This window comes from Paenibacillus sambharensis (genome assembly GCF_003233845.1).
Taxonomy (GTDB): domain Bacteria; phylum Bacillota; class Bacilli; order Paenibacillales; family Paenibacillaceae; genus Paenibacillus_I; species Paenibacillus_I sambharensis.
Genome location: NZ_QKRB01000031.1, coordinates 115,343 through 173,013, shown reverse-complemented (window position 1 = coordinate 173,013; position 57,671 = coordinate 115,343). Strand labels below are relative to the sequence as shown.

The following is a 57,671-nucleotide window of genomic DNA, read 5'->3' as shown; positions in this document are numbered from 1 at the left end:
GGAACAATAACAGCACTCTAGAGTGCACGATAGACGGCTAATCGTTCGTTGTCAGTTTTGAAAGAACAATGGTTCTTTCATCTGGAGAGCTGTCCGAGTGGTCGAAGGAGCACGATTGGAAATCGTGTATACGTTAACCGCGTATCGAGGGTTCGAATCCCTCGCTCTCCGCCATGTGGCGGTGTAGCTCAGCTGGCTAGAGCGTACGGTTCATACCCGTGAGGTCGGGGGTTCGATTCCCTTCGCCGCTACCATATCTATACTGACGCGGGGTGGAGCAGCCCGGTAGCTCGTCGGGCTCATAACCCGAAGGCCGCAGGTTCAAATCCTGCCCCCGCAACCAAGCTTTTAATGCAATAAAACGGTATACGCCGGTGTAGCTCAACTGGTAGAGCAACTGACTTGTAATCAGTAGGTTGGGGGTTCAAGTCCTCTCGCCGGCACCATCATTACGGAGGATTAGCGAAGTGGCCAAACGCAGCAGACTGTAAATCTGTTCTCTGACGAGTTCGGTGGTTCGAATCCATCATCCTCCACCAGTATAATCTAACTATGAATGAACTGGCTTATAAAGCCCAGCCCTTTATCCTTTGGATAGAGGGCTTTTTGCTGCGTCAATTTAGTGAACTCGGTCTCCCGCAATTGTACGGCCTGGCTTATCCACCTCATTTCAGCTATTATATTGTTAGTGGATGGTTTGGCTTTCCGACTGCCGAACGAAGGCATAAAAACCAATCGTAAAAAAATGTACATATATGAATTTACAAAAAGCCCTTGATATTTATTATCATTCTAATATAATAATGTGTGTAAATCGAATTTCGTATTCGATAAGAAGGAAGTATATGTTCAGCACCATGGAAAGACCAATAAACTTTAATTGACCAAGGAGGATTTTCTTTATGTCACTAGTAGGAACTGAAGTAAAACCGTTTAAAGCATCCGCGTATCAGAATGGCTCTTTCATCGAGGTTACTGACGCTGATTTCAAAGGCAAGTGGAGCGTTGTATGCTTCTATCCGGCAGACTTCACATTCGTTTGCCCGACTGAGCTTGAGGATCTGCAGAATCAGTACGAAACATTGAAAGGCCTTGGCGTTGAAGTATATTCCGTATCCACGGACACTCACTTCACACACAAGGCATGGCATGACAGCTCGGAAACAATCGGTAAAATCACATACATCATGATCGGCGACCCATCGCACACGATCTCCCGCAACTTCGAAGTACTGGATGAGGCTGACGGTCTGGCTCAGCGCGGTACATTCATCATCGATCCGGATGGTGTTGTGCAAACTGTAGAAATCAATGCAGGCGGTATCGGCCGTGACGCGAGCACACTGGTTAACAAAATTAAAGCAGCACAATATGTTAGAAACAACCCAGGTGAAGTTTGCCCGGCAAAATGGCAAGAAGGCGGCCAAACACTGAAGCCAAGTCTTGATCTTGTTGGCAAGATCTAAAGTAGGGAGAAATTAGAATGGCACTGGATAACGAGATAAAAACACAGCTAGAACAATATCTTCAACTGATGGAAGGCGACATCGTGTTGAAGGTCAGTGCTGGATCTGACGACGTATCTCAAGAGATGACGGATTTGGTTAATGAAATAGCCAGCATGTCATCCAGAATTACGGTTGAGCAAACCGAGCTTAACAGGACACCAAGCTTTAGTGTCAACCGCCCTGGCGAAGACACGGGTGTAACATTTGCCGGCATCCCGCTCGGACATGAGTTTACGTCGCTGGTCCTGGCACTGCTTCAAGTCAGCGGCAGAGCACCTAAGGTAGACCAGAGCGTTATTGACCAAATCAAGAACATTCGAAGTGAATACCATTTCGAAACTTATGTCAGCCTGAGCTGTCACAACTGTCCTGATGTTGTACAAGCACTCAATCTGATGAGTGTCCTGAATCCGGGCATTACGCATACCATGATTGACGGGGCAGCATACAAGGAAGAAGTGGAAAGCAAGAATGTCATGGCTGTTCCAACTGTTTTCATGAATGGTGAGACATTCGGAAGCGGACGCATGACCATTGAGGAAATTCTTGCCAAGCTGGGCAGTACGGCAGATGTATCCGAGCTCGACAACAAAGAACCGTTCGATGTTCTGGTTGTCGGCGGCGGACCAGCTGGCGCCAGCGCGGCTATCTATGCGGCTCGTAAAGGTATTCGTACCGGTATCGTAGCCGAGCGTTTTGGCGGCCAGATTCTGGACACACTCGGTATTGAGAACTTCATAAGCGTGAAGCAGACGGAAGGCCCCAAGCTGGCTGCAAGTCTGGAAGAGCATGTGAAGGAGTACAATATCGATGTCATGAAGCTGCAGCGTGCTAAGCGTCTGGAACGGAAGGACCTGATCGAGCTTGAACTCGAGAGCGGCGCTGTGCTCAAGAGCAAGACGGTCATCCTCTCCACTGGAGCACGCTGGCGTAATATCGGAGTACCTGGCGAAATCGAGTTCAAGAACAAGGGCGTGGCGTACTGCCCGCACTGTGACGGACCTTTATTCGTAGGCAAGGATGTTGCGGTTGTCGGCGGTGGCAATTCAGGCGTAGAGGCTGCAATTGACCTGGCCGGCATCGTGAAGCACGTAACGGTTCTCGAGTATAATGCAGAACTGAAGGCGGATGAAGTGCTGCAGCAGCGTCTGTACAGCCTGCCGAACGTTACGGTGCTGAAGAATGTTCAGACCAAGGAAATTACAGGCGATGATAAAGTCAACGGCATTGCATACGTAGAGCGGGAAACAGGCGAAACGAAGCACGTTGAGCTTCAAGGCGTGTTCGTACAGATTGGTCTCGTACCTAATACGGACTGGCTTGGTGAATCGATTGAGCGGACTCGCATGGGCGAAATCGTTGTCGATCAGCATGGCGCAACCAGTATGCCTGGCGTATTTGCAGCCGGTGACTGTACCAACAGCCCGTATAAGCAAATCATCATTTCCATGGGATCTGGTGCTACTGCTTCACTAGGTGCTTTTGATTATCTGATTCGAAACTAATAAAGCAGCAAAAAAAGACCACTGCGTTATACAGACCCGGCTTACAGGGCTGTATAATGCAGTGGTTTGTTTTTATTGAATCACATTGTTGCTGTCTGTCGTTCCCCGGTTAGTTCGACGTCACGGAGAAGCTGTTGGTTGTATAGTTCAAGCCGGCAGGGGAGGAAGTGATCTCAAAGCCGAACTGAACGCGGTCGAGAACGACATCATTGTACCAGCCTCTGGCCTTAATCCAATTCATAACACCAAGAACGTCTACAGTTCCCGAATTGGTCTTGCTCGTTCTTACGAAGGAGAATACCTCGTTATGTCCGTTCGTGCCGCGGTATACGTTCCAGGTATGCCCGCCAACGCTGACGTTCTTGAACACTGGCACGGGGTTGCCCTGCGCATCCCAGTTATAAGAGATTGGCTTAACACCGCCATAGTGATTCATCCAGAGCATAATTTCATAGGCATAGTTGCCGGCCCAGATGTCGTAAGCGGTTACAAAATCGGTGCCGCTTGTAGGTACCGTTACATTAAAGCTGCTCTTGACACTGGACAGCGCGCTGAGCTTCTTGTTAACATCCTTCGTGCTGTTCGGGTATGATTTAATGCCGCCAGTGCCAGGATGCTGCGCCCAAACGCCCCAGTTGCTGTACGAATTTGCCCACATGCTCTGCGGCCCGGCTCCTGAGCCCCAGATATTGTTATATACGATATAACCGCTGTTCGTCCAGTTACCGTATTGCTCCGACGTACTCCAGACAGCTGCAAAAGCGTTCGCAGTTAACGTCACGACCGCAGCCAGGGCTACTATTAGGGATACGCCAAACCGTTTTTTCTTCATTAGTTCATCTCCTCAAATTTGATGTGGTGCAGGCTGTTCAGTCTGTTCTGACGTTCAGTCATAGGGTAAAAGCTCAGAAGCCTCCTTCCCGGAAAGTGATAGCGCCACAAAACAAAACATTAAGTGTATGCGCTTACAAACTAATTATATAGCATTATTTATCCAAAACTACCATGTAAATTAGAGGAAAAATCATATAAAAATATTAGAAGATGCTGTCAGATCGTGTGACGTCCACTTCAAGACGATAACGCAGCAAATTGTGAAGGAGGGGATGTGTCGCCAGAATAAATGGTGTAAGCGCTTAATAATATGGTACAAAGGAGGGATTATTGATGAAAAACAAGCTCGGGATTATGCTGATTGCTTCTTTATTGCTTGGCTGTCTGATGGGATTAGGCCCAATGACGGACGCTGCTAAGGCAGCAGCTGTGAACGTGTCGAACGGCATACAATTCAAGGACACGAACGGGAATATCGTTCATGCGCATGGCGGCGGAATGTTGAAGCAGGGCAGCTATTATTACTGGCTTGGGGAAAATCGCGACGGTACTAATCTCGTATCATTGTATCGGTCAACAGACCTTAAGAACTGGGAGTTTCGTTCCCACCTGCTCACGAAGTCCATGGGCGGAGAGCTTGCAACTGCTAATATTGAACGGCCCAAGCTGCTCTATAACGCGTCGACAGGAAAATACGTGATGTGGATGCATAAGGAGAATGGAGTTGATTATGGCGAAGGCCGTGTCGCCGTCGCATCCGCCTCCAGTATTGAGGGGCCTTATACGTATCATGGCAGCTTCCGTCCGCTCGGGCATGATTCCAGAGATATGACGGTATATAACGACAATGGAACAGCTTACTTGTTTTCCTCCACACGAGTCAACGCAGACATGAATGTGTTCCGTCTGTCGTCTGATTTTCTCAGTGTGGATACACTCGTGCAGACCATGTTCATCGGACAGTACCGCGAGGCACCTGCCGTCTTCAAGCGGGGATCAACCTACTTCCTGATTACTTCTGGAGCAACTGGCTGGAATCCTAATCAGGCCAAATACTCGACAGCCACCAGTATTGAAGGGACCTGGACAAATCCGGCTAACTTCGGAGATTCGACGACCTATGGTTCACAGTCCACTTATGTCATTCCGGTCAGCGGAAGCACGACGACGTCCTATCTGTATATGGGGGACCGCTGGGCAGGTGCATGGAGCGAACCGGTGAACAACTCCAAGTATGTATGGCTGCCGCTTAGCTTTCCGACAGCGAATACGCTTGAGATGAACTGGTATCCCAGCGTGGATATCGACACGGCAACTGGCGTTATTACGGGGAGCAGCAGCGGCGGGCTCTTTAACCCGAACACGGCATACAAGATCGAGAACGTGGAGAGCGGCCTTACATTGGAGGTCAGCCAGCAGTCAACGGCTAACGGTGCAAATGTTGACATCTGGAGCTATTGGGGCGGCGCTAATCAGAAATGGCGGATTGAGCAGGTGGGCAACTATTACCAGATCGTGAATATGAACAGCGGGAGAGCCCTGGACGTGTCAGGATCATCCACCGCGGATCATGGTAATGTCATTCAGTATGACTATTGGGGCGGCAATAACCAGCAATGGAGTCTGGTGGAGGCGGGCGGTGGCGCATTCCGGATCGTAAACCGCAACAGCGGCAGGGCGCTCGATGCCACCGGTACCACGAACGGATCCAATGTCATCCAGTACAGCTATTGGGGCGGGGCCAATCAGAAGTGGCGGATAGTTCCCGCTGATTAGATGCTCAAGGAAGGTTTAAGTACAGAAGCACAGCCTAGTATATAAATCGATAAACCTCGCCTTCAATAGAAGGGTACGAAGGAGGAACAATTCTACGCCTTGAGGCGGTCGACGCAAGCGGCGGCTCGCATCTGTAGGCAAGAACCCGAGGACACATTCGCAGGATAGAATGTGTCCTTTTTCTTGCGTTTGACATCAGCTTGCGAAGTAACTATACTGGTTACAACGGTGGTGATGATAGTGAAGCAGATAAGCACGCGCTTTTCCATGGCAGTCCATATCCTGTCCCTGATCACGCTGAGTCCGAACGAAGTTACTGGCGATTATATAGCTGGAAGTGTTAACACCAACCCGGTTGTAATCCGCAGAATTATGGGAATGTTAAAGAAGGCAGGGCTGGTGGATGTCCGTCCTGGGGTAGGGGGGGCTTTCCTGCTGAAAGAGCCTGAGGCTATTACGCTGCTTGATATTTACCATGCCGTCAATGTGACGGAGGATAACCGTTTGTTTGGCGTTCACGAAGACTCCAATGTACGCTGCCAGGTTGGACGGAATATCGAATCCGTTCTCCAATCCGAATTAAGCGAGGCTCAGTCCGCTATGGAACAGCGATTAGCTCAAACAACATTGAGTCAGCTCATAGCAAGATTTAATTAAATGAGAGCTCATGAAGAGCTTTTATTTTATACATTAGTTGTAACCAAAGTGGTTATATCTCATGCAATTACATTAAATTATTGGAGGGACAAACCTATGAAGATGTTAGTTACAGGCGCAACAGGTAAACTTGGATCCAAAGTAGTGGAGACGCTATTGAAGATGGTCCCTGCGAACCAGCTCGCGGTCAGCGTTCGGAACCCGGAGAAGGCAGCAGGTTTAAAGGCAAGAGGAGTAGACGTCCGACAGGGCGACTTTGATCAGCCAGAGACACTTGATTCGGCTTTTGCAGATATAGACCGGCTGCTGATCATTTCGACTGATGGCGACACGGAAACCAGAATCCGGCAGCATGCTCATGCAGTAGAAGCAGCTAAGCGGGCGCAGGTCGGATTCATTGCCTATACCAGTGCGACCAACGCAAGAGAGAGTACGTTATTCCTTGCTGAAGTTCACCGCGTGACAGAAGAAGCGATTATCCAGACAGGCATACCTTATTCCTTCCTGCGCAATAATTGGTACCTGGAAAATGAGCTTGGGAAGATTCAAGGCGCGGCTAATGGCCAGGCATGGGTTACATCCGCAGGCTCTGGCAAAGCAGGCTGGGCTTTACAGCAGGATTATGCAGAAGCGGCAGCAGCTGTGCTGGCAGGCAGTGGCCATGAGAATACGATCTATGAGCTTGGGGGCAAGCTGCGGACGCAGGAAGAGTTAGTATCCCTCATTGGCTCTGTATTAGGCCGGGAAGTGCCCGTACTGCAGGTTGATGACGCCAAGTTTGCCGAAATCATGAAGGAGGCCGGTGTACCCGATTTTGTTGTCCCGATCCTTACAGGTATCGAGAAGGGTATTCGGGAAGGCGCTCTGGAGGTTGAAAGCAGCGATATGGAGAAGCTGCTCGGCCGGCCGCTTACGCCAATTAAGGAGGCGCTGATCCAACTCCTTAACGTAAGCAATCAAGAATAACACCAACTATTAAATGGGAACAGAAGCAGCTGGTTGTAGCCGGCTGCTTTTTTCTGTACCCAAACTGTATCCCCTTCATGAACAGATCTTGTGGTAAAATAAGGATGATGAATGCAGTGATTAACTGTCGTTTACATAATTTATCTTATGACAACTCTTTTGCCGGCTAGATGATCATTCATTATATGGTGCCGTTTAATAAAAACTGAAGCACGGAGGGACATAATGGATACGCAGCATCTCAACAGCCTGTTTCGTGGGCGGATAGGTTACACCAATACGGATAAGCTCTCGTTCACAGACTTGAATGACATACTGGAGCTTACAGGACGGACAATACCATTCGAGAATATGTGCATCATGGAAAATCGAATTCAACCGGTCACGATACCCGGCTTGGTTGACAAGATTCTGATCAAAGGCGAGGGAGGGCTGTGCTACGAGCTGAATACGCTGTTTCATGCCTTCCTGCTCGCCAATGGATTCGATGCAGCGCTGGTGCGAGGCATTGTGTATAATGCCGAGAAGCAGGCCTATTCAGCGGCTGGCAGAACGCATGTCACGATTATGCTTCAGCACGATGGATGTCATTATATCGCCGATACCGGGTTTGGCGGAAACCTGCCTCTGCGGCTTGTGCCGATGACGGGCGAGCCGGTTGAAAGTGCGAACGGTCATTTTCGTGTAAGGCCGGCTGAGGGTGAGCATGCCGAACATGGCGACCAGCTGTTTGAGATGAAGCTGCGGCATAAGGATGATGATTGGCGTCCAGGCTTTGCTTTCGATTCGAAGCAGCCGATTGGTTTAGAGGAATGCAATTCGATCCAGAGGACAATCGCTGAGCATTCCGAGTCTAATTTCAACAAGCGGCCTCTCATAACGAGGCTGACAACGAGCGGCAGCATAACACTGACCGACACCTCCCTGACGATCTCTGATAATGGAGTAATTCACAAAGAAACAATTCAACCAAAGCAGTTCGCAGAGCTAAGAGTCCAGTATTTTGAATAATTTCAAGAAGTGGTGCTGCTCAGCAAGGCTGTCTGCAATCATAGGTATAATGGAATAGTGAAAACCCGGCCTATTCAGGCGGGGTCTTCACGTTAATGCTTGCTGGGCATATCTAAATCGTCCACTCGTCATGAATAATCCCGACAAGGTACCATTGCCCAGCCAGCTGTTCAAATACAAGCCGCAGACTGCTCAAGCCCATTACGTTGCCATCCGGCCCTTTGCTGAAATGATATTCAACAAACACACCGTTCGGATAAGCTTCCCTTATGTTGTTGATTGTATTTCCCTGCATAACGGCTTCATTAAAGCCAACCTGTTCACTCTTGCTGTAGTCCCGGTTGAAAATAAAAGATTCGTAGTATTCGTTGAAGGTCAGCTTAATCGGATCACCGGTTCCATCATAGGCGCCCCATTCATAAACGGTGGAATCCTTGAAAGCATGACTTAATTGCTCACGGCTCAAGCGAACATCATGCTTCAGATCGACGTAAGCGTACGGTGTAAAGCGAATACCTTTGTCAGGATGGGCGAGCTTCTGCAGAGCTTTGGCATCCTTGTTCTTGAGAGCCAGAATGGCTTCCTGTGCAACCCCTGCGATGGCCTTCTCCGCTTCTTTGGATGACATGAGCCCTTCCGACCTCGATTCGGATTTCTGAGGAACATCGGCATGGACGAAGGGAAGGGCAGCACAAGGAGCAATCGCTAGCATGAACAGCAGCACAGCTCCAAGCATAGTTTTATACGGGCTCATTGTATTGCCTCCTTTAATCTCACATGGAAACATATCCCTTAGAATCTCCCTGTACGATAAGGCTTATGCATGATCATCCGCTAGCGGGGCGCCTGGGTAAAAATGCATAGCTCATACGCTCCCAAGATATACTAAGCGATGCGATCTGGAAACTACCGCATGAAGGGAGAGAGGGCCTCGATGCCGGATTTGTTACAGGAACGGACAGACAAGCAGCAGCCGGTCAATGCCGATATGAAGATGCCTGATCTAGGGCTGACGGTTGCGGATTATATACTGAAGCTGCTTGTGAACTGGGGAATTTCCCGAATATATGGAGTAATTGGTGACGCGAATCTGCTGCTGCTGGACGCCATTTCCCGGCAGCGGGATATCAGGTACATTCCATTCCTTGATGAGAATGCCGCAGCGCTGGCCGCATCGGCAGATGCCAAGCTGAGCGGCGGGGTTGGCGCTGTAATCGGCACCAGCGGACCAGGGCTTGTTAATATGCTGAATGGCTTAGGTGATGCCTTTGCCGACCGGGTAGGAGTCCTTGCGATCACTGGACAGGTTGATGCACCGAAGATTGGACTGCATACGAAGCAGTATGTGCAGCAGCAGCTGACCGTAGCGCCGCTTGCAGCATTCTCGGAGCTGCTTGCGCACCCCGACGCTCTTCCAGGCCTGCTTCAGCATTGTCTTATCATGAGCAGCCTTCAAGGGGCGGTCACCCATCTATCCATTCCCAAGCTGATGTTCGCGGAGAAGGTTAAGGGTGCTGTACTGCCGTATTCCGCTCATCTTCATCAGCCGCTTCTCGCTCCGGAGAAGGAAGTCGAGGAGGTTTTCCACCTGATGGCGGCCGCCATCAGACCAATGCTGCTCATTGGAGGAGGGGTTTATGGAGCGGAGCCGGATACTAAGGTATTTGCGGAAGAAATGGGTGCTGCTGTTGCGACAACAATGCCGGCGAAGCATTTGTTCCCTAACAGCCATCCTTTGTATGCAGGCGGACTTGGGCTGGCAGGAAGTGAAGCGACAAGCCTGTTGATGAGAGAGAGCGACCTTATCATTATCTTGGGTGCGACCTGGTGGCCGGAGGAATTCACTCCCCAAGGCGTGAATATGATTCAGATAGACGCCGCACGTGAGAACATCGGGATAGGGCATGGTCTTTTGCGCGGACTTGTTGGAGATTTGCGGGATATAATGCCGCGGCTTGCCAGTATGGCTAAGCGAAGGAAGAAGAATGAGGAAGCCAAGTCTGCATGGAAACAGCGCATATCTGAGGTGCGCAATGTATGGTCAGAACGATTGGAACAGGAGACCACCCAGGCCGGGTCGCCGCTCGCTCCCCAGCGCATTATGCGTGACCTCTCAGAGTCGATCCCCGGGAATGCGATTATTGCGGTCGATACAGGCGACCATTCGATATGGTTCAATCGCTGCTTCGACAACCGTGGTCAGCGGCTGCTGCTGTCAGGACGCTGGCGCACATTGGGATTTGCGCTCCCGGCGGCAATTGCCGCCAAGCATGCTTTCCCCGACCAGCCTGTTGTGGCCATTGCCGGGGACGGCGGCGTGGTGCAGACCATTATGGAGCTAAAGACAGCGGCAGCGCAAAGTATACCGCTTGTCCTGGTTGTTATTAATAATAACGCCTATGCGATCGAGAAGAATCGTATGGAGCTGACGGGTCTCGACACAATCGGAAGCAAGCTGGACAACCCGGATTTTGTCCGGTTGGCTGAAGCGTTAGGGGGGATCGGCTTCAGGGCTCACACATCGGAGGAGCTCCGCAGCTGTATGGAAAAGGCATTACAGTCAGATAAGCCTGTCCTAATCGATGTCAGCGCATCGTCGCCAACCGTTCCGCACAGCAAGATATAGACATTCGGGGCTTGTTCAATATATGGTCCGGATCTATGAGCCGACCCTCTAAGGGTCGGTTTTTTCGCATATATTGTGAAGGCTTCGTTGATAGAAGTGAGAATCAATCGGATTCGAAGATTGTGTCAGTAGAATTCGGAATTGATACCAGTATGGAAGGTGCTACAGAAGGCAGATTTGATAAACGCAAACTGGAAATTGCCAGTGGGGAGGAAAGGACGATTAAGCCGGATCTTAAAGTAACAGGTGAAAGCAGTGTATATATGCAATTCACGGACGAGCAAGGCCGCCGTGTCACGGAATCGGTATGCTCTTATACAGAATCATTATCCGGTTATTCAACCGTCATCATCAAGAATGATACCGTTCAAGTCGACGAGAATTGTTCATGATTTCTGCCTGTTTCCTGCCTGTTCGCCGATTCTCCCCAGACTAATACCCCCCGTATCGTAACCATTCTCCTAGGCAGCAGCATAGGCTATGAGGGGCATTAAGTCTACGTGGAGAGGAAGATACGCATGTATCCTTATTATTACCAGCAGGCAAACGCAGGTTATAGTAGTTGGAGTGGTCAATTTTTCCCGGTCAACTCCCATGCCAGCTGTTATCCTTATCATCGCAGCAGTAAGCTGACTGATCATGGGCCAAACCCGTTTGTTGTGAATATTGAGCAAGCTGCTAAACAAAACACGAACTATCGCACCGCATTGTGGACAGGTAAATACTTTCAAGTCACCCTGATGTGCATTAATGTTGGTGATGACATTGGCCTGGAGGTCCATCCAACAACAGATCAGTTCATACGGATTGAGCAGGGGCAGGGATTAGTCCAAATGGGTGACTCAAAAGACAACTTAGATTTCCAGGAACCAGCCTATGATGATTATGCAATCATGATCCCTGCAGGCAAGTGGCACAATATCACCAACACGGGCACCATTCCCTTAAAAGTATACGTCATCTATGCTCCGCCTGAGCATCCGAGGGGTACGGTGCATGTAACCAAGGCAGCAGCAATCATGAAATAATAAAGTATAACTCCGGGTACGGCAACTATAATCTTGCGGGCGGCAGGGCCGACTATTGGCTTGAATCATCACTGAAAATCCCACCAGTCGAGCGCTCCTGATAAGGTCCCATGACCTTCTAAGGGGTGCTTTTTGCAGTGAATATGTTAATATTTACTGAATTATCAAAAGCTGAGCACAATATACATTCAATTGATTGCGACCTTTAACAGATCCTATCAATGTATCGACGGTAGACAATTTCACAGTATATAATGTATCATAAGTATACTAACAGAATGCGAGCCATTTGGTTTCCCGCTAATCTAAAAATAAGGAGGTGATCGTATGGTTCAAGATTCTGATATTTCGAATGAGACGCGGATGCGAATCTTGGATGTCACAACCCAACTGCTGGCCGCCTCAACAACAGGAGAAATTTCAAATCGGGCGATATGCGAAGCCGCAGGTGTAAAGCCGCCGACTCTGTATCACTATTTTGGCGATAAGGATGGTTTAGTACAAACTGTTGTTAATGAAGCATTCGAGCGATACCTCGAGTCAAAACGAAAGGTTGGCCGTACGGGTGACCTTATCACCGACTTCCGCCGAGGGTGGGACATGCACGTCGAATTTGGAGTGGGCAACCCTGCGCTGTACGACCTGATGTACGGCCGGCCGCTGATTCGCAACATGTCTCCCGCAGTTTCTACTGCCCGGTCCGAGCTGTTGAAATTCATGAGCGAATTTGAAGCTGCCGGCCGACTGCGGCTGCCTATCCAGTTAGCGACAGATGTCGTGGAATCCGCCGCTATCGGGGTAACACTTCAACTCATCCGTACTAATAGTGCCGATTCCGATCCCTTGGTCTTCATTACCCGTGAAGCGGTTATGGCAGCGGTGATTGGCCCGGATTCCCCTTACGGAAGCCATCCTGCATCTCCAGAAATTGCAGCCGCCGCAGCCCGTCTGCGTGATGAATTGCCGAGAGGCCAAGTCTCGACCTTGAGAGCTTCGGAAACGTCACTGCTGCATGACTGGCTCGACATACTCGCTGGGGGCACAAATACTATTCGATAACATGTTTGTCTGCTGACATGTCGGCCTGCCGTCTCACGGTTTCTTGGTCCTGATCGTAAGTGCAAGGATACTGTTGTGCTGTTTTTTAACACCCAAGGAGGTAAGTTAAAATGACTCAGACTACAACGGAACACGATAATCTTGATCCTGAAAGTGGAAAACAGGGACAGCGTGCTTTATCTGAAGAACAAATCGAACAGATTCTGCAGGCGACCGCAAATGGCTTCGGCACTGCACTTCGCTCCCCCATCATGCACACGCCAGCGGAGTATGATCTTGAATGTGAGGAAGTAACGTTCCCTTCTCTGGATGGTGTGTCATTGGAGGGCTGGTTCATTCCAGCCTCTGGCTCGAATAAGCTCGTCATAGCAAATCATCCGCTCTGGTTCAGCCGCTCCGGTCTTCCATCTCACCTTGAACCATGGAAAATGCTCGGCGCCGCCGGAGGCAACGATTTTGAGGTCAATCTCGTACCGGACTACAAAATATTGCACGATGCCGGGTACAATGTCTTGACCTATGACTTCCGTAACTTTGGCCACAGCGGAGCGGCCAACGGAGGTATCATCACTGCAGGCATTTTCGAAGCACGGGATGTCATCGGCTCGCTGAATTACGTTCGCAGCCGCGAGAATTTGCGTGATATGACCATTGGTCTGTTCAGCCGTTGTATGGGCTGCAACGCCACCATGTTCGCCATGGCCAAATACCCCGAAGCGTTCCGGGATGTCCGTTGCATGGTCGCACCGCAGCCGCTTTCCGTCCGCGTTACACTTGAGCAGTCTCTGTCTCTTGCAGGAATTCCAGCAGAACGAATCGACGATCTGGAAGAACGAATCAGACTGCACAACAGCTTTAGGCTGGAAGATATGTCTCCGGTTGAAGCTGCAAAGAGTGTGATGATTCCGACATTTCTCTACCAGGTTCATGACGATGTGATGACCCGGCCAAGCGACATACAGGCGATATACGACAATATTCCGATAGAAGAGAAGAAGCTCTTTTGGATTAAGGGAACGTCTCGGCGCTGGGATGGTTACACCTACTTTTCGAAGGACCCTAGCCAAATGCTCGATTGGTTCAACACTTATATGAATTAACTCAAGAGCGAAAACGCCGATTTGCCCAGTTATATCAAGGCTTTAATGATAGGTCTTACCTGCTAAAGGTGAGTAAGCGATTAATAATATCTTTGGATTTTAGCCCAGGGAGGCTCCTGATCATGGAGAACGTATCCAACTACTACGAATCAATCGATGAAGCTTCTCGGTTTTCGAGAAATTCCAGAAGAATCGAATTTTTGACTACTAACCATGTGCTTGAGACTGTCATCCCTGAAGGGGCCTATATTTTAGATGTAGGTGCAGGGGCGGGTATATACTCCTTCTATTACGCCGAACGGAAGCACAAGGTTGTTGCAATTGACATCACACCGAAGCATATTGATATCATTCGCGAACAAGCGGAGCAAACAGGGATAGCACTCGATGCATATGTCGATAATGCTATAGATCTGAGCAGGTTTGAATCCGAATCGTTTGATTTTGTCATGTGCTTTGGCCCTTTATACCATATTACAAATGAGGAAGAGAGATACGCCTGCATTAAGGAATGCTTAAGGGTTCTGAAACCAGGAGGGCATCTGGCGGTTGCTTATATTAATAAATTCTCCATCATACCGATGCTCGCAACAAGAGACCAGCAATTTATTCGCAATAGCTTGATCGATAAGGTCATTAACGAAGGCATTATAAGGGAAGGAGACGAGGACTGCTTTTGGACGGATGCCTACTTCACCAGTCCAGATGAAATCGAAGCTTTCATGTATCAGTTCGAAATCAAACCAGTCGCCCATGCGGGCACCGATGGAATCAGTCACACTATACATGAATGCATAGACAGACTCGATGAAGAGCAGTTCGATTCCTGGTTAGATTACCACTTTAAGACATGCAGGGAGCGCAGCATATTAGGTATGAGCTCACATGGTTTGTATGTGATTCAGAAGGGCAGTGAGTAATTTGAATTGCACAATATTATTCGTGATGAATCCCTTGGCAGCAGCCGGTCATAATGACCGGCTGCTTTTCACATTATTTTCAACCAGATTGAAACCTCCCCGTTGATCCGCACATCTAACATACGTCCGAACGCCGAGGGGGAGATGGAATGGATACTGCAAAGGCAGTAAAAAAAGCTCAACAAGGCAATACCCAAGCGTTTGAGCATCTGATCATGACACACAAGGTCATTATGTATCAGGTGGCCAGAACGATATTGAAGAGCGATTCAGATTGTGCAGACGCTATTCAGGAAGCGATACTTAAAGCTTTTGAGAAGATCAAGACCTTGAGAGAGCCTCTGTATTTCAAAACCTGGCTGCTGCGGATCGTCATTAATGAATGTAATCAAGTACACCGGCAGAATAAAAAAGTCATCGAATTCAGTGAATTATTAACACCTTCCATCAACGAAGGCGGGTATGAAGAGGTTGAGCTGGAACAGCTGCTCCAGACGCTTCCCGAGGAAGACAGAAGCCTCTTAAAGCTTTACCATATCGAGGACATATCGGTTAAGGATTTGGCAGAGATTTATCAGAAGCCCGAAAACACAATAAAAACATGGCTGCGCCGCGCTCGTGAGCATGCCCGCAGAGTGTGGGGAGAACAGGAGGGGACTCAATGGAAAAATGGGAGCAGGAATTAACCAAACAAGTTAATAGAGCTTTGCCAGATCACATCGACCAGCGCATCCAGTCAACTCTTAATCAGCTGAAAAGAAAGCCTGTCAAGAAGCCCAGGCTGCGCATTGGCATAGTAGCGGCGGCATTAGTCTTCACTTATATCGTTAGCATGTCGTATCTATCTCCTACCTTTGTTAATGTCTTGAACTCTTTCCATGATGACGGTTCTGTATTCGAGATGCTAGGCGATGAGGGGCTGAAGAGGGGGAGCCAGCTTGATCTGGCAGCGAAAGTGGACCAGCAGCTGCAAATCGATGGTCAAGTGCTGACAATCACTGATGTGATGTATGATGGAGCCAATATTTACCTTGGCTGGACAGCGTCTTCTTCATTTGACGTAGAGAAATACCACAAAGCGAGAATCTCATATACGGTCAATGGGAAAACTATCGGTTACAGCGGAGGTGAACCGATAGAAAGACTTGATGATGGAACATACGCGGGAGTCCGTATCATTAATCCTACAAATAAGCTGCCGGATTCATTCATACTTGGCATCGTATCCTTTGAAGGTAATCAGATTTTAGCCGAAATTCCAGTTGAGCGCCGCGGTGAGAGTTATACTTTTGCAATTAATAAGCCAGCCAGCTGGAACCATATAGAGATCGATTATGAAAGCATCACTTTATTTCCCACTACAACTGAATTGGTATTTAATCACCGCAAGACGGAGGGAGCTTATATGAGGATACAGCTTTACGATGAGTCAGGCCGTGTTCTTAAGCCGTTAAGCTATGGTAGTCAGGGTTATCGAGATAATGGCAAATCAGCGTACTACTTTGAACCGCTCGATACCATACCTGAAACAATAACCATCAGGCCTTATTTGGGCAGTGCCACATCCTCTTCCAAAGTCAGTGCCCAATGGAACGGTAAACCGAAAACGCTGTCTCAAGGCTCGGCAGGAGCACTGACCATATTGGATCAGAACCATGCAGAGAACCAGCTCACATTAACTTATGAGATTTCGGGAGAGCATCTTTATGACCAAGCGGCTGATATCTGGCTTGAGAGAGATACTGGAGAGCGAATCTATCCAGCGAAAAGACCCGAACCCGTTCGAATGCCGGGCTATAATAACCGGTACCAGATAACGTTCAAGGATGTAAGTGTATTGGAGAACCTCAACATTTGCACGGGACAGGTTAACCCTTACTTTCTGGAAGGACTGGAAGTGACCGTTGATTTGCAGCAATAAGAGCCTTAGGATTGTGAGTTCATACATGTTTAAATTTCAAGGAGGATAACAGAGTGAAGCAAACAGAGGAACTAACGACCATCGGGATGGCAGACGAGTTCATTCGTCATCACGAAATGGCTTTCTTGTATGTATCAAGGGCAGACTGCAGCATCTGTCACGCTATTCTGCCTAAGCTAAAAGAACTGCTGGAGCGTTACCCGCTCATCGCGCTGGGGCATATTGATGCGGATCAGGTCGAAGAGGTGGCCGAGAGGTTTCTGATCCTTACTGTTCCCGTCATGCTGCTGATGGTCAACCAGAGGGAGTACATTAGAGCGGACCGTTTTGTCCGCTTTGAACGGTTAACCGAGCAGCTTGAACAGATTTATGAGATGTATACCGGCAAATAAGGGAACCTTTCCGAGAGGTACGGTGTCTAATCTATAGAGCCTTACCACAACAGGATTGGAGGAGTTAACATGGAGAAACAAATAAGGAAGCTGACACTCGTGCTGGCAATCTCGGCAGCTGTAATGACAGCCGTTACGGGCTGCGGCAAGGAGGCGAATACGACAGAGGTTACCGCACGGGGTACTGCGAATAGCAACGAAGAGCGGAACGAATCTTCTGCCGGTAAGGACACCGGACAAGAACAAGTTGAGAGCGGTGGAGCCGCGGACAGCTCTGTTGCTGATCCTCAGTCAAGTGAAGGGCTGCGGTCATTGGAGCAAGTCTCCGCTAAGGATGGTGAGACTTTCCTAAATGCACTGAAGCAGCAGGATACGAAGGAATTGTCCGCACTCATGGCGCATGCGGAGAACGAGTACACTGAGTCAGATATGGCCAAAGTAATTGAAGGATTTCAGCTCTACTTCGACAGACTGGAAGAGCTGACCCTGAAGTTCGAGGCGAACGAACAAAACCCTGAGTTCTATGTTGAGCACTACGCCATCGTTGGTAAGAAAAACGGTGAGACGCGCTCGATTCCTTTTATCATACGTTATTCCAAATCGCAGTCAATGAAGCAGATTCAGGATGACAACAAGCGTGAACCGCTGTATGATTCGCCGCTGATTGGAGAGTACCCATATATCATTATGGATGCCGAGCGTTATATCCAGGCGCTTCAGCAGAAGGATCTGGAAAGCTTGTCACTACACTTGGGATACGTTGATTACAACGAAGAGACACAAGCGGCAATGGAGCAGCTGCTTAACACTTATGAAGAAAAGCTTGACTTGAGCACGCTTAAGGCTGTATCCAAGGGCTATGATGAGCAGGAGGATCAGTACCATTTTGAGCTCCAAGACTCCAGGGGTCAGAAGCACGACATCCGAATAGGCGGCGAAGAGAACAGGATCATGGATGATTGGGCTGCGGGATCAGAGGCCGGCTGATCGTTAAGTCGTAACCACCTTGACGGAAATCAATTTAACGAATCTTTAAGCTGGGATAATTTACACGCGGTTGCCCTTCTCATATAATGAAATCACATTCATAGATAGAGAATATGAGGGGGCAAACAAAATGAAACGACGCAATACGCCTGCCTTTACTGCGATGGCATTCGTTTTCTTCGCGGTATCGGTAGCACTTTCGTTAGGCGGAATTATATGGTATCTGGAAGAGCCTTTCTCCGTCAAAGGGTATTACGGAATGGGCATCTTCTGCACCATCATGGCGAGCTTTACCCTGCAGAAGGTAATTCGGGACAATGAAGAGGATAAGAATTCCCAGGCATCCCGGCCGCGCAATACGATGGCATTCACAGCTATGGCATTTGTATTCTTCGCTGTCTCTGCTGCCCTTACACTTGGCGGGATCATCTGGTACCTGGAGCAGCCATTCTCTGTGAAGGGGTACTACGGAATGGGTGTCTTCTGTACGATTATGGCAAGCTTCACGCTGCAGAAAGTGATACGCGATAACGAAGAGGACAAGAGACAATCAGGACGAATGGAAGCAATTGTAGACTAATAAACGAAGAGAACAGGCTGCCAAACAGGATGTTGGCTGGCCTGTTTTTTTGTGAAGTAAAGCAAAGATTCAAGCAACTAACGAGATTGTGCGTTCGTCTGGTTATAGAGGGGGAGACGATATGTATAAATGGATAGGGATTCTTTGTTTGTTAGCAATCGCAGCTGGCTGCGGCTCGTATCCGACATCATCTGGCGGACAGGAAACGCTAACTTATGAAGACGAACAGGAGGGGCTAGCCTTAACTGCTCATATTAAAGTTGCAAATGACATTACCGTAGACGCATCAATCACTAACATAAGCGGCAAAACGCTTGTTTACAACGGCCGCTGCGGTATTCCATTCGGCATATTTATCAAAATGGCAGATGCTCATTCACACCTAGTGACACACGATAATAAAGAAATGAGCTGTGAAGATATATTTGATCCTGGGGATTTAAGGAATCTGGAACCAAATGAAACAATTGATAAGGAAGTGACATTCCAACGAAAGATAGCGCTAACGAATAACCGCTTGATTGGAGCATTCAGCGGCTTGTACGAGGTGTCTTTTACCTTCCAGATGCATGGCGGCCAGAGGTTTCAATCGTCCCTGCCGATAGAGCTAAACCATAATAAAGAACCCGATATCATGACAGTGGACGAAGCCAAATCAGCGGCACAAGCAAACAATGAAGTTGCAAACTGGTTCCTGGAGCAGGAAAAAGATGAGATGACCATCAAATCTGAGGATGCCATATTAAGCGATGGAGTGTGGGCCGTCATGTTTCATGCTTATCGCGAGGATCGAGAGCTTGCTGCACGCATTATTATCAATATGGACGCCAAATCAGGTACCATTAAAGTCATTCACTATGAGGAAGTGGACAAAAAGTACTTGCAATAAGTGAATTAATGTGAGCTGACAGCACTTAGTTTTACTAAAGATTTCCTGCACTCTAACCGTCACAGCGACCGGCGAACAGCTGGAACTCGGCATGTCCATGAATCAGGCAGCTCGTATTCTCGGAGAACCGGGAGAGCGTGAACCAGGGGATAAGGAATATTCATACTCGAGAGTGAGAGAACGCTGGTATTACGAAGGCCTTAATTTAGAATTCAAAAACAAAAAATTAATCATGATTCAAATCCATGAGGGAACTGATCCGAGTGCCTACGCCTTCCAAGATCCAATTCAGCTTGGCATGTCATCTGATAAAATGAAGGAGGTGCTGGGGGAAACGGATTTCTATATCGGCCCCTTTAATGCTTACGAGTACCACTATGTCATCGACAACGATCAGCTGATACCCGCAAGCAGTAAATCTGATTTCATGGACCTTTATAACAAACACCAAGCGCAAGATTTCCGGACCTTGGACTTTAATATTGATGGAGAAGAAAAGGTCAGAACCATTGCGATTATATCAGGTGAGGCTTCAGGGCATTTTTTGAGCCGTGAGATGGAAGAAGAGCAGCCCTGAGCCGTATAGCCGGAATAACCCCATCCTGACAGTCCAAATCAATAAATCCGGTATTTTCCGCTTAATGCCATGAGGCTGAAGAAGTACAGACAGTTGTCGTAATAACGTCGCTCACCGCTGCGCAGCGGTGTATCCCACAATTGCCGGACGAACTGTCTGGCATAGGCGCCATCCGCGGCCAGTGATGCCATGGCATTGGTTGCAAGCAGACCGATCGGATGGAGGGCAGGTTCCTCGAAAGGCTGGCCATCGATAGTATAACGGCGATAATCGGAGACTTCCTTGTCACTGAAAAAGCTTTGAATACGGTTGGACTGCTCAACCTGCCATGGATCCTTCCGAAACCACTCCCAATCGAGTGCTATGTTGGCTGCTGTCCGGTAGGCATCACTGAAGAAGTGACGGAAGTCTCCATGAGGCTGAATGTCTGCTGGCGACCCGTCGTAGTTCGCATATTCAGCCGAAAGCCCGGTAACAGGATGGCAGGCTTTATGCAGATAGGCCCGGCTTGCTGCGGCTGCTTCCTTCCAGAATGGTCGGTCTTGCTCGTCAGCATACAGAGCGAACAATTCATAGAAGTGGGGAAGATGGTAGGAGGGATCACTGAAGGATGATTCCGGTACAAATTTGATCAATTTAGTTGCCGGGTCCCACATCGGATCACCTTCGCCGTCCTCGCCTTGATGCACACAGGCGCGAAGAATTCGTCTTGCCTGCTCCGCGTAATTGTAAGGCTCGGGGCCATCTCCCCAGCGGTTGGAGGCAAAGAACAAGGCCATCGCAAAGAACTCTTCGCCATCAGGTGCAGGTCCCTGCGATAGGCGCGTTCCATCAGGCTTGCAGTGCCAGGCAAAATAGTCCTTATAACGGCCATCTGTGTGCTGCATGAATGTCTTCGCATAATACCAGAGCCGGTTAAACTCCTCCTGCTTATCCATCTGAACCGCCATCATCATGCCGTAGGACATACCTTCGCTGCGCACATCCAGATTGCCGGTATCCAGCAAATACCCTTTGTCATCGCCCATTGGATAGTAAATCCGAACGTCTTGATCTCCATAAAACAGTTCATTCCAAGTATCTTCAAGCCTTGCAGCAATTTCTTCCTCCGAATAGCCAAGCTCCTCAAACAAGTTTCGATAGGTGCCGTTGTAGAACGCACCACTTTCCAGGTTCGTCATAAGAGGCCTCCTGCGTCAGGTTGTTTTTTTGTAGATTATAGCACGACAGATACCGTTAAATTTAAAGCGCTTTCTTATAAAATTAAATATGTTCTTTTGCCGGGTTTGGTTTAGCAGCTGTAAATAATTGAGATCGTATATCCGATAAATATAGGGTTGGAAATCCTTACAAGTATTTGCGGGAGAAATTTGACATATGTAACTTGACGGGCAAAAGTGTGGAGATAACCATCGGGAGCTAGAAAATTTCCAGAGAGCTAGGAGGAGTTAAATTTGATTTCTGTCATTATATCACTCGTTGTATTATTCATCATTGTCCTGTGGGCATTCTCTGTCCACCCGGCATTCGCCGTATTCGTCATCGTAATCGGTATTGCAGTTTACTGGCTGCCAAAGTATGACCGAAAACTGAAAGATAAGGAAAAGGCCAAGGAACAAAGCGTCATTCTGAATGGGTTTGATAAAGTCAAGAATAGGTTTACAATCACAAAAAGCTGTCTCTCAGAGGACCATTTGACAGGTATTGCCATTGATGAGGAACGCAAGCAAGTCTGTCTGGTCAGGGATGGCGATTCTAATAATGTCAAAATCTATTCCTATCGCGACTTGTTAGAATCGAAGATCGTTGAAGATGGTGTGATGGTAACTACAACCTGCCGCGAAAGCCAAATCGGCGGTGCATTAATCGGATCGCTTATAGCAGGAGAGACAGGGGCAATAATCGGGGGATTGTCAGGCACTACTACTACATCAAAGAAAGTAACACGGATTGATTTACATATCACGGTGAATGATATGGAGGAACCCACTTTTTACTTGAAATTTTCTTCTTCAATGGAGAAGGCTCAGCACTGGCATGGCATCATTTCAGTGCTTATTCGCCGGGCGGATGACGAGGATCAATTGATGGAGAAACAGCAGGCAGACAACAAAGTTTCTCCCGGTTCTTCTGTGGCAGACGAGCTCTCAAAGCTGTTCGAGTTGCTCCGACAGGGAATTATTTCGCAGGAAGAGTTTGATAAACAAAAAGCACGACTGCTGGGATAACCGAGAAAAGCGTCCATTCAACCGCCATTTACACCCTCAACAACAGTTGAGGGTTTTTTTGCGTTTGTACTCGTTACTGGGCAGGTTCACCAGACAACAATGTCAGGTTTAAGAACATAAATATTGAGAACCCAGAAAATTAAGGCTTGAATTTTCAAAATGTTATGTTATATTAGTTAACATCAAAACAATGAACGCAGTATCCAGTAAACTTTACTCACAAAAATCACATAATCATTGTTTTCTAGGGTTCCGCGGCACAAGCTAATGGCCGGACAGGTCCGAGAGAAGACGCACAGCTTCACCGCTGTGTCCACGGAGGGATAAAAGCCCGGGAGGATATGTTACATATCTTCCCGCGGCTTTTTCTTTTTGGATTTAAAGATCGGAAGGAGAGTTTACACATGAAACAAGAAGCTGCTCTTCGCCAGACACTTACGCTTACGCAGGTTACAGCACTTGGCTTGGCCTGGATGACACCTATGATTTATTTCTCCGTGTTTGGGATTGCTTATGATGCCTCGCAGGGTATGATCACAGAAGCTTATCTGCTGTCTGTCATCGCGATTTTCTTCACCGCGTTCAGTTACAGTATCATGGCCAGGATATTCCCGGGCTCCGGCTCGTCGTACACGTATGTAAAACAGTCCATGCATCCGATTCCCGGATTCACTGTCGGATGGGCAATCCTGCTGGATTATCTCTTCTCGCCGATTATCGCCTGCCTGACCTTCGGCATCTACCTGAATGCCCAGTTTCCCGCCATTCCGGCTTATGTATGGATCGTGCTGCTCAACATCATTCTAGCTATCGTGAACATTGCAGGCATCAAATTCTCCGCAAGCCTCAGCAAGCTGTTCGTCCTGTTCCAGATCCTGTTCTTTGCCTTCTTCTGCACCTACCTGATAAGAGGGTTTGAGGGCTTCGACGACGTCGTTCAGCCGTTTACGAATCTGGATGTCGGACTGCCTACCATTCTGGCGGGAACCTCGATTATCTGCTTTTCCTTCCTGGGCTTTGACACCGTATCAACACTGGCTGAAGAGACGATCAACGCCAAGAAGACCATCCCCCGTGCGATCATGCTCATCATTCTGGTTGCGAGCGTGCTGTATATCACAACCTCATATCTCATCCAGATCAGCTATCCGGGCCTGACCTTCGTCAACTTGGATTCCGCCGGATTTGAACTGATGAAGATGGCGGGAGGAGCCATGCTTGGCGCGATTTTCACGACGGTGCTGATCTTCGCCATCTTCACCCAGGGACTCACCTCAGTCACCAGTGTATCAAGATTGCTGTATGTGCTGGGCCGTGACTCTATACTGCCCAAAACGTTCTTCGGAGCGATTCATCCGAAATTCCGGACGCCTGTCAATAACATCGTGCTGGTGAGCATCATTTCGCTGCTGGCGCTTGTCATCAGCCTGGATATGGCGGTCAAGTTCGTCAGCTTCGGGGCCCTGACTTCATTCGCCTTCGTCAATCTGTCTGTTATTGCCGAGTGCTACATCAAGCGCGGGCAGCGGTCATGGAAGCAGACGATTCAATACTTGATCTTCCCGCTAATGGGTGCGTCTTTTATCTTCTGGCTTATCACTCTGATGGACGCGGATGCATTGCTGCTCGGCAGCACCTGGCTTGCGGCCGGACTAGGCTATTATGTATTTCGCACCAAGCTGTCCACGGCACTGCGGGAACGGCGCACTAATCTGTTTGAAACGCCTGCAGCGGTCCAGAAGCATGAATAATAAGGGTTATGTAAATTATATTGACATTAAATATGTGCGAAATTATACTCTAAGTATGTAATTAAACCTGACAACTAAATCGAGGTTCTTGCTGAACAGCATCAGTCAAGGACGCCAAAGCCGTCTAGGGTTCCGTTGGCCGCAGGTCAAGTCTGGTCCAAGAGACAGCGTATGAGACGCAGACCCGGCCTTAACAGGCCGCTTTTGCAGCTCATATAACACGGAAGGATAAAAGCCTGGGAGATTTTTCTCCCGGGCTTATTTTTTTACCTGAAATCTTAACGGGAAGAGGGATGAGGATGAGCTGGAGCACAATTATTGGAGCTGGGGGCAAATGGTCCGGGCGCATCAGCAGGGGCAGACTGATCCGTTTCACAGCTATGGAAGCGGGAGCTAATATGGCGCTTATGCTGTATCATGCGCATGATCTAACCGAGAGGTACAATATGCCGGATACGCTGAAGGCGCAGTATACGTCTCATTTGACAACAGGAAATGTACTGATGAGCGACAATGGCCGCGTTCTCGCAAGTATCGTGGAGGATGAGCTGGGCTGGCATGATACGATCTGCGGTTATACGACAAGAGAACAGACCGACAGCAAGTATGGGCCAACGACGTATCAGGCACATCACAACAGTTGGCTGCGCAGCGGACAGGAGAACTTCGCGGTTGAGCTTACCCGCAGCGGTCTTGGAATGAGAGACATGATGCCTGTGGTCAATCTGTTCTCAAAGGTCTACTGTGACGATGACGGCCGCATGCATTATGTACCGGAGCACTGCAGAGCCGGCGCGTCTGTCACCCTGCGTACCGAGATGGATGTGCTCGCGGTGCTGTCGAATACACCGAATCCGCTGGATGGCAGACCCGAGTATCCATCCGTGCCCGTGGAGCTTGAGGTTATGCCGGCAGAGCCGGTCCGAGAGGAAGATGTCTGCGTCAACCACCGGGAAGAGAACCGCCGTGCGTTTGAGAATACATGGAGTTATTATTCATTGACCGAATAGACCACCTGAAGGAGGAGATGGGCAAGATGGGAGCTTTTAACCGAGTCGAAAGCAAGCGGAGTGCAGATCAGGCCGTATATGACAAGATCATTGAAGCGGGGGACGGATGGCTGCATGACCTGGAGCCCGGACAAGTGCTTCGCATTGTAGATCTGGAGGGCAACCAGGCCGCGGATACGCTGTTCTATGATGCGGATCATCCCGAGGACCACTATGCGGCGGCCGCCACAATTGCGCGGCAGGGCAATATTTATTTGACCACCGGCTCCGTTCTGTTAGCGGAATCAGGCAGGGAGCTGCTTACCATCGTGGCCGATACATGCGGCAGGCATGATACGCTCGGCGGCTCCTGCTCTTCTCAGAGCAACACGGTCCGCTATGCCCATGAGAAGGCTCATATGCACAACTGCCGGGATACTTACATGCTGCAGCTTGCCAAGCGGGGCGGTCCTTTGAGCAAGCGTGATCTGGCTCCAAACATTAACTTCTTCATGAATGTGCCTGTGACTCCGCAGGGAGGCCTGAAGTTTGATGATGGCGTCTCTTCTCCCGGCGCTTACGTGGAGCTGCAGTCGCACGGCAGGACGACCGTTCTGATCAGCAACTGCCCGCAGCTTAACAATCCCTGCAATGCCTATAATCCAACGCCGATACGCGTAATGATCTGGAATGACTAACTATCTCATGCCTTACAGGGAAGAAGGAGAGGAATGCCATGTTTACCAAAGTGCTGATTGCCAACCGGGGAGCGATCGCAGTCCGGATTGAACGGACGCTGCGCCAGATGGGGATCGCTTCGGTTGCGGTCTATACTAAAGCCGATCAGGACAGTCTGCATGTCGATTTAGCAGATGAGGCCGTTCTGATCGGGGAAGGCCCTGCCAAAGAGAGCTACCTGAATGAGGAGCTTATCTTGCGCATTGCACGAGAGCGGGGAGTAGAAGCCATCCATCCAGGCTACGGGTTCTTGAGCGAGAATGCAGATTTCGCCCGGGCTTGTCAGGCAAGCGGCATTGCCTTCATCGGACCTACCCCGGAGCAGATGGAAGCGTTCGGATTGAAGCATTCAGCAAGAGAGCTGGCCTTGAGAGCACAGGTGCCGCTGCTGCCGGGTACACCGCTGATTACAGAGCTGGAAGAAGCCGTCAGATGCGCCGCGGATATTGGTTATCCGGTGATCTTGAAGAGTACTGCGGGTGGCGGCGGCATCGGGATGCGCGTCTGTGCGGATGAAGAGGCTCTGCGCGCTGCCTATGACAGCGTCCGTCACTTGGCAGAGACGAATTTCAAGAACGGGGGCATGTTCCTCGAGAAGTATATCGCCAAGGCACGACATGTGGAGGTGCAGATCTTCGGCAACCGGTTCGGAGAAGTCGCGGCTCTGGGTGAGCGGGATTGCTCGGTTCAGCGCCGGAACCAGAAGGTCGTGGAAGAGAGCCCTGCACCGAATTTCCCGCCGGCCGTGCGTGCCGAGATGCTGGCATCCGCGAAGCGTCTGGCCTCGGAAGCGGGGTACCGGAGCGCAGGCACGGTCGAGTTTCTCTATGATCCGGCGAGCTGCAAATTTTATTTTCTGGAAGTGAACACACGCCTTCAGGTTGAACACGGTGTTACGGAGGAAGTGCTGGGCATCGATCTCGTCGAATGGATGATCCGCGAAGCAGCAGATGAACTGCGGGATTTGGATTCGCTCGCAGCTGCTCCGGCAGGACACAGCATTCAAGCCAGGGTCTACGCAGAGGACTGCCTCCAGCAATTCAGGCCCAGCGCAGGACAGCTCGATCACGTTCAACTGTCCGCTCATGCAAGGAATGAGACATGGGTGCGCGACGGGATAACCGTCACAACCCTGTACGATCCGATGCTGGCTAAAGTGATCGTCCACGGCAAGGACCGGATGGAGGCAATCGCCAAGCTGAAGCAGGCGCTGGGAGAGACGCGGTTTTACGGAATTACAACGAATCTGCAGTATGTTGAGGCCCTGCTGAACGAACCGGGATTTCAAGATGGAGATGTATATACGCAGCTGCTGAATGATTTTGCCCCAGCGGAGTCAGCTCTTGAAGTGCTGGATGGAGGCGTCCAGACGACTGTGCAGGATTGGCCGGGAAGAATCGGGTACTGGGATGTCGGTGTGCCTCCTTGCGGCCCAATGGACCCGCTGGCCTTCCGGACCGGCAACCGGCTGCTCGGCAACCCCGAGGGGGCAAGCGGGCTGGAGCTCACACTTCGGGGCGGCGCCTTTAAATTCCGCAGTCGCATGTGGTTCTGCATCACGGGAGCGAACATGAGTCCGGTGCTTGATGATGTGCCCCTTGCCATGTATGAACCGGTGCTGGCAGAGACGGGACAGGTGCTGAGTTTTGGAGAAGCTGCAGAAGGACTACGCGCCTACCTGCTTGTCTCCAGCGGCTTCGATATGCCCCGTATATTAGGCAGCTCATCAACCTTCACACTCGGCGGCTTCGGCGGCCATGGCGGCCGGGCACTGCGAACAGGAGATGTACTGGGAGTCTGTAAAGGCACCGGACCCGTCCTGCTTGAGGGACTGCCCCGGACACAGCGTCCCGTGATCACGCGCGAGTGGACGATTGGGGTCATTCCGGGCCCTCACTGTACAAGCGAGTTCCTGAAGCCGGCTTATCTGGAGCAGCTTGCCGCTACAAGCTTCGAGGTACACTTCAACAGCTCCCGGACCGGCGTCAGGTTAAGCGGACCCGCTCCGCTGTGGGCCAGGGAGGATGGCGGAGAAGCCGGTCTGCATCCATCCAACATTCATGATAACGCCTATGCGGTAGGCACGCTCGATCTGACCGGCGACATGCCGATTCTCCTGGGACCGGACGGACCGAGCCTCGGCGGCTTCGTATGCCCGGTGACGACGGCAACAGCGGAATTCTGGAAGCTTGGACAGCTTCATCCCGGAGATACAGTCCGGTTCAAGCTCATCACGCTGGAGCAGGCTGAAGAGCTTAGACGCAGGCAGGATGAACATCTGCTTGCCATCGGTCAGGGAATGCGCGATCAGCTGCCTGTTGTTCACCTGTCGGAGGAAGAACAGATGCTATCGCCGGAATACCCTATACTGTTTAACGTGCCGGACGGCCATAACTTTCCCGTTACGATTCGCTGCAGCGGGGATGAATACGTGCTGGTGGAATACGGGAATATGGAGCTTGACCTGCTGCTGCGCTTCCAGGTGCATGCTCTGATCGAAGCGGTTCGCAGCCAGGCCAGCATTCCCGTGCTTGAACTAACGCCGGGTGTCCGGTCCGTACAGGTGCATATTGACCCCAAGCAGATAACGGTTAGAGAAGCGGCGAAGCTGCTGCTGGAGCTGGATGCCTGCCTGCCGCCGATTGAGTCCATTCAGGTTCCATCCCGGATTGTGAGGCTGCCGTTATCATGGGATGACCCGGCGACGCAGCTGGCCATTGACCGCTACCAGCAAAATGTACGGCCAGACGCCCCATGGTGCCCAAGCAACCTGGAGTTTATCCGCCGTGTGAATGGGCTGGGCAGCATTGAAGATGTGCAGCGCATCGTATTTGAAGCAAGTTACCTGGTGCTAGGTCTTGGCGATGTCTACTTGGGCGCACCGCTTGCGACACCAATCGACCCCCGGCACCGGCTGGTCACAACCAAGTATAATCCGGCACGAACCTGGACGCCCGAGAATGCCGTAGGAATAGGCGGCGCATACATGTGTGTGTATGGTATGGAAGGCCCGGGTGGTTACCAATTCGTCGGACGCACCATTCAGATGTGGAACAAGCTCCGGACAACAGCCAGCTTTGTCCCTGGTAAACCGTGGCTGCTTCGCTTCTTCGACCAGATCCAGTTCTATCCGGTTAGCGCGGAGGAGCTGCTTGTTATGAGGGAGGACTTCCTGCGCGGCCGGTATGAGGCTGATATTACAGAGACAACATTCGATCTGGGTGATTACCTGCAGTTCCTGTCCTCTATAGAGGACAGCGCGGCGCAGTTCCGCACTCAGCAGCAGAGAGCGTTCAACGAGGAGCGCGATAACTGGAAGGCGCAGGGTCTCGCAGAGTATGTATCAGAACAGGAGCAGGGCAAATCCGGGCCTGCAGAGGAACTGCCCGAGGAGGTTGAAGCGGTCCGCTGCTCCATGCCGGGAAGCATGTGGAAGGTGCTTGTGGCAGCGGGAGAGCGGGTCTGCAAGGGAGATACACTGGTGATTGTGGAATCCATGAAGATGGAATTTTCCCAGAATGCGCCTTATGACGGAATTATTCATTCTGTACATGTGAAGCCCGGCGATTCCGTTCATGCCGGACAGCTGATTATTGGAATGACCCAAGCGGCGGAGAAGGAGCTGACAACGGTATGAATGCAATCGAGCTGCCTCAGCTTTTCACAATATCCTGGTTGAAGGAACAGTATGGTCGGCGCGCGCTTACACCAAGCCTTGTTGTGGCTGAGATCATCAGACGGGCAGATAAGGACAGGGACATGAATATTTGGATAACGCCTCCGGACCTGGAACTGATTCAGCCTTACCTGGACCGTCTGGTGAATATGGACCCTGCCACTGCTCCACTGTGGGGGATTCCTTTTGCCATTAAGGATAATATCGATCTGGCGGGAGTGCCAACGACTGCAGGCTGTGAAGAATATGCCTATGTTCCTGTAGAGGATGCCACCGTTGTCAAAAGGCTGATAGAGGCAGGGGCGGTCCCTATCGGTAAAACAAATCTGGACCAGTTCGCCACCGGACTGGTCGGCACAAGAAGCCCCTACGGAGAAACCCATAACGCGCTGCAGCCAGAGCTGATCAGCGGAGGCTCCAGCTCGGGTTCTGCTGTCGCGGTTGCCCGCGGGCAGGCGGCCTTTGCGCTCGGGACCGACACAGCAGGCTCGGGCAGAGTGCCAGCAGCGCTTAATGGCCTGATCGGATTAAAGCCCAGCCTCGGCGCTTGGCCGGTGAAGGGTGTTGTGCCCGCCTGTGAGAGTCTTGACTGCGTGACTGTCTTTGCGGGCCAGCTGGAAGACGTGCAGGCAGTTGATCAGGTGGTGCGCGGCCTGGACGATCGTGATCCCTGGTCAAAGGAAGTGCCGCTAGAACCCGTTACAACGGTTCAGCACCCGGTGACAATCTATCTCCCCAAACAGCCGCTGGAATTCTTCGGCCCTTTTGCAGACAGCTCCCGGCAGGCCTGGGAACAGACCATGCAACAGCTGCAGGAGCTTGGAACTCCTGTGGAATACATCGACACGAAGCTGTTCGCGGAGGCGGCAGCGCTCTTATACGAAGGACCATGGGTTGCTGAACGTTGGGCGGGGCTCGGCGCGTTCATCGATTCCCATCCGGGAAGCACGTTCCCGGTTACCGAACAAATTCTGAGAACAGGTGCCGATCCGGCCCATCATGCGGCAAACGTGTTCCAGGCCATGCACCAGCTGCAAGCCTACAAGCACCAAGCCCGGCGGCTGCTGCAAGGCGGCGTGCTTATTATGCCGACAGCCGGCGGTACCTGGACGCGCGAGCAGGTTCGCGAGGAACCCGTAATGACGAATCGCCTGATGGGACTGTATACGAACCACTGCAATCTGCTTGATCTCTGTGCGCTTGCTGTCCCGGCTGGTGAAGCGGAACCCGGGCTCCCATTCGGAATTACGATGTTCGCACTCTCCGGCTGTGAAGCTGTGCTTGTCAATCTGGCTGGGGAGTTCGAACGGCTGCAGTCCCGGCCCTATACTCAGGTAGCAGTGTGCGGGCTGCATATGAGGGGGTTCCCGCTGGAGGCTCAGATGCAGTCTCACGGGGCAAGATTTGTAAGAGAGGATCTCACCGCCCCGAGCTACAAGATGGTCGCGCTTAAGACGCAGCCGCCTAAGCCGGGCCTGATCAGGCTGGCTGAAGGGGGAGAGGCTGTCGCGCTGGAAGTATGGGAGATGCCTGTTTCCCGGTTCGGTGCGTTCGCGGCGGCTATTCCTGCACCGCTCGGAATTGGCAAGGTAAAGCTCCAGGATGGGACGGAGGTACCCGGGTTCATCTGTGAAGGATATGCCGAACAAGATGCCGTGGATATCACCGAATTCGGGGGATGGAGGGCATACAGCCTGCAGAGAACAGGAAGCATATAGATCCGGTTAACCTGCTTAGACTTGACCGGATAACAAACGAAAGGCGCCATTGGGAATGACCCAAATGGCGCCTTTCGTTACACGGCTTCCATCTTCTGTGCCGTGTACAGCTTGTAGTACAGGCCTCGTTTGGCAATGAGCTCATCGTGGGAGCCGGACTCTGCGATGCCTTTGTTCGATACGTACATAATCCTGTCGCAGCCCCGTACCGTCGAGAGCCGGTGGGCGATAATAAACGAGGTGCGACCCTTAAGCAGCTCGTTCATGCCCTGCTGAAGCAGCCGTTCTGTCTTGGCATCTATGGACGAGGTTGCTTCGTCCAGAATCAGGATGCGCGGATCTGCCAGCAGAGTACGGGCGAAGGAGATAAGCTGGCGCTGTCCCTGTGACAGCTTGGAGCCGCGCTCATTGACCTCCGTCATATAGCCATTCTCGAATTCACGGATGAAGTCGTCAGCCCGCACCGTCTTCGCTGCAGCAATAATCTCGTCCTCTGTGGCGTCAAGCCGGCCGTAGCGGATGTTGTCCATGATGGTGCCCGAGAAAATAAAGCTGTCCTGCAGCATAATGCCCATCTGGCTGCGGAGCGACTGAAGTGTTGCCTCTGAGATGTTATGCCCGTCGACAAGGATACGCCCGCCTGTCACATCGTAGAAACGGGAAATCAGATTGACAACCGTCGTCTTGCCGGCGCCCGTCGGACCGACAAGCGCGATACTCTCGCCAGGCTTCACGTCAAAGGACAGATTCTCCAGCACATGGTTCCCGGCATCGTAGCCGAAGGTTACATGATCGAAGGTAACGCGGCCCTGAACCGGCGGCAGCTCCTTGGCTCCCGGTGCATCCTTGATCGTCACGGGCTCATCCAGCGTCTCGAAGATACGCTCCAGATAGGCCACGGCGTTAATGAAGCCGTTATACAGGTTCGACAGGTTCAGAATCGGCTGCCAGAAGCGTGCCGCGTAGCTGCTCATGGCCAGGATAACGCCAAACGTTACTTCTGCAGGACTCAGCACCAGCAGCCCGACCACATAGATCATGGTCGTCACAATGGTTGCGAGATTGTCGACAGTGAAGGGAATCATGGCGTTGTAATGGATCGCCTTGATCCACTCGGTACGGAAATTCGTTGCCAGGCGTGTAAAGATCCCCTCGTTCCGGTCCTCCCGCGTGAAGATCTGGGTCACGCCGATCCCGCTGATGCTTTCCTGCATGTAGGCATTCAGGTTGGAGCTCTTGTTTGATACCGACTGCCATGACCGCCGCTGCCTGTTCTTGATAAGCAGCAGGAAAGCGGCAAAGACGGGGAGGCCAGCCAGGATCACAAGTGCCAGCCGGTAATCTACGGCGAACATGAACACGGCAATGAAGACCAGGTTCAGAATTTCCATAATGAAGTTAATAATACCGTTCGAAAGCACGTCGGATACGGAGTTCACATAGTTGACGACCCGGATCATGATTTTACCCTGCGGGCGGTCATCATAATACTTGAAGGGCAGAGCCTGCAGATGCTTGAACAGGTCTGACCGGATTTCAAAGATAATATCCTGCCCGACACTCGTCATAATCCGCCCCCGGATCGCCGCCAATATGACGCTGACCACGATGGTAAGCAGCATGAGAGCGGACCAGCCAAACAGCGCTCCAACCTCCTTCTCTGGAATCGTAACATCTACGACATGCTGCATGATGAGCGGTGCCGTGAGTCCGATGCCGGCCGACAGGACGCTCAGCACGAGCGCGATGATCATGGGCCGCTTTTGCTGCTTAATATATACAAGAGCGCGTTTGAAATGCCTGATGTCAAAAGGGGACTCCAGATTCTCATCAATATCGAATTTATTCCTTGCCACCAGCGGTCACCTGCCTCTCCAAGCCTTCGTTCTGCAGCATAAACACTTCATAGTAATATCCTCGCCTTGCCAGCAGTTCGGCATGGGTACCTTCCTCGATAACACGGCCGCCGTCCAGGATCAGAATGCGGTCAGCCTTGGCGGTCGTCGACACACGCTGGGCGATAATAATCTTCGTGCAGCCCGTATCCAGCTTGTTCAAGCTGTTCTGGATATGCTCCTCGGTCTCCAGATCGACGGCTGAGGTCGTATCATCCAGAATAAGAATCGGCCGCTGGACAGCCATTGCACGGGAGAGGGCAAGGCGCTGCTTTTGCCCGCCGGACAAGCCGACGCCGCGCTCACCAATGATCGTATCGTAGCCTTCAGGCATCTTACGGATAAAATCGTCCGCCGCCGCAAGCTTCGCATATCTCTTCGTGTCTTCCTCTGACAGCTCGGGATCTCCGAATGCTACATTGCCGTCGATGGTATCCGAGAAGAGCAGCACGTCCTGTGTTGCAATCCCGATGTTGCTGCGGAGCTCGTCAAGATCCAGCTTGCGGACGTCAACGCCATCTATAAACACGTGTCCACTCGTGACGTCGTAGAACCGCGGAATCAGGTTCACAATCGTCGTTTTGCCTGCGCCCGTAGGTCCCATAATCGCAACCGTCTCTCCGGGATGGACTGTGAAGCTGACGTCATGAAGCACGCTCACGCTGTCATATTTGAAGGTCACATGGTCAAAGCGGATGCTTCCTTCATAGCGGCGCTTGGTTTCCGCAAGACGTTTATTGGCGATCCTTGGAGTCGCATAGTAAACCTCCACAATCTTGGCCAGGCTTGCGAAGAAGCGCTGAATGTCGTTGATGATCATGCCAATGCTGCGCATAGGATTCGAGATAGCCCAGATCAGGGCTGAGAATGCCGCATATTCGCCGAACGTGATTCGGTCTTCCATAACGAACAGGCCGCCGGCAATCATCAGTATGACGCTGAACGCCTGCGCGAATGTCTCCAGATAAGGAAAATAGTCGAGCCACACGAGGGCAGCCGCCTTGTTAGCCTTCTGGTAGTTGGCGTTCCGCTCATGGAATTTCTCAATCTCATAATCTTCCCGCGCGAACGCCTTGATGACGCGGTTAGCGGCGATATTCTCCTGAGCCGCCGAGTTCAGCTGGGACAGACGCTCACGAAGGCTCACATACATGGGACGGACGCGCCGGGCGAAGAAGAACGATGTGATGAATATTGGCGGTGCCAGAATGAGCAGCCACCATGTCAGCACAGCATCAATGTAGAAGAAGTAGCCGACTGCGACAGCGAAGATGGTCAGCGATTCGATGATGGTCTTCACAATCCATGCAATGGTGTGCCGGACCATGTCGAGATCACCAGTCATCCGTGTCATGAGATCGCCGGTGCGGTTCCGGTCAAAATATTCCTTGTCCTGCCCCTGAATCTTGTTGTACAGAAAGATGCGTACATTATAGAGCATGTTCTGGGAGGCGTGCTCATACTGCATCATGGTCAGATAAGCAAGCCCGCTTCGAAGCAGCGTGAACCCGACCATACCGAGGCAGAGCAGGATAAGCAGCTCGCGTTCATTCGCCAGATTCTGCATGGCATCCTCACCGACAATGAAGTTATCGACGATGCGCTGCGTGAGGAACGGATTCACAATCATAAGCGACGATCCGATGACGGAGAGACACAGTGCGAGGATATACCTCGCGCGGTTCCCCTCAAGATTCTTCCATAACCATTTCAGTTCAAACATTCTGTCTTATCACCTGTTTCTCTTTGTTCTGTTCGTTTCTGGTGAAGCAGCAGGTACAGCGTAAGCGCATACAGCAGACGTTGGAGGGGATATCAACAAACAAAGCGATTATACACCTATTTGAAGATATTGGGGAGGTAGAAGATGAATATTGTATGGAATTTTCCTAAGATTGTACGATTCACAAGCAATAAACAGCAGAATGTAAGGCTCGGCAAGACCAACTGCGGCAATAGGGTAATCTGAATAAATTCAAAAGGGGGGCCGCAGATTTCGCGGCGCCCCCGACATGCTTTTAATAATTCATTACATATTCCCATTATTCAGCCTTATTCTTACGATAAGACAGCCTGGATACGAGTATTCCGATACAGCCAAGCACAATAAACAGCACGGCACGGACAGCTACCGATACATCAGGCAGGTCAACAAAGATAATCTTCAGCAGCGTGATGAATAAAAACAATATGCCTGCCAGCCGCACCTTCTTCCGATTAGCCCATAACCCGAGCACCATGATGGCGATCGCATACGCTGCCCAGACAAAAGAGATGACCAGATGCTGCATTTCGTAGCTTAAATCGCCAGTTAACGTTCTTGTCAGGAGCGTAATAAACCACAAGGTGAGAAGCGAATCGAGCCACAAGAGCCGCTGAAGCTGCACAGCCTTCTCCGGGTACGCTCTCTTCAGCAGCTCGTAGAGGGCGTACAGGGTCACAATCAGCAGCAGTCCCGACAAGCTTTCCATGGAGAAGAAACCATCCAAGACCCTGCTTAACGTGGATAAAGCGCCTGTGATGTAAACGATTGAGCCAGTTATCTGCTGCAGCTTGGACTTGAATCTGATGCCGATTGCGACAGCCAAGAACCCCTGCACAATAAACATAAGACCAGCCGCCGGTCCGTCGGTGATCTCATTAATCCAGAGAAATAGTGACAAGGTGGCCGCCGACATGGTTACAAACTTCTCCGCGCGGTCTCGCATGACAGCCATAATAGTCCAGAGCAAGTAGGCCGCTCCAAGAATCAGAACAAATTGTTCGAAATAATAATCAATCAGCTTTACCCAACCACATGTCAATGAAAAACTGACAAACAAGAGAGCGATCTGGCTTGTCTCCTTCGTTTTGCGCATGACGAGGAGGGCAAACAAAGCGAGATGATGCAAGCTTACTGCTGCAGCGAATGCTGCTCCTCCATGATCACGGTCCACCGTTCCCTCCGCTGTGCCGACAAGAAGAGAAAGATGGAGCAGGGAGAAGGCGACATAAAATAATTTATCAAACCGGTACTTCACGGAAACATACAGCAAGGTGATGGAGAATACGGCTTCATACATTGTGAACACCCAGAAGTTGGGGATATCCGACACCACGAGAAAAGGGACAAGGAATCCGCCAAGCGCGGAGAGAATCATCATTGCTTCCGATTTATGGCGGATACTGATCCATACTCCTGCTGCTATAGCAAGTATATTGAGGCCAAAAGCTAATGCGGACGGCAGCAAGCCATAAAGCATATGTGCGGCGAAGATGGTAAGCATGCTTATGGATACGGATGCGCCCAGCAGAACCTGTCCTAAAGCCGGTCTGTTCTTGCGCATTTGCCTTTCTCCCTGCCAGAGCAGAAGACCTGCTGCCGCCACTCCTAACAGACATCTGACCGGTTCAGTTATGATCCCGGCGGATACCGCTGCTCCGAATCCCCATAAGACGCCTATAAGCAGGACAACGACGAAAATCCTCGGCAGCCATACTCTGGCAATGAGATGCTCCCAGTCCACCTCGCGTTTGGCCGGCGTCTCAGGTTCAATCGGTTGGGAAGACCTTGCCGGCTGGGCAGCCCTGACAGGCTGAATGGCAGGCTCATCTATCGGCACGCCGACCTTTCGCTTGAGGTAATCCACTTCATTCTGAAGTCCGTTTATCCGGTCTTCGAGCTGTTTTATTTTATTCTGAATATCCATGCTCTTCCCCCTGGGTAATTGTCGCTGGTTATCAGATCATTCATTCGACATTATCTCACAATTTCCTTTATTTTCATATTGGTCCAGCTTTACTAGGATCGCCGGTTATGATCTCATATGGCAGCTGGTTCCTGTATTGTTGCATCTTGCTTAGAACTGCGATATTATTGCATCCTAGACTCACTACTGGAGGGCTAACCATGACATTTGAAGCAGGGCAAGTATTGGTTTCCGATCAGGATTTTGAATCAGCTATCAAGCACAAGGTTCTGGTTCATGTTTCTCAGAATGGTGTCCGTCAGCGCCCGATCAACACCATAAGCGGATATAATGAGAAGACCATTACGCTTAGCGACGGCAAACGTATTCTTAGAGAAGCACATATTTTCAGAACGCTAACGGAAGAAGAGAGCAAGGAACAGCAGTAAGACTGCAGAGGGGAGGAGAAGCGATTCTCCTCTTTTCTGTTGCATGCATGAGACATCAGAAGAATCTTACAACCCGAAACCGCTGAAACAGCGGTTTTTCTCATTTATGGCTTGGAAAATTAATAAAAGGCTGTCCCATAAGTCGTTATGACCTAGGGGACAGCCTTGCAGCTGGCCGTATTATCTAAACCAGGCTTTGTCCAGATGGCTCATAAAGTTCGAGTCGTTCAAAGGGACGTTAGCGGAACCGAAATCCGTTGTATTCAATGCGTTCCGGGCAGCAGCAGTCATGTCATCCCAGCCGATCAGCGGCTGTGTTCCGCCAATTTTATCGGTAATAAACATCGCATGATTAACCGGCCAGGTACTCTTGTACTCAATCTTCGGATGCGTTCCATTCGTATTCGAGCTGCTTGGTGCTGTCTTCTTGAAATCCCCATGCTGGGAATAGGCAATAGACAGAATCTTCGGATTGGCTGCTGCCGGGTTATCCAGCCAAACTACAGCCGCCTCCCAGTCATGCCTGTGGCCGAGTCCGGAAGATGGCGAGTCTTTCGGGAAATACCAGGCGTACATAATGGCCCACACGCCATTGTACCAGGTAGAACGGGAGTAGACTTGTCCGGTACTGGAGTCACAGCCAGCGCTGGAGCCGCCTGTCGGATTCAGACCTCCGCTTGTATTACCCTGGGCATCTACAGCCGGGAAAGGCGCGCATCCGGTTGTAACCTTTAAGGTCGGTTGGAAGAGCTTTGCAGCTTTTTGAGCAGTGGTAACCGGTGTCACTTCCTTGAATCCAACGACATTAGTATGAGCGATCACAACTGCATTAGCTGTTGGGACCGCGTAGACAGAAACCAGCAGGGACAGAATAAGCGCACACGAAAGTGCTTTCACTTTACGAACCAATATCATCGATACCTCCGTTTAATAGGCTCTTACATCATTTCAGCTAGAATGACCTCCGGAGTCCTGCTGACTTTGCCACTATAAAGCAGATATGTTAAAAACCTATAAACTCTAGATGAATAAATTGTAATTAGAAGCGCTGCGGCCCGCAGGGCTTCTATTTTGTGATTATTTACCAATCAAGTTGCAGCTCTGCTGCGCCGAATAAGTAGGTAAGTATTCTAACTAAGGGGGAAACAGCTTCAAAGAATCGGGCTTTGCACACATAATCTTGTAACACGCCCATACCTGCTTACTGCTTACAACTAAGATTCCGGGAGTGAAAACATCTTGCTAAACAAGTGGTCCGACAAGCTCGCCTTAAAAAATGTTTCGTTGAAAGTGAAGCTGCCCATCCTCATCTCGCTATTAGTTTCTTCCATACTGGCGGGCACTAGCGGCTTCGTTTATCAATTTGGGTCCGATGTCATTATGAAGGAAACAAGAGCAGAACTCGAATCAAATGCCGCCCGTATCGGTGAGAGCATGTGGACAGCCATTCAGCTGCAGGAGCAGTCCACCTATTTAATGGCTTCCAATGATATGTTTCAGAAGTTAATCACGGAAAAAGAGACAATGACGGATGAAGAATTTTACTCTGCAGACAGCTTGTACTTCAACTTAAGCCAAAATTATTTGAAAGCCGCTCTTGCGGGAACAAAAGGGATTAAGTCGTTTGTCGTCCTGGATGCTGCTGGAACCGTTGTCTCTACGACTGACGAGGTAATGCTGAACAAATCTCTTGCAGAACGTGAATATTTCCAGGAAGCGATGAAAGGCAGCAGCTATATTAGTGATGCGATCATTGCCAAATCTACAGGTGAGCTGCTCGTTGTATTCTCTCTTCCTATCAAAGATGCTCAGGGTAACGTACTCGGCGTATTTACATCAAGTATTACAACCGATTACTTCACCGAGAAGCTGCAAGGTATAAAAATTAATGACGAAGGTAATGTCGAAATTCTCAGCCGGACAGGCGTATATCTTTTCCATTCAGTGAACAAGGACATGGTCGGCTCTAAAGTAGAAGGAATCGAAGACTTCTTGGCACAACGCGCGGGTGATAAGCTTCTTCAAGGCAATCTTGAATTGCCCGGGACGCTTATCTACTATGCCAAAGTGCCGAAAGCGGATTTCGTTGTCAGTATCATAGATCCGGTGTCAGATGTGATGGAGCCCATCTATATGATGAGAGATTTCCTTATTATCATTACACTGGTTGCAATGTTAATTGCAATTGGAATTGGTCTCCTCATATCCCGCTCCATTACATCGCCGATTATCCGTCTCTCCAAGCTGTTCAAGCAGATGGCCTCCGGTGATTTGACCGTAGTGGCAGACGGTAAGTACCGCAGTGAGTTCAAAGACCTGGCAGACAGCTTCAATACGATGGCAGCACAAAACAAACAATTGATTACAAGCATGAACGATTCCATTCTCGTATTGAATACTAGCACCAACGAGCTGGATGCTTCGGCAAAACAAACATCTACCTCGATTACTGAAACTACCACGACAACAACTGAAATTGCCAGAGCAATCGAGACGCAATCTCAGGATACTGAACAGATCGCGGATAAGTTCCAAGGCTTCGGTGACCAGTTCGGTTCACTGCGGGAGAAAACGGAGACGATCAAGGAACAAGCTCGAAGCATCGTGGAGGTCTTCCACCAGAGCCGTCCGGTCATCGATAATCTCAGTCATATTAAGAGCCGGAATGAAGAAGAGGTTCAGAAGATTTCGAATATCACAGGCAAGCTGATGCAAAGCTCAACCAGCATTGGAAATATTACAGGGGCTATTGCGGAAATCGCCAACCAGACGAACCTGCTTGCGCTTAATGCTTCCATAGAGGCGGCGAGGGCAGGAGAGCATGGGAAAGGCTTTGCGGTAGTGGCTACGGAGATACGCAAGCTGGCTGAACAAAGCTCCAAGCAGTCGCAAGAGATTAATGGAATTATTGCGCAAAACTTGACCTTCGTAACCGAAAACAATGTCAGCGTTGCCGAGATTCAAAGCATCTCCAATTTGCAGGATGAATATGTAGAACAGACGAAAGCCGCATTCCTGACCATCTACAATAATGTTACCCAGATTGCAGAGCAGATCAGGGAAATGGCCGACCGTGTGATGGAAATGGAACAGGATAAAGATGAAGTACTGGAATCTGCTCAGAACCTGTCTGCGACCGGGGAAGAGGTATCCGCTTCTGTTGAAGAGGTAACGGCAACTATGCAGGAGCAGGCTGCAATGGTGCAGCAGCTTGCCGGTCTGGTTGAAACCATCGATTCGCTTACAAAAGAACTGGCGCAAGCCGCGTCAAAATTTAAAGTGTAGCTGCAAAAAGTAGAGAAGACATCGGTCCCGATTATAATTCGGGACTGATGTCTTCTTTGTTTAATGCAAATCGACCTGCTGGTTGATATCCGTACCTTCCGTGTTCTTGCCAATCATCCTGCGGAACATGAACTTCATCATCTGGAACTTGTTGCCGGAGTCCCAATACTCAGCGGTTTCAGCTTGTACCTTGATGAGCACAAGATTCGGATCATCGGCCGTGGTATCGAGAATCTCCTCGTAGGCCGGACTCCAGAATTCCTTGATTTTCTCACGGCTGTCTACGAGCTCTGCTTCGCCCCGGATGGATACATAGGATTTATCCGCATAAGCCACATTAACCTGCCTGTTATGGAGAATCTCATGGAATTTGCTGGTGTCCTTCTTGGTCAGGAACCAAAGGTCTCCGTCAAACTCGATTTCCTGGGTTTTCATTGGGCGTGAAACCAGACCCTCGTCCGAGACCGTTGTCAGCATAGCCGTATCGATATCGCGGATTAATTCCTTTACCTTCTTAACCGCCTCATGGTTATCCGTTACTGTATTCATTACCAAATCACCTCTTCAAAGTATGGTTTCAATAGTATTACACCTGTAAGGTGCTGCCAAACCACGCTTCAACTTCCGGAATTATAAATACTTGACCATTAATAGCGAATTGCCGACAATGGAGAAAAGGGAAATGAAAGCCCGTCTAGTTCAACAGACTCATCCTTTCACCTGGTTCACCAAACGGAGGCGACACCATGGGAGCTAATCCCCGCATCATGAAATATAAGCTGGAGATACCAGCTGCCCAAAAGCATTGGGTAAACAGGGCCTTGCTTCATATACCGCCGGAAGGAACACCTCCTCAAGGCATCACTTTAATTACTGCACCGGCTGGCAGCGGCAAATCAACGGTTATGACGCAGCTTGTCCACCAATACAATCAGCAGACGGCATGGTATACACTCGATGAGAACGATAATGATCTGCGCCGGTTCTGGCGGCACATCGTATATATGCTGCAGCCCTGTCTTGCAGCAGATGCGTGCGGCCGTTTACTGGCACTGCTCGCTGAGTATGCTGATCGTTCACTTGAGCCGTTCTTGGACCAGTTTCTGAACGAGCTGTTCGATACATCCGGTCCGGTCAGCGTAGCCCTGGATGACTACCATGTCATTACCAGGCAGGAGATTCACGCCAGTCTCAATTACTGGCTAAACCACCTGCCATCGAAGGTTCATGTGATGATCGCTTCACGCTCAGAGCCTCCGCTGGCGAATTTGCAAGCCTGGAACGTCAAGGGCAAGCTGCAGAGAATTGGATCGTTACAATTGGCATTTACAGTTGACCAGGCAGAGGAGTTGTGTCATTCCATTCTGGGCCAGTCCCTCTCCAGCGACTGCGTGAGCTCGCTGGTAGCGCGTACCGAAGGCTGGGCTGCAGGTCTTCAGCTTGCTCTGATTACATTGAAGCAGCGGCCGAGCAAGCAGTGGTCCTATTGGCTTCATGACCAGGACATGGGCAATTATATTAAGGAATATCTTCTTAAGGTGGTCTGGAGCGGTCTGGACGAACCGACCAGACGGTTCTTGCTCGAAACCTCCGTATTAACGCGATTTGATGCCAGGCTATGCGAGGAAGTGACGGGGCTGCCGGAGTGTGATGACAAGTTAGCCTCTTTGCAGGACAATGGTTTATTCCTCATATCTGTTGGAGGAGGGCTCTACCGTTACCACCAGCTGGCAGGCGATTTCTATGAAGCCTTATTAAGACAGCAATCCCCCGAGAGATGGAGCGAACTCAAGCGGAACGCCTGCCTGGCTTATGCTAGAGAGGGATGGTACGAAGAGGCAGTGGATTATGCCTTCACGGCCGAAGCATACGATCTGGCATCTGGTCTGCTTGATGAACATCTGCATGGTCTGGTTATGAAAGGGGAGTTCTCTCTTCTCGAGACATGGTTTAATCGTTTCCCCGAAGCGTTCCCTATACCAGCCAGACTGCGACTCGTAAGCGCCTTTGTAAGTACGGTTCAGGGCAAGCATGAGGAAGCGGGCAGGGTGATGAAACATCTGGAAGAGGAGCTGCAGGCTTCTCCCTCACATTCTGAACAGCTGGATAGGATGAGCGGCTTGTTCTTCGTTAAAGTTAATCATGCCTTTCACTCCGGCCAGTTTCAGGAATGGTTTCGCTTTTCCGAATCTATTCATGCCAGACTCCCGCAGGACCCGGTCTTTTTTGATTTCAATTATAACTACAACCAGCCATTTGTCCGTTATACCTCATTTGGTCTGCATGGTGCCCTGACGGATACGACAGCGGAAATGGGATGGAAAATTACGTCCCTCCTTAGCCGGAATGGATGGGAAGACTCGCTGATGTGTCAATATGTACTGCAGTCGCTGGCTGAAGGCTATTATGAATGGAATGAGCTTGACCGCTGCAGGGAATTGCTGGACCGGATTACCGTCGGGAAACGTTATTTGGAGGTTCCGGGACTGCTTGTTCCGGTAAGGCTGACGATGGCCCGATTGTGTCTTATCGAAGGAGACCGCACGGGTGCAAGAGCCATAATCGACCAGACGCTAAGACGACTGGACCAACCATCTCACAGCCCTTGGCGCAGGTCGTTATTGATCTTTCTGGCCGATATAGATTTGGCGGAGGGAGCTGTTGACCATGCGGAGGCAAGACTGCTCAGCGTGAACAGTTCCCGCAGTCACCGTGTTCATCTGGGCGCAGTACAGGAGACCCTCACACTTGCCCGTCTGCTAATTGCCAGAGGGGAAACAGAGGAAGGGTATACTCTGTTGATGCGGCTCTCCCTGCTGGTCGAAGAATCCGGTATGGTTAATCTCGCTGTCTCGGTGATGATTCTGCAGGCCTTCGCGGATATTAAGCAGGGCAGATGCAAGGAAGCTTCGAGACGTATCAAGAAGGCCGTCCTGCGTGTCATGCCTTTTCACTATGTGCGAACCTTCATAGATGAGGGAGAGTGGATGCGCAGTATATTAGAGGAGATGCTGGCTGTGTCAGCATTCGACCAACCGGAAATGAAAGCATACGCTGCTGCGCTTCTAACTACGATGACAGAGGAAATAGCTGACCAAAAGTCAGACCATCCGTCCGACACCAACGGGTTTGGGTTAACCGTTCAGGAAACCGAGGTTGTAAGGCTGCTTCATCTTGGCTATACCAATCGAGAGATATCGGAGCAGATGAGACTAACCCTTGGCACGGTCAAAGTGTATTTGAACCGGATCTACAGTAAACTGGGCGTTCGTACCCGTACCCAGGCCGTCCTGGTCACTACTCCGGCAGCCGCGGATTACCTTTCCATCTCCGAGTAGTCCAAGCCAATAACAATACTAGGAAAATGTAATCAGCGCAGCTGCAGCATGGCGGGAATTATCCCGGGTGCTGCGGCTGCGCTGTGTGTGTTTTATCACGGATTGTTAACTTTGGTTAATTGTGGGCTGCTGGCTTCTTTGCTACGATGTCGAATAGGGTCGGAATTCACTTGAGCTATAATTATGTCTTCTGTCCTAAAATCAGGCAGCATCACTATGTCGAAGGGGAGGTTTTATTTGCAAGTATTACGTAAAAAAGTGGCAGTCCTGCTTATATTCGCGCTGCTTATGCCGCAGCTGGGGACGAAGACTGCCGAGGCAGCATCCATAGTGCCCGCCGTGATAAAAGCTGTTGGAGGAGGGTACAGACATTCCCTGCTTATCGCCGGAGACGGAACCGTATGGACGCTGGGCGGCAACAGTGCCGGGGAACTAGGGGACGGAACAACACAGAATTCGTTTCGTCCTGTGCAGGTCACGAAGGCTGACGGCACTCCTCTTACTGGTGCCAAACAGGTAACCGGCGGATTTTATTTCTCACTTGCCTTGTTGAATGACGGCACGGTATGGGCATGGGGAAAAGGCGGCTACGGATCTCTCGGGAACGGTCTGACTGACAATCAATACAGAGCTGTGCAGGTTGTTCAGTCCGACGGGACACCAATTAGCGGAGTACGCAGTATTGCTGCGGGCAGCGGGCAGGCGCTGGCAGTTAAGGAGGATGGCTCGGTGTGGGGCTGGGGCTCCAATTCATCGGGTGAATTGACCGACTATGAGTACCGCATTAACCGGGCGGTTAGGTTGAAGGCGTCCAGCAGCTCTTACCTTACTGATGTGAAGGCTGTAGCCGCTGGCGAATACCACTCCATGGCCTTAAAGAATGACGGAACGGTCTGGGCATGGGGAAGCAACGTGTTCGATGGGCTTGGCAACGGGTCCAGCAGCAATTCGGTCTATCCCGTGCGAGTCATCGACTCCTCAGATCAGCCTTTGAACAATGTGGTTGACATCGGCGCTCACCGCCTCGGAGGTCTCGCTTTGAAGGCGGACGGAACGGTCTGGAGCTGGGGTTATAACGAGAATTATAACCTGGGGGTAGGTGCAGATGTTACGAGCAGCAGCAAGGCGCTGCAGGTACTGCAAGCCGGATCAGTTCCGCTTACCGATGTTGTGGCGTTAGCTGGCGGAAAACGGGTTACCATGGCACTTAAGAAGGATGGCTCCGTCTGGTGGTGGGGCATGCAGAACTCGAATCTTCGGGTTGCAATGCACCTTACAAGTAATGGAGCGCAAATGGCTGCCGGAGACAATCACGGCCTTGTCCTCAAGAAGGATGGGACGGTCTGGGGCGTAGGCTGGACAGATTCCGGACAATTAGGCATATCCTTTGCATCTCCCCAGATCTATGTCGGGTCTCCCGTTCAGGTCTATCCCGCAAGATCCCAGATAACCCTGAACAAGACACGGATGGATGCAGACGGGGCAAGCAAAGCACTGGTCATGGTAACCTTGCTTGAAGGGAGGAGCTTGCCAATTGGAAGAAGCGAAGGCATCGTACAGCTCAGCTCGACACTTGGCCAGCTTGGACCGGTAACCGACCACGGCGATGGAACCTACTCCGCCGAATTAACAGCATCCAAGGAATCGGGAACGGCGGTCATAACGGGAACGTTGAATGGGAATGCGATGAATACCACTGCAAGCCTGTATATGGCACCGCTGCCTCCTTCAATCGACCATTCAACCGTTACGGCAAGTCCGGCCTCGATTAAAGCTGACGGGAGCAGCACATCAACAATTACCGTGCAGCTGAAAGATGCCAACGGTAATTTGCTGAGCTCCGGCAGTCATAGCGTGCAGCTCAGTACAACTGGCGGAGTGCTTGGGACTGTACAAAACCACGGCAGCGGCAGATATTCCGCTTCATTAACTGCACCCACAACAGCTGGCTCTGCCACGGTTACAGCTGCGGTAGATGGTTCTTCCATCCGGCAAAAGGCATCCGTCCAGTTTGTTCCGGGTCCCGCTTCAGCAGACACTTCCAGTGTTGAGGCCGGTGCGGGGACAATTCGTGCCGGTTCAGGCAGTACGACGGTTACGGTTCGGCTGCTCGACAACTATGGCAACCCCCTGGTAACAGGAGGAAACAACGTCTCCCTGAAGACCAGCTTAGGGAGCATAGGTCAGGTAGCCGATCTTAACAATGGGCTGTACACAGCTGCGCTGCAGGCAGGCACAGTAGCGGGTACAAGCACAATCCGTGCCGAGCTTAACGGTGTGACCTTAAAGGATACAGCTGAAGTAACAATTCTGGCAGCTGATGCTTCTATGGAAAACTCCGTGCTGACAGCGGAATCGTCGACCCTTGTGGCCGACGGAATCAGCCGAACGCAGCTAACGCTGCAGATTCGGGATGTCTATAATAACAACTGGAGCGCATCCGCTGGAGTGGTAACGATGCAAACGACGGCCGGAGTCCTGTCTGCGGTAACCGATCTGGGGAACGGCAGCTACAAGGCGACGCTCCAGAGCAGTAACCGTGCGGGAACAGCCGCCATCACGGCTTGGTTGAACAATAAACCTGTACAGCAGCAAGCGCAGGTTGATTTCGTCCCGGGTCCTGCATCAGCCGCTCAATCGCGTTTGACCGCAGATAGTGCGCGGCTGACAGCCGGGATTGGCATAACCAGTCTGGCGGTAAAGCTTATCGACGCACATGGCAATCCACTGGTCAGTGGAGGAGATACGGTAGTCCTCAAGACAGACCTTGGACATATCAGTGATGTCAAGGACCTGGGAGACGGCACCTATTCGGCCATCTATACCGCCTCATTCAATACGGGTACAGCAGAATTATCTGCTGAGGTGAATGGATCAAGGATTCCGGGAACGCTGAGCATTCTTATTGTTCCGGGAGCTGCTTCCCCTTCGGCATCGACTGTGAAAGCCGGGGATTCTTATCTGACAGCGAACGGCAGCAGCCAAACCTCTGTTACCGTTCAGCTGAAGGACGTCCACGGTAATCCGCTGACGGCAGGGGGAGACGCGGTTCTGCTTGCTGCTACTTCAGGAACCGTAAGTTTGGTCAAGGATAACGGCGACGGCAGCTATACGGCAATTTTAACCTCAAGCACCTCGTCCGGTACGTCCATGATCAGCGCTATAGTGAACGGTGTAACACTTGACGATTCCGTCCAGGTTGATTTTCTGCCTGGTGAAGCCTCCGTCCAAGTGTCTGAGCTGAGGGCAGAGAGTTTACAGCTCACAGTGAATGGTACAGATTCAACAAGAATCCTTGTGCAGTTAAAGGATGAATACGGCAATCCTCTCCAGGCTGGCGGCAATCAGGTGGTCTTGAAGACAACCGCAGGCGAGTTAAGCTCTGTGCTGGATCACCAGGACGGCACTTACTCAGCTGTACTGATCGCCGGAACTGCAGCAGGGGATGCCGAAATATCCGGTACTGTCGATGATAAGCCCCTGGCAGACAGCATTAAGGTACAGCTGCTTCCGGGGCCTCCTGCAGCAGACACATCACTGCTGTTGGTGAACCGCGGCATATTAACTACGGATGAAGGAAGCAGCGCAGAAGTGTCGATCCAGCTTAAGGATGCATTCGGTAACAATCTGACAACCGATAACAGCGCATATCAATTGAAGCTGGCTTCAACACTTGGCAGCCTCACGGAGCCTGTCTATGCAGGACAGGGACGTTATACGGCACAGCTTCATTCTCGGCAGGCCGGTGAAGCGGTAATCACGGCGACCATCAATGATGCCAGGCTGACAAGCAAAGCAGCCGTTACATTTGTCCCAGGCAAGCCATCGCTCGTGTCCTCAACTATCGTCAGCGATCAGGAACGTCTGATTGCGAACGGCATGGAGGCCGCACAGATTACGCTGCAGCTGAAGGATGCATCCGGGAATAACTTAACCGATGAACAAACCTTGTCATCATTAGAATTATTCAGTTCGTTAGGCAGTATTTCAACACCTGTCTACGGAGGAGAAGGCAAATATACCGCCCGGTTAACATCAACCCGATCGGGACGCGCAGACATTACTGCTTTCCTTGATGGTTCTCTGCTGAATGCCAGCCTTAGTATCGAGTTTGTTCCAGACGTTGCTTCAGCTGGAGCAACAGAGCTTGTGACTGACCGCACCTCTGTGCCGGCCAATGGATCAGCGTATGCGTCGCTGACGATTAACGTCAGAGATGCGCACGGCAACCCTGCGCTCGGCGAAGTACGGCTGCAGACCACTCATGGAACGGTCACAGAAGTAACGTACAGCAGACCTGGTACCTATACGGCCGAGCTTAGTTCTACAGAGGCCGGGATAGCTGACATTAAGGCTTGGATTGATGGAGAGCCTGTCCCAGGCAGCATGCAGGTGACGTTCTCGGATGGAATCTGGTTTACGCCAGCCTCCTATCAAATACCGGTCGGAGAATCTGTGCGGACCGTCGTTGAGGTCACTTATGACGGAGCGGCGTGGGACCGAACCTCTGACTCCAATTTCCGGTATGACGATGGGGTCATTCAGGTAGCTATGGCAGATGACGGTTATTGGTATATGACCGGTCTCCACACCGGCAAGACGGTGATTGAGGCCGTATATCAAGGCCAGTCAGGCATGCTCATCGCCAGCGCACCGGTCACCGTCTACGCAGTACCAACCAAGCTGGTGCTGGAAGGCTCGCCGTATTCCATGAAGGAAGGCGGGTATGCGCAGATCAGCGTGATCGCGGAATATTCCGATGGAACGACGAAGGATGTGACCGCAGAGGCCGCATATAACGTGCATCATGCCAACATTGCGTCCGTTGACGCGTCGGGGAGGTTGCTGGGGCTGAGACCCGGACAATCGCAATTAACTGTAACCTTCGAAGGCTTAAGCGTTACAGCAGGTGTGGATGTTTCAGCTTCTGCCGCTCCTTCTCAACCAGAGACGGGAGGAGGAGGTGAAGGAGGTGGCGTTGCCGGGCCGACCACTCCAGTCCAGGTGCAGGAACCAGTCATAACGATAGAGCTGCAGCTTGATGGAAACAGCAGTCAGGTTATTCAGCTTAATCCGGATCAACTGGCGGCCGGCCGGATTGTAATTGAAACGAGTGAAGGAAACCGGGAATGGACGCTGCTAATGAAACGTTCTGCGCTGGATCAACTCAGGCAGATGAATGCTGCTATGTCTCTGGAGTGGCGTACACCGCTTGGGACGATGATTCTTCCTCTCGCAAATCTTGACAGCCAGGACTTATCCGCCTACTCGGAGGATATTCGTATATCCATCCGTACAGCAGAAGATGAGATGCAGTCGAAGGTGAACAAGATGGCCAGCAGGCTGGGAGCCAGCCTGCTCATGAAGCCATTTATGCTGTCGGTTGAAGCATTGGATCAGAAGGGCTTAGCAGAGCTGCTGGTTATGAGCAGAGATAAGGTTATCTTCCTGCCCTCTGCGATCAGCACTGCCGCAAATAATGGCGTTACCGTCACGGCCGTAGATGGCCTCGCCGAAACGTTATCCTATGTCGCTATGCGCGCGAATGGTCAAGATACGGCGGAGCTTCAGCTGAATACAGGAGTGTGGTATGCACTGCTTGAGGTCGAAGCGACGTTCGCAGATATGCAAGAGCATTGGGCGAATAGTGCGGCTGAACTGCTGGCGCAGAGGCTTATTGTCCAAGGTACCGGTCAAGGCAAGTTTGAGCCAGGACGACCGGTTACCCGGGCAGAGCTTGTCAGCATGCTGGCAAGAATGTTCGGTCTCGCCCCGGATAAGACGCCAGTGCATTTCAGCGATGTTTCCGGTCGCTGGTACGCGGCGGATATCCAGGCAGCACAAGCAGCCGGGTGGATCAAAGGCTATGCAGATGGAACATTCCGTCCTGAAGCAGCTGTATCCCGCCAGGAATTATTCGTTATTTTGGCCAGGGTGCTGCAGTCGCAGGGTTACGCAATGAATGAAGTAGGTACGGACTTATCTTATACGGATCAGGCATCGGTCCCTGCGTGGGCCGAGAGTTCAGTCCAGCAGCTTATCGCTGCAGGGATGCTTACAGGAGACCAGGCGAACAACCTGGCGCCCAGCCGTTCTGCCACTCGCGCAGAAGCTGCGGTGATGCTTGTAAGGATGCTGGAGAGCATAGAGTTGAATCGTTAAAAGGGAAATCAGCAGGCCTGCGTGCCTGCTGATTTTTTGTCTCCAGGTCATGGAAAATACAGGAGAACTTATTGTTCTGAGGGGAATGATGCGTTAGACTCGAACAGTAGAATTAGATGGGATTAATGGATTAGTAATATTCATGACCTATATTCATTAGAGAGGCGTGACTGTAAGATTATACACCCAGTCAAGAAAAGACTTGTACTCTTTCTGTTTGCCGCATTAATTATTTGTATCGCCATTACTAGTTTATTCGTTTCAACTGGAGAAAAGGTTCCGCAAGGGCATACGATCAACGAGCATCTTATTGAGAGCAAAAATTTTAGCATTAGCTCCATCTCTAGCGATGTTGATACCTCTGTGGAGGGAACCATTTTTATAAAAGGCCGTGAAGAGAGCCCTGATCATATTACCATTATTGCAGCAATTGAAATTGATCCTGACGATTGGGGAGGTGTGGCATTCTATATCCCTGAGCATTGGTCTGTCTCCAATGTGACTAGCAGTTACCCCGATCATAAACCTCCCGCCAATGCGGCTGATTATATCGCGACATGGACTACTGAGAGTAACCCGTTAAGCCAGTGGAACGCCTGGATTGAGATTGGAAGGGACAGAAGCTATACACCAACAGGAGGGGGTTCGGGTACCGTTGTACTAGAGCTGGTCAGAGATCCCGATAGGAGCGGCAACCAGCCAAAATCCTCTGAATTAGGGATTGAGGTTGGCTCAAGAGAAGCGGCTGGCAGGAAGGAAATGGGGACAGATACGATAACGATATCTGTCCCCCTAGAGTAGTTAATCATTGCTGCCCGGTCTTATGATTTGCGTTCCAGCACGGTGGCGAGGATGCGGTGGACGACCTCATGGTCACGCGGATCATGCAGGCGATAGCCCTCACCCGGCAGCGTGTACCACTCCTCGGCACCCACATATGTGATCGCGAACGTAAGGGAGCCATCATCCTCGCAGGTGCTCCGGAGCTCGAGTTCCCCGCTGATTACACCGACCTCAGTAGTCATTACACCATGAGTAGCGGTAAAGATTGACGACTTCATTTCCATAAAAGAAGCTCCCTTCCCGGCTTGAATGATAGCGCTGCAGGCACTACCGACCGGCAACCGAATAACACCTGCAGACGCTGCTTACGGACTTAGTAGGAGCAGGCGTTGAGCATGCTTTGAAGCGCAGACTTCTCAGACGACTGCAGGTGAAGGCCCCAACGATACTTGGTGTTAATCCACCACTTCGCATAGGCGCAGCGGGCGCCGGCACGCGGCGGCTGCCACGTCGACGGATCCTGGTCACCCTTGGACCGGTTCACGCTGGCGGTCACTGCAATCAGCTGTGGGCCGTTGAGATCGTTGGCGAATTTTTGACGTTGTTCCGTGGACCAGCTGCTGGCGCCGGAACGCCATGCCTCAGCCAGCGGCACAATGTGATCGACGTCGAGCTCGGACGGCGAATATACAGTGACACCGTCGAAGTAGCTGTACCATTTGCCGGACGTCACGGGGCAATTGCCGCTGTAGCTGTCAGCGTCACGCCTCAGCACAACTTGACGAGTGTCACAGCCGCCGCCTTGGCTGGTCCAATGCGGGAACTTGTCACGTGAATAGCCAGTCATGGAGTCTTCGGATTTTACGATCAGCGAGTCCAATTGCGATTGTGCAGTCGCTTTGGTTGGTGTTCCACTTGGCAGAGCCGAGGCTGTCTGAGGCAGTACAGCAACCGTGCTGACTAACAAGGCTGCCACTAACAATAGGGACACAACCGCCGATTTACCCTTTCTTCCTAACATTTGAAACACGAAATCCCTCCATTCGGTAATTGGATTGGGCAAACTCCTTGTCCACCCAGATTATTACTTTATAGGGAGTATATGAACTTGGGATTACGCGCAAGTAAAGTTTATATGTATTCTGGGAAGGTTGGTTGGACTTTGGGCTTGGAGGGAAGACGCCAGAAATGTTCTTACATAGCTTCCATAAAAGTGATAAACTGGGTGAATGAGAGGGGGAGAGAAGCTCTGTACATAAATTCAAATTTTCGTGCCGGAAGAGGGAAAAAGTATATTTTACCGACTATTCTGCTGCTCATTACAGCAAGCTGGATCGGGAATATATGGTACTACGAGTCAATGCAGCTGGATAAGCCAGTTTTCCTGAAGCATTATATGATTCTGAACGGCAATCAAAGCGATTGGATTGAGTTGACCTTTTTGGAGAACAAAAGGGACGGCAAGAAGGTAACAGGGATTAAGCTTGAAAAACTGCCGCAGGTTCGGTTTGAAATCAATCCACCCAATAGAAATTATAGGTATCAAGTCATTAGAAAGGCTTATGGTTCGTGGAATGGTGAGGAAAACCCGCCCATGGTGAGGGAACCGCTTATCATTACAGAGGCGACCGTTTATTATAGCGAAGGTCCTCCAGAGAAAGTGCCGATCGGTGAAATCCATATCATGTGGGAACGAAGCGAGGGCTTGCTGGAATCAGTCTCAAGCGGGGGTTCCTCAGATGGTACCGGCCAGTACACCGTCAATGTTAAAGAGGATCTCACTCTGGAACAAGTCGATTACAGCTTCAGTGACAGGCTTAGCTCTCTGTTCGAGTTCAATGTGATTACCCCTGATGGACCGGTCACCGAGATGCCTATCCATCTCGATGCCGGTGACACGCTTATCTTTGACTATGTATGGAAGATTCCCGCGGAGACAGCAGCGGCCTTTGAGATATATAGGGCCAATTTTCTCTTAAGCTACACAACAGGGGATGGCGAAATCATACATGACCGGATTCCAATCAGTTTCAACCGCTACTTAAGCGAGAAGCAGATCAACTGGTTCGCACGTTCTGGAGGTGAGCTGCCTTGAGCCCTTCACTGCGCAGTGTTTATAGGAGGCTTGGCTGGGGCCTTGTCTTTCCACTTCTAGATTTTCATTTGGAAAGCTTTGATATTTTTCCCGACTTCGTTGGATACCTGATTATTCTCTTTGCTTTGAACCATATCAGAGCCATGGACAGCCATATTAGGCATGCAGGCTGGCTGGCGCTTGTTCTTCTCTTCGTATCATTGCCGCAGCTTATGTTCAAGAGCAGCATCGATATGGAACAATTTGCAGCTGTCCCGCTTGGCATGCATGCTTACGTTCAAGCTGCGGCCATACTGCATGTGTGGTGTGTCATTCTCATTTTCAGGGGGCTGTACACAATTGGCAAAGCAACAATTCAGCCGGGTTTAGCAGCCGCAGTTGATTCCATTATGAAGCTCTATATAGCCTTGTTTGCCATACAGCTTTTATTCTATCCTTTTATGTTGAATATGGAAGATAGCGTGGTGTCGGTGCTTCAACTCTCTAGTCTGTTCATCTTCTTCGTTGAGCTGTTGTTAATCCGTGTGTTATTCCGTCTGTCACTTAATGCTTGATAATATAGGCAATTGAGAGGAGTGATGTCTTATGGTAAGACAATTAATGGATAGTAGGGCCAGAATAATAAAGGGGATAACGTATCAATAGCCCTGTAAACTGCGTGAATGCCCCAACAAGAGGGGACAAATGTATGAAGAGCCTTCCGGTAAAATGTAAGCTTGACCATGTTTCGTTTGAACTGCAAGAGCAGCATGATTTTGAATGGCTTCAATCTCTTGGCACGGTCTTCTGTGTATTTGACCAGCAGGATTCCGGCAACATCAGCTTCGGCGTAGAAAAGAATGGCACCAGGCTGTTTGTTAAATACGCAGGCTGCCGGCCGATGGATTATTCCGGAGACCCAAGAGATGCGGTCGCCAGGTTATCTGCTGCCGTGCCGCTTTACAAGACCTTAGAGCATCCACATTTAATTAAGCTCATTAATCATTTTGAAACAAGGGATGGGTACGCCGCCGTATTCGAATGGTTTAAAGGCGAATGCCTGCATTCCCATTGGCTGTTTGCAGGGGACGCCAAGCATACCCACCCTGACTCGCCTTACTGCAAATTCAAGCAGTTGCCCATTGAGAAGAGGCTTCGGTCACTTGATGTTATCTATGAATTTCATAAACATGTGGAGTCAAAAGGCTGCGTGGCTGTTGATTTTTACGATGGCAGCATTTTGTATGATTTTTCAACAGATGTAACCATGATCTGCGACATTGACTTTTACAGGACAGCTCCGTCTGTGAATGATCTGGGTGAGAACTTTTGGGGAGCAGTACGGTCGAAGTCACCGGAGGAGTTCACTTTAGGTGCGCCTATTGATGCAAGAACGAATGTCTTCACCATGGGAGCGATCGCATTTGGTTTACTTGGCGGTGAGATGGATCTTTCATTCTCCAAATGGGAAGCGGGCCGGTCACTGTACGAAGTCGCTTTGCGGGCTGTAAGCAAGGAACGGGAACAGCGATATACGTCGGTTAGCGAGTTTAAGTACGCTTGGGATGCAGCGTTAATCAGTTGAAATAAGGAGGGCTTCGTGAAAAAGTTGACCATACTCAAGTATACGCGCTATCTATTCCATGCTTTATTACTTCTATTCGTCATACTTACCTTTACGGGTTCACCGTCTGCGGTTTACCGTTTTCTCATGATCTTATGTTTAAGCTTATCGCAACTGGTTCTGACAGCCGAATTGTATACTTATAATCAGGAAGACTATGAAAAGAAGTATCCTCCGGGAACAAGATTACTAACGGGTTTTGCTGGGGTTGCAGCTCTCGGGGTGTCCATCTACTTATCAACCACTCTATGAGTATAAGAAAACCGGCAGCGGGTAAGGGAAACTTTGTCCGGCAGCAAAAAAACGATTAGAAGCCGCAAACGCGGCTTCTTTCAATAAACTAGTATATATAACTTAGCTAACCAGGTTATAGGGGCGCATAATATTTACCAGCAGATGGCTCCTCACTGTATATCCATCTGACGGTTCAATGAGCTCAATATGGAAGCTTTTAGGGGCCCATATGTTGGGGGCGGGAGCTGGACTGAAGGTGGGAAGTGATTGTATTGTGAGTTCCTTCCTAGTCTCGCCTGGCGCAAACATTAGCACCTGGTCTTCGAACGCTTCGTAATCAATACCTGGTATGGCTTCAAACTCGTCATTGATCAGGTCACGGGTATCCTCGGCGATCCGGATTCGGACAGATGCAGCCTTGTCAGACGAAGTTCTTGAAATTCGCAAGACAATATTGCTAAGATTCTTATCTCCGTATAGCAGGGTCACCCCATCATACCCAAACGTGAAGTAATCCCCATCAGTGTCTGTAATAGAGACATAGGCCGTTTGGTGTTTGCCCAGTTTAGCGTTCTTCACGTTCTTCAGCTGCATCCGAAAGCTTTCGACTGCTTCCGGATGAGAGTCATTGTAGACTTCGAAATATTGTCTGTATGACTTGAATGGCGAGAGGGGGGACTCGTGGTCGAAAAACGGGTCTATTTCTGTAGTTGAATAGTCGACACTCTTGTCAAAATGAATCGGCTGAAATTCAAATTGACTCGTCTTAACGATGTAGTCCTCACCATAGGTGCAACCGCAGTCTTTATATACAATATCAGCACTCACTTTGCTGCTCAAATCACCGAGCACGACAATACCTTTCTGATGTCCAAGCGCATAGTAATTATTAACGGGGCGCTTGCTTTCACCTCCGTCTACTTCACGGAGATCCCATAGAGGATCTTTCATACTGCTTTCGTGGGTGAAGGATATCACAGTTGGCTCGTCATCGAATACATAAAGAACTGCCGAATCACTTTCATAGGGATCAACCTCGGCGTTAGCCGTCTCCGGTTCCAGTGTGATTAAGTAATATTCCGTGCATTCTGTTTTGTCATCGTCTGCGATTGGAATGGTAATCATTTGCTCGGTTGAGCCGTTGGAGAAGGTCAGCCTTCCACTCAGCGGACCTACGGGGTCAATCTGACAAAGCGCCGTTGTTGGACCATAATACAGCTTCTGTTCGACTGTATAACGGACGATGGCTTCTTCGCTCCCGGATGCCAGTAGACCGTCCATTTTCACCTTCACCTGCCGGTCGCCATCTCCTTCATTTTGACCGTAGTAATTCATCCATCTCTCCTGCGATGAACGTTTTGGCAAGTCAAAATCTGTTAAACCAATTGCGACCGGCTCGGCCGCCTGCGCTGTGGAAAACTGCAGTAAGGATGCGAATACGACCAGTGCTGTAAATAAGCTGACTACTTTTTTTCTCATTCTCTTGTTCCTTTCTGCTTTATAATCGATACACTTTGTATCACAATTACTATACATTGATTAAAATTACCTATCAAGCATCATATTACCATAACAATGACTTACTGTTAAAAGTTTTGTAAAAGCTAGGTTGAGGTGTACCTCTAACTGACACAACGAAAAAGAAACCCGCAGCGTATAACTACTAAACTTTCTACAGCAGATGCTAAATATTCTAAGGTTAAAAATAAGGAAGGATTTGATAACATATTTTTGTAATCGCTTACATTTTTTTAGAAAGGAGCTGGTCGGCACTAAGTCTGGTAGCAGCACAGCATCCTGGTACGATCTTATGCTAATTCATTTCATGGGAGGTATGATGATGTTCAAAACAAAGCTATTTAAAGGAACAATGGCCCTGACCCTTGCTGCAGGCACGTTGTTGTCCGCTCACTTAGCGCCAGTGGTGAACGCAGCTGAATCCAGCTGCGTAAACGGTTATGTAGCGCTAACGTTCGACGATGGCCCGACAGGCAATACGACAAACCTGCTTCATGCCCTGAAGCAGGCTGGCTTACGGGCAACGATGTTCAATACTGGGCAGAATGCGCAGAATAACCCGCTACTAGTCCGCGATCAAGCGGCAGCCGGCATGTGGATCGGTAATCACTCCTATACGCATCCCAATATGACAACACTCAGCAGCTCCCAAATGTCATCGGAAATTATAAGAACCCAGCAGGCCATTCAGTCGGCAACCGGATCAGCTCCAAAGCTGTTCCGTCCGCCTTATGGCGCAACGAATGCAGCGTTGAAGTCTGTAGCAGCTCAGAACGGTCTCACCGAAGTGCTCTGGAACGTCGACTCCCAGGACTGGAACGGCGCCTCCACCGCCCAGATTGTGGCCGCTGCAGGCAGGCTGCAAAACGGCGATGTCTTTCTGATGCACGATCAGTACCAGACTACGCTCCAAGCCATCCCCCAGATTGCGCAAAATCTGAAGAGCCGCGGCCTTTGCTCCGGGATGATCTCGCCAAGTACCGGGCGGGCGGTTGCGCCTGACGATGGGAGCGGCGGTACTCCTTCTCCAGGTACAAGCACGAAGGTGGAAGCCGAAAGCATGACCAAGAGCGGCCCATACACATCCAGCATCAGCTCGCCATTCTCGGGAGTCGCCTTATACGCCAATAATGATTCGGTGAGATACACGCAGTATTTTGCCAGCGGCACGCACAGCATCTCCCTGCGAGGGGCTTCTAGCAACG

Annotated in this window: 45 protein-coding genes, 5 tRNA genes and 2 riboswitches (1 of these 52 cut by a window edge); of the genes, 39 read left to right on the top strand and 11 right to left on the bottom strand. The window is 50.5% G+C overall.

Annotated elements, in window-relative coordinates:
• The first annotated feature begins 83 nt into the window (after window positions 1-83).
• The 7 genes from DNH61_RS04645 (at window position 84) to ahpF (ending at window position 3,013) form a co-directional block, all read left to right on the top strand.
• Window positions 84-174: transfer RNA gene (locus DNH61_RS04645), tRNA-Ser, on the top strand.
• Between the two features lie 3 nt (window positions 175-177).
• Window positions 178-254: transfer RNA gene (locus DNH61_RS04640), tRNA-Met, on the top strand.
• Between the two features lie 12 nt (window positions 255-266).
• Window positions 267-343: transfer RNA gene (locus DNH61_RS04635), tRNA-Met, on the top strand.
• A gap of 27 nt (window positions 344-370) precedes the next feature.
• Window positions 371-446 (top strand) — tRNA-Thr (locus DNH61_RS04630).
• 7 nt (window positions 447-453) lie between these two features.
• Window positions 454-539 (top strand) — tRNA-Tyr (locus DNH61_RS04625).
• Between the two features lie 363 nt (window positions 540-902).
• Complete coding sequence (gene ahpC / locus DNH61_RS04620) at window positions 903-1,466, top strand: alkyl hydroperoxide reductase subunit C (RefSeq protein WP_111145503.1); 564 nt, start codon at window positions 903-905, stop codon at window positions 1,464-1,466.
• A 17-nt stretch (window positions 1,467-1,483) separates the two neighbouring features.
• Window positions 1,484-3,013 carry an alkyl hydroperoxide reductase subunit F gene (ahpF, locus tag DNH61_RS04615; RefSeq protein ID WP_111145502.1) on the top strand — a complete coding sequence of 510 codons (1,530 nt, stop codon included), beginning with the start codon at window positions 1,484-1,486 and terminating at the stop codon, window positions 3,011-3,013.
• Between the two features lie 109 nt (window positions 3,014-3,122).
• On the opposite strand, the gene DNH61_RS04610 is transcribed toward ahpF, so the two are convergent.
• Entirely contained in the window at window positions 3,123-3,845 is a 723-nt protein-coding gene (locus tag DNH61_RS04610) for a GH12 family glycosyl hydrolase domain-containing protein (protein ID WP_111145501.1), read from the bottom strand.
• A gap of 335 nt (window positions 3,846-4,180) precedes the next feature.
• On the opposite strand from DNH61_RS04610, the gene DNH61_RS04605 reads away from it, so the two are divergent.
• The 4 genes from DNH61_RS04605 (at window position 4,181) to DNH61_RS04590 (ending at window position 8,257) form a co-directional block, all read left to right on the top strand.
• Complete coding sequence (locus DNH61_RS04605) at window positions 4,181-5,623, top strand: RICIN domain-containing protein (protein WP_245947935.1); 1,443 nt, start codon at window positions 4,181-4,183, stop codon at window positions 5,621-5,623.
• Window positions 5,624-5,863: 240 nt separating this feature from the next.
• On the top strand, window positions 5,864-6,280 hold the full coding sequence (locus tag DNH61_RS04600) for an Rrf2 family transcriptional regulator (RefSeq protein ID WP_111145499.1): 417 nt from the start codon (window positions 5,864-5,866) through the stop codon (window positions 6,278-6,280).
• A gap of 96 nt (window positions 6,281-6,376) precedes the next feature.
• Window positions 6,377-7,246 (top strand): SDR family oxidoreductase, encoded by an 870-nt coding sequence (locus tag DNH61_RS04595; protein ID WP_111145498.1) that lies wholly within the window; start codon window positions 6,377-6,379, stop codon window positions 7,244-7,246.
• A gap of 225 nt (window positions 7,247-7,471) precedes the next feature.
• Window positions 7,472-8,257: an arylamine N-acetyltransferase family protein gene (locus tag DNH61_RS04590; RefSeq protein WP_111145497.1), complete on the top strand. Its 786-nt coding sequence runs from the start codon at window positions 7,472-7,474 to the stop codon at window positions 8,255-8,257.
• Window positions 8,258-8,369: 112 nt separating this feature from the next.
• Here the strand turns inward: DNH61_RS04590 and DNH61_RS04585 are convergent, their stop codons facing one another.
• Window positions 8,370-9,011 carry a hypothetical protein gene (locus DNH61_RS04585; RefSeq protein ID WP_111145496.1) on the bottom strand — a complete coding sequence of 214 codons (642 nt, stop codon included), beginning with the start codon at window positions 9,009-9,011 and terminating at the stop codon, window positions 8,370-8,372.
• A gap of 180 nt (window positions 9,012-9,191) precedes the next feature.
• On the opposite strand from DNH61_RS04585, the gene DNH61_RS04580 reads away from it, so the two are divergent.
• The 13 genes from DNH61_RS04580 to DNH61_RS04520 all read left to right on the top strand — a co-directional run bounded on the left by DNH61_RS04580 (window position 9,192) and on the right by DNH61_RS04520 (window position 20,336).
• Entirely contained in the window at window positions 9,192-10,883 is a 1,692-nt protein-coding gene (locus tag DNH61_RS04580; RefSeq protein WP_111145495.1) for a thiamine pyrophosphate-binding protein, read from the top strand.
• 122 nt (window positions 10,884-11,005) lie between these two features.
• Window positions 11,006-11,275 carry a hypothetical protein gene (locus DNH61_RS04575; RefSeq protein WP_111145494.1) on the top strand — a complete coding sequence of 90 codons (270 nt, stop codon included), beginning with the start codon at window positions 11,006-11,008 and terminating at the stop codon, window positions 11,273-11,275.
• 126 nt (window positions 11,276-11,401) lie between these two features.
• Window positions 11,402-11,911, top strand: coding sequence for a cupin domain-containing protein (locus DNH61_RS04570; RefSeq protein WP_111145493.1), 510 nt, complete (start codon window positions 11,402-11,404; stop codon window positions 11,909-11,911).
• Window positions 11,912-12,238: 327 nt separating this feature from the next.
• On the top strand, window positions 12,239-12,970 hold the full coding sequence (locus DNH61_RS04565) for a TetR/AcrR family transcriptional regulator (protein WP_111145492.1): 732 nt from the start codon (window positions 12,239-12,241) through the stop codon (window positions 12,968-12,970).
• Window positions 12,971-13,080: 110 nt separating this feature from the next.
• On the top strand, window positions 13,081-14,070 hold the full coding sequence (locus DNH61_RS04560; protein WP_220036919.1) for an alpha/beta hydrolase: 990 nt from the start codon (window positions 13,081-13,083) through the stop codon (window positions 14,068-14,070).
• Between the two features lie 122 nt (window positions 14,071-14,192).
• Window positions 14,193-14,990: a class I SAM-dependent methyltransferase gene (locus DNH61_RS04555; protein ID WP_111145491.1), complete on the top strand. Its 798-nt coding sequence runs from the start codon at window positions 14,193-14,195 to the stop codon at window positions 14,988-14,990.
• Window positions 14,991-15,139: 149 nt separating this feature from the next.
• On the top strand, window positions 15,140-15,676 hold the full coding sequence (locus DNH61_RS04550) for an RNA polymerase sigma factor (protein WP_111145490.1): 537 nt from the start codon (window positions 15,140-15,142) through the stop codon (window positions 15,674-15,676).
• Window positions 15,652-16,911, top strand: coding sequence for a DUF4179 domain-containing protein (locus tag DNH61_RS04545; RefSeq protein WP_111145489.1), 1,260 nt, complete (start codon window positions 15,652-15,654; stop codon window positions 16,909-16,911). Before DNH61_RS04550 ends, DNH61_RS04545 begins: the two co-directional genes overlap by 25 nt.
• Before the next feature lie 53 nt (window positions 16,912-16,964).
• Window positions 16,965-17,303 (top strand): thioredoxin family protein, encoded by a 339-nt coding sequence (locus tag DNH61_RS04540; protein ID WP_111145488.1) that lies wholly within the window; start codon window positions 16,965-16,967, stop codon window positions 17,301-17,303.
• Between the two features lie 69 nt (window positions 17,304-17,372).
• The gene (locus DNH61_RS04535) at window positions 17,373-18,290 is read left to right on the top strand and encodes a hypothetical protein (RefSeq protein WP_111145487.1); all 918 of its coding nucleotides are present in this window, start codon (window positions 17,373-17,375) and stop codon (window positions 18,288-18,290) included.
• A gap of 130 nt (window positions 18,291-18,420) precedes the next feature.
• Window positions 18,421-18,870 (top strand): YiaA/YiaB family inner membrane protein, encoded by a 450-nt coding sequence (locus DNH61_RS27205; protein WP_245947932.1) that lies wholly within the window; start codon window positions 18,421-18,423, stop codon window positions 18,868-18,870.
• A 121-nt stretch (window positions 18,871-18,991) separates the two neighbouring features.
• Window positions 18,992-19,759, top strand: a complete 768-nt coding sequence (locus DNH61_RS04525) for a hypothetical protein (protein WP_111145486.1) — start codon at window positions 18,992-18,994, stop codon at window positions 19,757-19,759.
• Window positions 19,760-19,850: 91 nt separating this feature from the next.
• Window positions 19,851-20,336, top strand: coding sequence for a hypothetical protein (locus tag DNH61_RS04520; protein ID WP_111145485.1), 486 nt, complete (start codon window positions 19,851-19,853; stop codon window positions 20,334-20,336).
• 38 nt (window positions 20,337-20,374) lie between these two features.
• Here the strand turns inward: DNH61_RS04520 and DNH61_RS04515 are convergent, their stop codons facing one another.
• Window positions 20,375-21,517, bottom strand: coding sequence for a family 8 glycosyl hydrolase (locus DNH61_RS04515; RefSeq protein ID WP_111145484.1), 1,143 nt, complete (start codon window positions 21,515-21,517; stop codon window positions 20,375-20,377).
• A gap of 273 nt (window positions 21,518-21,790) precedes the next feature.
• Here DNH61_RS04515 and DNH61_RS26700 point away from each other — a divergent pair, with 273 nt between their 5' ends.
• From DNH61_RS26700 to atzF, 6 genes are all read left to right on the top strand, one after another.
• On the top strand, window positions 21,791-22,564 hold the full coding sequence (locus DNH61_RS26700; RefSeq protein ID WP_111145483.1) for an SHOCT domain-containing protein: 774 nt from the start codon (window positions 21,791-21,793) through the stop codon (window positions 22,562-22,564).
• Between the two features lie 233 nt (window positions 22,565-22,797).
• A riboswitch (guanidine-I (ykkC/yxkD leader) is annotated at window positions 22,798-22,904 on the top strand.
• Window positions 22,905-22,968: 64 nt separating this feature from the next.
• Window positions 22,969-24,315, top strand: a complete 1,347-nt coding sequence (locus tag DNH61_RS04505) for an APC family permease (protein ID WP_111145482.1) — start codon at window positions 22,969-22,971, stop codon at window positions 24,313-24,315.
• A gap of 113 nt (window positions 24,316-24,428) precedes the next feature.
• Window positions 24,429-24,560, top strand: a riboswitch (guanidine-I (ykkC/yxkD leader).
• Window positions 24,561-24,608: 48 nt separating this feature from the next.
• Complete coding sequence (locus DNH61_RS04500; protein ID WP_111145481.1) at window positions 24,609-25,325, top strand: urea amidolyase associated protein UAAP1; 717 nt, start codon at window positions 24,609-24,611, stop codon at window positions 25,323-25,325.
• Window positions 25,326-25,351: 26 nt separating this feature from the next.
• Window positions 25,352-26,002, top strand: a complete 651-nt coding sequence (locus tag DNH61_RS04495; protein WP_111145480.1) for an urea amidolyase associated protein UAAP2 — start codon at window positions 25,352-25,354, stop codon at window positions 26,000-26,002.
• Window positions 26,003-26,040: 38 nt separating this feature from the next.
• A complete protein-coding gene (uca, locus tag DNH61_RS04490; RefSeq protein WP_111145479.1) occupies window positions 26,041-29,679 on the top strand; it encodes an urea carboxylase in 3,639 nt (1,212 codons plus the stop codon).
• Window positions 29,676-31,436 carry an allophanate hydrolase gene (gene atzF, locus DNH61_RS04485; RefSeq protein WP_111145478.1) on the top strand — a complete coding sequence of 587 codons (1,761 nt, stop codon included), beginning with the start codon at window positions 29,676-29,678 and terminating at the stop codon, window positions 31,434-31,436. Before uca ends, atzF begins: the two co-directional genes overlap by 4 nt.
• A 77-nt stretch (window positions 31,437-31,513) precedes the next feature.
• Here the strand turns inward: atzF and DNH61_RS04480 are convergent, their stop codons facing one another.
• The 3 genes from DNH61_RS04480 to DNH61_RS04470 all read right to left on the bottom strand — a co-directional run bounded on the left by DNH61_RS04480 (window position 31,514) and on the right by DNH61_RS04470 (window position 37,020).
• Window positions 31,514-33,292, bottom strand: a complete 1,779-nt coding sequence (locus tag DNH61_RS04480) for an ABC transporter ATP-binding protein (protein WP_111145477.1) — start codon at window positions 33,290-33,292, stop codon at window positions 31,514-31,516.
• On the bottom strand, window positions 33,279-35,054 hold the full coding sequence (locus DNH61_RS04475) for an ABC transporter ATP-binding protein (protein ID WP_111145476.1): 1,776 nt from the start codon (window positions 35,052-35,054) through the stop codon (window positions 33,279-33,281). Before DNH61_RS04475 ends, DNH61_RS04480 begins: the two co-directional genes overlap by 14 nt.
• Window positions 35,055-35,373: 319 nt before the next feature.
• Window positions 35,374-37,020: a DUF2339 domain-containing protein gene (locus DNH61_RS04470; protein ID WP_111145475.1), complete on the bottom strand. Its 1,647-nt coding sequence runs from the start codon at window positions 37,018-37,020 to the stop codon at window positions 35,374-35,376.
• 200 nt (window positions 37,021-37,220) lie between these two features.
• On the opposite strand from DNH61_RS04470, the gene DNH61_RS04465 reads away from it, so the two are divergent.
• Window positions 37,221-37,448 (top strand): hypothetical protein, encoded by a 228-nt coding sequence (locus DNH61_RS04465; RefSeq protein ID WP_111145474.1) that lies wholly within the window; start codon window positions 37,221-37,223, stop codon window positions 37,446-37,448.
• A 180-nt stretch (window positions 37,449-37,628) separates the two neighbouring features.
• Here the strand turns inward: DNH61_RS04465 and DNH61_RS04460 are convergent, their stop codons facing one another.
• The gene (locus DNH61_RS04460) at window positions 37,629-38,345 is read right to left on the bottom strand and encodes an NPP1 family protein (RefSeq protein WP_425452217.1); all 717 of its coding nucleotides are present in this window, start codon (window positions 38,343-38,345) and stop codon (window positions 37,629-37,631) included.
• Between the two features lie 342 nt (window positions 38,346-38,687).
• Here DNH61_RS04460 and DNH61_RS04455 point away from each other — a divergent pair, with 342 nt between their 5' ends.
• Window positions 38,688-40,733, top strand: coding sequence for a methyl-accepting chemotaxis protein (locus DNH61_RS04455; RefSeq protein WP_111145472.1), 2,046 nt, complete (start codon window positions 38,688-38,690; stop codon window positions 40,731-40,733).
• 60 nt (window positions 40,734-40,793) lie between these two features.
• Here DNH61_RS04455 and DNH61_RS04450 read toward each other — a convergent pair whose 3' ends face one another.
• Complete coding sequence (locus DNH61_RS04450; RefSeq protein WP_111145471.1) at window positions 40,794-41,282, bottom strand: pyridoxamine 5'-phosphate oxidase family protein; 489 nt, start codon at window positions 41,280-41,282, stop codon at window positions 40,794-40,796.
• Window positions 41,283-41,479: 197 nt separating this feature from the next.
• Between DNH61_RS04450 and DNH61_RS04445 the strand changes: the two genes are divergently transcribed.
• The 3 genes from DNH61_RS04445 (at window position 41,480) to DNH61_RS26080 (ending at window position 51,034) form a co-directional block, all read left to right on the top strand.
• Window positions 41,480-44,071, top strand: coding sequence for a winged helix-turn-helix domain-containing protein (locus tag DNH61_RS04445; RefSeq protein ID WP_111145470.1), 2,592 nt, complete (start codon window positions 41,480-41,482; stop codon window positions 44,069-44,071).
• A 237-nt stretch (window positions 44,072-44,308) separates the two neighbouring features.
• On the top strand, window positions 44,309-50,233 hold the full coding sequence (locus DNH61_RS04440) for an invasin domain 3-containing protein (protein WP_111145469.1): 5,925 nt from the start codon (window positions 44,309-44,311) through the stop codon (window positions 50,231-50,233).
• Window positions 50,234-50,596: 363 nt separating this feature from the next.
• Window positions 50,597-51,034 carry a hypothetical protein gene (locus DNH61_RS26080; RefSeq protein ID WP_146240944.1) on the top strand — a complete coding sequence of 146 codons (438 nt, stop codon included), beginning with the start codon at window positions 50,597-50,599 and terminating at the stop codon, window positions 51,032-51,034.
• A 20-nt stretch (window positions 51,035-51,054) separates the two neighbouring features.
• On the opposite strand, the gene DNH61_RS04430 is transcribed toward DNH61_RS26080, so the two are convergent.
• Together DNH61_RS04430 and DNH61_RS04425 are read right to left on the bottom strand one after the other, a co-directional pair.
• Window positions 51,055-51,300 (bottom strand): hypothetical protein, encoded by a 246-nt coding sequence (locus DNH61_RS04430; RefSeq protein WP_111145467.1) that lies wholly within the window; start codon window positions 51,298-51,300, stop codon window positions 51,055-51,057.
• 89 nt (window positions 51,301-51,389) lie between these two features.
• Window positions 51,390-52,037 carry an HNH endonuclease family protein gene (locus DNH61_RS04425; protein ID WP_111145466.1) on the bottom strand — a complete coding sequence of 216 codons (648 nt, stop codon included), beginning with the start codon at window positions 52,035-52,037 and terminating at the stop codon, window positions 51,390-51,392.
• Window positions 52,038-52,124: 87 nt separating this feature from the next.
• Between DNH61_RS04425 and DNH61_RS04420 the strand changes: the two genes are divergently transcribed.
• The 3 genes from DNH61_RS04420 (at window position 52,125) to DNH61_RS04410 (ending at window position 54,675) form a co-directional block, all read left to right on the top strand.
• Window positions 52,125-53,111 (top strand): hypothetical protein, encoded by a 987-nt coding sequence (locus DNH61_RS04420; RefSeq protein WP_146240943.1) that lies wholly within the window; start codon window positions 52,125-52,127, stop codon window positions 53,109-53,111.
• Complete coding sequence (locus DNH61_RS04415) at window positions 53,108-53,665, top strand: hypothetical protein (protein ID WP_111145464.1); 558 nt, start codon at window positions 53,108-53,110, stop codon at window positions 53,663-53,665. Before DNH61_RS04420 ends, DNH61_RS04415 begins: the two co-directional genes overlap by 4 nt.
• A 134-nt stretch (window positions 53,666-53,799) precedes the next feature.
• On the top strand, window positions 53,800-54,675 hold the full coding sequence (locus DNH61_RS04410; RefSeq protein WP_111145463.1) for a protein kinase family protein: 876 nt from the start codon (window positions 53,800-53,802) through the stop codon (window positions 54,673-54,675).
• Window positions 54,676-55,068: 393 nt separating this feature from the next.
• Here DNH61_RS04410 and DNH61_RS04400 read toward each other — a convergent pair whose 3' ends face one another.
• Entirely contained in the window at window positions 55,069-56,427 is a 1,359-nt protein-coding gene (locus DNH61_RS04400; RefSeq protein ID WP_181438577.1) for a Calx-beta domain-containing protein, read from the bottom strand.
• A 361-nt stretch (window positions 56,428-56,788) separates the two neighbouring features.
• On the opposite strand from DNH61_RS04400, the gene DNH61_RS04395 reads away from it, so the two are divergent.
• Window positions 56,789-57,671: the 5' portion of a polysaccharide deacetylase family protein gene (locus DNH61_RS04395; RefSeq protein WP_111145460.1), read on the top strand. The gene runs 191 nt beyond the window's last position; only the first 883 of its 1,074 coding nucleotides appear in the window; the start codon lies at window positions 56,789-56,791; the stop codon falls past the right edge of the window.

Coding starts and splice junctions, on each gene's coding strand:
- DNH61_RS04560 (WP_220036919.1), top strand. CDS start 13,081: ATGACTCAGACTACAACGGAACACGATAATCTTGATCCTGAAAGTGGA.
- DNH61_RS04445 (WP_111145470.1), top strand. CDS start 41,480: ATGGGAGCTAATCCCCGCATCATGAAATATAAGCTGGAGATACCAGCT.
- DNH61_RS04430 (WP_111145467.1), bottom strand. CDS start 51,300: ATGGAAATGAAGTCGTCAATCTTTACCGCTACTCATGGTGTAATGACT.
- DNH61_RS04605 (WP_245947935.1), top strand. CDS start 4,181: ATGAAAAACAAGCTCGGGATTATGCTGATTGCTTCTTTATTGCTTGGC.
- DNH61_RS04550 (WP_111145490.1), top strand. CDS start 15,140: ATGGATACTGCAAAGGCAGTAAAAAAAGCTCAACAAGGCAATACCCAA.
- DNH61_RS04450 (WP_111145471.1), bottom strand. CDS start 41,282: ATGAATACAGTAACGGATAACCATGAGGCGGTTAAGAAGGTAAAGGAA.
- DNH61_RS04425 (WP_111145466.1), bottom strand. CDS start 52,037: ATGTTAGGAAGAAAGGGTAAATCGGCGGTTGTGTCCCTATTGTTAGTG.
- DNH61_RS04505 (WP_111145482.1), top strand. CDS start 22,969: ATGAAACAAGAAGCTGCTCTTCGCCAGACACTTACGCTTACGCAGGTT.
- DNH61_RS04545 (WP_111145489.1), top strand. CDS start 15,652: ATGGAAAAATGGGAGCAGGAATTAACCAAACAAGTTAATAGAGCTTTG.
- DNH61_RS04535 (WP_111145487.1), top strand. CDS start 17,373: ATGGAGAAACAAATAAGGAAGCTGACACTCGTGCTGGCAATCTCGGCA.
- DNH61_RS04610 (WP_111145501.1), bottom strand. CDS start 3,845: ATGAAGAAAAAACGGTTTGGCGTATCCCTAATAGTAGCCCTGGCTGCG.
- DNH61_RS04555 (WP_111145491.1), top strand. CDS start 14,193: ATGGAGAACGTATCCAACTACTACGAATCAATCGATGAAGCTTCTCGG.
- DNH61_RS04595 (WP_111145498.1), top strand. CDS start 6,377: ATGAAGATGTTAGTTACAGGCGCAACAGGTAAACTTGGATCCAAAGTA.
- DNH61_RS04585 (WP_111145496.1), bottom strand. CDS start 9,011: ATGAGCCCGTATAAAACTATGCTTGGAGCTGTGCTGCTGTTCATGCTA.
- DNH61_RS04570 (WP_111145493.1), top strand. CDS start 11,402: ATGTATCCTTATTATTACCAGCAGGCAAACGCAGGTTATAGTAGTTGG.
- DNH61_RS04590 (WP_111145497.1), top strand. CDS start 7,472: ATGGATACGCAGCATCTCAACAGCCTGTTTCGTGGGCGGATAGGTTAC.
- DNH61_RS04525 (WP_111145486.1), top strand. CDS start 18,992: ATGTATAAATGGATAGGGATTCTTTGTTTGTTAGCAATCGCAGCTGGC.
- atzF (WP_111145478.1), top strand. CDS start 29,676: ATGAATGCAATCGAGCTGCCTCAGCTTTTCACAATATCCTGGTTGAAG.
- DNH61_RS04470 (WP_111145475.1), bottom strand. CDS start 37,020: ATGGATATTCAGAATAAAATAAAACAGCTCGAAGACCGGATAAACGGA.
- DNH61_RS04465 (WP_111145474.1), top strand. CDS start 37,221: ATGACATTTGAAGCAGGGCAAGTATTGGTTTCCGATCAGGATTTTGAA.
- DNH61_RS04500 (WP_111145481.1), top strand. CDS start 24,609: ATGAGGATGAGCTGGAGCACAATTATTGGAGCTGGGGGCAAATGGTCC.
- DNH61_RS04410 (WP_111145463.1), top strand. CDS start 53,800: ATGAAGAGCCTTCCGGTAAAATGTAAGCTTGACCATGTTTCGTTTGAA.
- DNH61_RS04475 (WP_111145476.1), bottom strand. CDS start 35,054: ATGTTTGAACTGAAATGGTTATGGAAGAATCTTGAGGGGAACCGCGCG.
- DNH61_RS04515 (WP_111145484.1), bottom strand. CDS start 21,517: ATGACGAACCTGGAAAGTGGTGCGTTCTACAACGGCACCTATCGAAAC.
- DNH61_RS27205 (WP_245947932.1), top strand. CDS start 18,421: ATGAAACGACGCAATACGCCTGCCTTTACTGCGATGGCATTCGTTTTC.
- DNH61_RS04565 (WP_111145492.1), top strand. CDS start 12,239: ATGGTTCAAGATTCTGATATTTCGAATGAGACGCGGATGCGAATCTTG.
- DNH61_RS04495 (WP_111145480.1), top strand. CDS start 25,352: ATGGGAGCTTTTAACCGAGTCGAAAGCAAGCGGAGTGCAGATCAGGCC.
- DNH61_RS04580 (WP_111145495.1), top strand. CDS start 9,192: ATGCCGGATTTGTTACAGGAACGGACAGACAAGCAGCAGCCGGTCAAT.
- DNH61_RS04400 (WP_181438577.1), bottom strand. CDS start 56,427: ATGAGAAAAAAAGTAGTCAGCTTATTTACAGCACTGGTCGTATTCGCA.
- ahpF (WP_111145502.1), top strand. CDS start 1,484: ATGGCACTGGATAACGAGATAAAAACACAGCTAGAACAATATCTTCAA.
- DNH61_RS04520 (WP_111145485.1), top strand. CDS start 19,851: ATGTCCATGAATCAGGCAGCTCGTATTCTCGGAGAACCGGGAGAGCGT.
- ahpC (WP_111145503.1), top strand. CDS start 903: ATGTCACTAGTAGGAACTGAAGTAAAACCGTTTAAAGCATCCGCGTAT.
- uca (WP_111145479.1), top strand. CDS start 26,041: ATGTTTACCAAAGTGCTGATTGCCAACCGGGGAGCGATCGCAGTCCGG.